At 37.1% G+C, this 57,671-nt stretch carries 63 protein-coding genes and 2 tRNA genes (2 of these 65 running past the window's edge); 12 read left to right on the forward strand and 53 right to left on the reverse strand.

The annotated features are described in order from the left end of the window. Together CLO1100_RS18140 and CLO1100_RS18145 are read right to left on the reverse strand one after the other, a co-directional pair. A protein-coding gene (locus CLO1100_RS18140; RefSeq protein ID WP_014315227.1) for a LacI family DNA-binding transcriptional regulator crosses the window boundary here: on the reverse strand, positions 1 to 34 show its start. It extends 980 nt beyond the left edge of the window; only the first 34 of its 1,014 coding nucleotides appear in the window; its start codon is at positions 32 to 34; its stop codon lies beyond the left edge, outside the window. A gap of 161 nt (positions 35 to 195) precedes the next feature. Then, positions 196 to 1,212, reverse strand: a complete 1,017-nt coding sequence (locus CLO1100_RS18145) for a LacI family DNA-binding transcriptional regulator (RefSeq protein ID WP_014315228.1) — start codon at positions 1,210 to 1,212, stop codon at positions 196 to 198. A gap of 220 nt (positions 1,213 to 1,432) precedes the next feature. Between CLO1100_RS18145 and CLO1100_RS18150 the strand changes: the two genes are divergently transcribed. The 4 genes from CLO1100_RS18150 to CLO1100_RS18165 are packed head-to-tail and all read left to right on the forward strand — an operon-like array spanning position 1,433 to position 5,889. Then, positions 1,433 to 2,443: a glycoside hydrolase family 130 protein gene (locus CLO1100_RS18150; RefSeq protein ID WP_014315229.1), complete on the forward strand. Its 1,011-nt coding sequence runs from the start codon at positions 1,433 to 1,435 to the stop codon at positions 2,441 to 2,443. Between the two features lie 23 nt (positions 2,444 to 2,466). Beyond that, on the forward strand, positions 2,467 to 3,675 hold the full coding sequence (locus tag CLO1100_RS18155) for an AGE family epimerase/isomerase (RefSeq protein ID WP_014315230.1): 1,209 nt from the start codon (positions 2,467 to 2,469) through the stop codon (positions 3,673 to 3,675). A gap of 24 nt (positions 3,676 to 3,699) precedes the next feature. Further along, a complete protein-coding gene (locus CLO1100_RS18160; protein ID WP_014315231.1) occupies positions 3,700 to 4,896 on the forward strand; it encodes a glycosidase in 1,197 nt (398 codons plus the stop codon). A gap of 42 nt (positions 4,897 to 4,938) precedes the next feature. Beyond that, a complete protein-coding gene (locus CLO1100_RS18165) occupies positions 4,939 to 5,889 on the forward strand; it encodes an acetylxylan esterase (protein ID WP_148265107.1) in 951 nt (316 codons plus the stop codon). Here the strand turns inward: CLO1100_RS18165 and CLO1100_RS18170 are convergent. Genes CLO1100_RS18170 through CLO1100_RS18180 form a run of 3 tightly spaced genes read right to left on the reverse strand, consistent with a single transcriptional unit; the run spans position 5,886 to position 9,096 of the window. After that, on the reverse strand, positions 5,886 to 6,611 hold the full coding sequence (locus CLO1100_RS18170) for a TIGR03943 family protein (RefSeq protein WP_014315233.1): 726 nt from the start codon (positions 6,609 to 6,611) through the stop codon (positions 5,886 to 5,888). The genes CLO1100_RS18165 and CLO1100_RS18170 overlap by 4 nt on opposite strands. Positions 6,612 to 6,634: 23 nt before the next feature. Further along, positions 6,635 to 8,161 (reverse strand): permease, encoded by a 1,527-nt coding sequence (locus CLO1100_RS18175; RefSeq protein WP_014315234.1) that lies wholly within the window; start codon positions 8,159 to 8,161, stop codon positions 6,635 to 6,637. Positions 8,162 to 8,163: 2 nt separating this feature from the next. After that, a complete protein-coding gene (locus tag CLO1100_RS18180; protein ID WP_014315235.1) occupies positions 8,164 to 9,096 on the reverse strand; it encodes a GTP-binding protein in 933 nt (310 codons plus the stop codon). Between the two features lie 129 nt (positions 9,097 to 9,225). Here CLO1100_RS18180 and CLO1100_RS18185 point away from each other — a divergent pair, with 129 nt between their 5' ends. Beyond that, the gene (locus tag CLO1100_RS18185) at positions 9,226 to 9,636 is read left to right on the forward strand and encodes a transcriptional repressor (RefSeq protein ID WP_014315236.1); all 411 of its coding nucleotides are present in this window, start codon (positions 9,226 to 9,228) and stop codon (positions 9,634 to 9,636) included. 9 nt (positions 9,637 to 9,645) lie between these two features. Here CLO1100_RS18185 and CLO1100_RS18190 read toward each other — a convergent pair whose 3' ends face one another. Next, the gene (locus CLO1100_RS18190; protein WP_014315237.1) at positions 9,646 to 10,203 is read right to left on the reverse strand and encodes a GNAT family protein; all 558 of its coding nucleotides are present in this window, start codon (positions 10,201 to 10,203) and stop codon (positions 9,646 to 9,648) included. Between the two features lie 224 nt (positions 10,204 to 10,427). Here CLO1100_RS18190 and CLO1100_RS18195 point away from each other — a divergent pair, with 224 nt between their 5' ends. After that, positions 10,428 to 10,964, forward strand: coding sequence for a CarD family transcriptional regulator (locus tag CLO1100_RS18195; protein WP_014315238.1), 537 nt, complete (start codon positions 10,428 to 10,430; stop codon positions 10,962 to 10,964). Further along, entirely contained in the window at positions 10,951 to 11,418 is a 468-nt protein-coding gene (locus tag CLO1100_RS18200; protein ID WP_242836620.1) for a hypothetical protein, read from the forward strand. Before CLO1100_RS18195 ends, CLO1100_RS18200 begins: the two co-directional genes overlap by 14 nt. Positions 11,419 to 11,615: 197 nt before the next feature. On the opposite strand, the gene CLO1100_RS18205 is transcribed toward CLO1100_RS18200, so the two are convergent. Both CLO1100_RS18205 and CLO1100_RS18210 read right to left on the reverse strand, forming a co-directional pair. Beyond that, complete coding sequence (locus CLO1100_RS18205; RefSeq protein ID WP_014315240.1) at positions 11,616 to 12,416, reverse strand: carbon-nitrogen hydrolase family protein; 801 nt, start codon at positions 12,414 to 12,416, stop codon at positions 11,616 to 11,618. A gap of 220 nt (positions 12,417 to 12,636) precedes the next feature. Further along, positions 12,637 to 14,073, reverse strand: a complete 1,437-nt coding sequence (locus CLO1100_RS18210) for a condensation domain-containing protein (RefSeq protein ID WP_014315241.1) — start codon at positions 14,071 to 14,073, stop codon at positions 12,637 to 12,639. A gap of 324 nt (positions 14,074 to 14,397) precedes the next feature. Here CLO1100_RS18210 and CLO1100_RS18215 point away from each other — a divergent pair, with 324 nt between their 5' ends. Then, positions 14,398 to 16,128, forward strand: a complete 1,731-nt coding sequence (locus CLO1100_RS18215) for an AMP-binding protein (RefSeq protein ID WP_242836622.1) — start codon at positions 14,398 to 14,400, stop codon at positions 16,126 to 16,128. Between the two features lie 250 nt (positions 16,129 to 16,378). On the opposite strand, the gene CLO1100_RS18220 is transcribed toward CLO1100_RS18215, so the two are convergent. From CLO1100_RS18220 to CLO1100_RS18255, 7 genes are all read right to left on the reverse strand, one after another. Beyond that, positions 16,379 to 16,840 carry an FMN-binding protein gene (locus CLO1100_RS18220; protein WP_014315243.1) on the reverse strand — a complete coding sequence of 154 codons (462 nt, stop codon included), beginning with the start codon at positions 16,838 to 16,840 and terminating at the stop codon, positions 16,379 to 16,381. 14 nt (positions 16,841 to 16,854) lie between these two features. Beyond that, complete coding sequence (locus tag CLO1100_RS18225; RefSeq protein ID WP_014315244.1) at positions 16,855 to 17,814, reverse strand: FAD:protein FMN transferase; 960 nt, start codon at positions 17,812 to 17,814, stop codon at positions 16,855 to 16,857. A gap of 84 nt (positions 17,815 to 17,898) precedes the next feature. Continuing rightward, a complete protein-coding gene (locus CLO1100_RS18230) occupies positions 17,899 to 18,480 on the reverse strand; it encodes a TetR/AcrR family transcriptional regulator (protein ID WP_014315245.1) in 582 nt (193 codons plus the stop codon). Positions 18,481 to 19,233: 753 nt separating this feature from the next. Beyond that, the gene (locus CLO1100_RS18235; RefSeq protein WP_014315247.1) at positions 19,234 to 20,340 is read right to left on the reverse strand and encodes an endospore germination permease; all 1,107 of its coding nucleotides are present in this window, start codon (positions 20,338 to 20,340) and stop codon (positions 19,234 to 19,236) included. 258 nt (positions 20,341 to 20,598) lie between these two features. Continuing rightward, positions 20,599 to 21,732, reverse strand: coding sequence for a Ger(x)C family spore germination protein (locus tag CLO1100_RS18245; protein WP_014315249.1), 1,134 nt, complete (start codon positions 21,730 to 21,732; stop codon positions 20,599 to 20,601). Further along, the gene (locus CLO1100_RS18250; protein WP_242836742.1) at positions 21,729 to 23,279 is read right to left on the reverse strand and encodes a spore germination protein; all 1,551 of its coding nucleotides are present in this window, start codon (positions 23,277 to 23,279) and stop codon (positions 21,729 to 21,731) included. Before CLO1100_RS18250 ends, CLO1100_RS18245 begins: the two co-directional genes overlap by 4 nt. 122 nt (positions 23,280 to 23,401) lie before the next feature. Then, positions 23,402 to 23,477 (reverse strand) — tRNA-Met (locus CLO1100_RS18255). Positions 23,478 to 23,720: 243 nt separating this feature from the next. Here CLO1100_RS18255 and CLO1100_RS18260 point away from each other — a divergent pair. After that, the gene (locus CLO1100_RS18260) at positions 23,721 to 24,344 is read left to right on the forward strand and encodes a peptidylprolyl isomerase (RefSeq protein WP_014315251.1); all 624 of its coding nucleotides are present in this window, start codon (positions 23,721 to 23,723) and stop codon (positions 24,342 to 24,344) included. A gap of 170 nt (positions 24,345 to 24,514) precedes the next feature. After that, positions 24,515 to 26,113 carry a hypothetical protein gene (locus CLO1100_RS18265; RefSeq protein ID WP_014315252.1) on the forward strand — a complete coding sequence of 533 codons (1,599 nt, stop codon included), beginning with the start codon at positions 24,515 to 24,517 and terminating at the stop codon, positions 26,111 to 26,113. Between the two features lie 11 nt (positions 26,114 to 26,124). Here CLO1100_RS18265 and CLO1100_RS18270 read toward each other — a convergent pair whose 3' ends face one another. The 17 genes from CLO1100_RS18270 to CLO1100_RS18345 form a co-directional block, all read right to left on the reverse strand. After that, positions 26,125 to 26,382 carry a hypothetical protein gene (locus CLO1100_RS18270; RefSeq protein WP_014315253.1) on the reverse strand — a complete coding sequence of 86 codons (258 nt, stop codon included), beginning with the start codon at positions 26,380 to 26,382 and terminating at the stop codon, positions 26,125 to 26,127. A gap of 151 nt (positions 26,383 to 26,533) precedes the next feature. Beyond that, positions 26,534 to 26,704: a hypothetical protein gene (locus tag CLO1100_RS20890; RefSeq protein WP_014315254.1), complete on the reverse strand. Its 171-nt coding sequence runs from the start codon at positions 26,702 to 26,704 to the stop codon at positions 26,534 to 26,536. Then, entirely contained in the window at positions 26,701 to 27,399 is a 699-nt protein-coding gene (locus CLO1100_RS18275; protein WP_014315255.1) for a peptidase M15, read from the reverse strand. The genes CLO1100_RS20890 and CLO1100_RS18275 overlap by 4 nt, the downstream gene beginning before the upstream one ends. 11 nt (positions 27,400 to 27,410) lie before the next feature. Further along, positions 27,411 to 27,665, reverse strand: a complete 255-nt coding sequence (locus tag CLO1100_RS18280) for a hypothetical protein (protein ID WP_014315256.1) — start codon at positions 27,663 to 27,665, stop codon at positions 27,411 to 27,413. A gap of 323 nt (positions 27,666 to 27,988) precedes the next feature. Continuing rightward, complete coding sequence (locus tag CLO1100_RS20100; protein ID WP_014315257.1) at positions 27,989 to 28,912, reverse strand: hypothetical protein; 924 nt, start codon at positions 28,910 to 28,912, stop codon at positions 27,989 to 27,991. Between the two features lie 2 nt (positions 28,913 to 28,914). Continuing rightward, a complete protein-coding gene (locus CLO1100_RS18290) occupies positions 28,915 to 29,466 on the reverse strand; it encodes a putative phage tail protein (RefSeq protein WP_242836625.1) in 552 nt (183 codons plus the stop codon). After that, positions 29,453 to 30,508: a baseplate J/gp47 family protein gene (locus CLO1100_RS18295; RefSeq protein ID WP_014315259.1), complete on the reverse strand. Its 1,056-nt coding sequence runs from the start codon at positions 30,506 to 30,508 to the stop codon at positions 29,453 to 29,455. Before CLO1100_RS18295 ends, CLO1100_RS18290 begins: the two co-directional genes overlap by 14 nt. Further along, entirely contained in the window at positions 30,509 to 30,910 is a 402-nt protein-coding gene (locus CLO1100_RS18300; RefSeq protein ID WP_014315260.1) for a DUF2634 domain-containing protein, read from the reverse strand. It lies immediately after the preceding gene. Next, positions 30,907 to 31,227 carry a DUF2577 domain-containing protein gene (locus CLO1100_RS18305; RefSeq protein WP_347455845.1) on the reverse strand — a complete coding sequence of 107 codons (321 nt, stop codon included), beginning with the start codon at positions 31,225 to 31,227 and terminating at the stop codon, positions 30,907 to 30,909. The genes CLO1100_RS18300 and CLO1100_RS18305 overlap by 4 nt, the downstream gene beginning before the upstream one ends. Then, positions 31,217 to 32,173: a hydrolase gene (locus tag CLO1100_RS18310; protein WP_014315262.1), complete on the reverse strand. Its 957-nt coding sequence runs from the start codon at positions 32,171 to 32,173 to the stop codon at positions 31,217 to 31,219. The genes CLO1100_RS18305 and CLO1100_RS18310 overlap by 11 nt, the downstream gene beginning before the upstream one ends. Continuing rightward, on the reverse strand, positions 32,166 to 32,813 hold the full coding sequence (locus tag CLO1100_RS18315; RefSeq protein ID WP_014315263.1) for a LysM domain-containing protein: 648 nt from the start codon (positions 32,811 to 32,813) through the stop codon (positions 32,166 to 32,168). Before CLO1100_RS18315 ends, CLO1100_RS18310 begins: the two co-directional genes overlap by 8 nt. Further along, positions 32,813 to 34,786, reverse strand: coding sequence for a tape measure protein (locus CLO1100_RS18320; RefSeq protein ID WP_014315264.1), 1,974 nt, complete (start codon positions 34,784 to 34,786; stop codon positions 32,813 to 32,815). Before CLO1100_RS18320 ends, CLO1100_RS18315 begins: the two co-directional genes overlap by 1 nt. Before the next feature lie 352 nt (positions 34,787 to 35,138). Then, positions 35,139 to 35,567 carry a phage portal protein gene (locus CLO1100_RS18325; protein ID WP_014315265.1) on the reverse strand — a complete coding sequence of 143 codons (429 nt, stop codon included), beginning with the start codon at positions 35,565 to 35,567 and terminating at the stop codon, positions 35,139 to 35,141. 22 nt (positions 35,568 to 35,589) lie between these two features. Further along, a complete protein-coding gene (locus CLO1100_RS18330) occupies positions 35,590 to 36,060 on the reverse strand; it encodes a phage tail tube protein (RefSeq protein ID WP_014315266.1) in 471 nt (156 codons plus the stop codon). 21 nt (positions 36,061 to 36,081) lie between these two features. Next, on the reverse strand, positions 36,082 to 37,383 hold the full coding sequence (locus CLO1100_RS18335; RefSeq protein WP_014315267.1) for a phage tail sheath family protein: 1,302 nt from the start codon (positions 37,381 to 37,383) through the stop codon (positions 36,082 to 36,084). 115 nt (positions 37,384 to 37,498) lie between these two features. Further along, positions 37,499 to 37,933, reverse strand: a complete 435-nt coding sequence (locus CLO1100_RS21370) for a DUF6838 family protein (RefSeq protein ID WP_014315268.1) — start codon at positions 37,931 to 37,933, stop codon at positions 37,499 to 37,501. Positions 37,934 to 38,083: 150 nt separating this feature from the next. After that, complete coding sequence (locus CLO1100_RS18345) at positions 38,084 to 38,539, reverse strand: hypothetical protein (protein WP_014315269.1); 456 nt, start codon at positions 38,537 to 38,539, stop codon at positions 38,084 to 38,086. Positions 38,540 to 38,777: 238 nt separating this feature from the next. On the opposite strand from CLO1100_RS18345, the gene CLO1100_RS18350 reads away from it, so the two are divergent. Beyond that, positions 38,778 to 39,104 (forward strand): helix-turn-helix transcriptional regulator, encoded by a 327-nt coding sequence (locus CLO1100_RS18350; RefSeq protein WP_014315270.1) that lies wholly within the window; start codon positions 38,778 to 38,780, stop codon positions 39,102 to 39,104. Positions 39,105 to 39,209: 105 nt separating this feature from the next. On the opposite strand, the gene CLO1100_RS18355 is transcribed toward CLO1100_RS18350, so the two are convergent. The 17 genes from CLO1100_RS18355 to purR form a co-directional block, all read right to left on the reverse strand. Continuing rightward, positions 39,210 to 39,298, reverse strand: a tRNA-Leu gene (locus tag CLO1100_RS18355). 93 nt (positions 39,299 to 39,391) lie between these two features. Beyond that, a complete protein-coding gene (locus CLO1100_RS18360; protein ID WP_014315271.1) occupies positions 39,392 to 39,823 on the reverse strand; it encodes a S1 domain-containing RNA-binding protein in 432 nt (143 codons plus the stop codon). Positions 39,824 to 39,942: 119 nt separating this feature from the next. Next, positions 39,943 to 40,221 carry a septum formation initiator family protein gene (locus CLO1100_RS18365; protein WP_014315272.1) on the reverse strand — a complete coding sequence of 93 codons (279 nt, stop codon included), beginning with the start codon at positions 40,219 to 40,221 and terminating at the stop codon, positions 39,943 to 39,945. Between the two features lie 76 nt (positions 40,222 to 40,297). Next, the gene (yabQ, locus tag CLO1100_RS18370) at positions 40,298 to 40,837 is read right to left on the reverse strand and encodes a spore cortex biosynthesis protein YabQ (protein ID WP_014315273.1); all 540 of its coding nucleotides are present in this window, start codon (positions 40,835 to 40,837) and stop codon (positions 40,298 to 40,300) included. Positions 40,838 to 40,860: 23 nt separating this feature from the next. Further along, positions 40,861 to 41,145 (reverse strand): sporulation protein YabP, encoded by a 285-nt coding sequence (gene yabP, locus CLO1100_RS18375; RefSeq protein WP_014315274.1) that lies wholly within the window; start codon positions 41,143 to 41,145, stop codon positions 40,861 to 40,863. 130 nt (positions 41,146 to 41,275) lie between these two features. Further along, complete coding sequence (locus CLO1100_RS18380) at positions 41,276 to 41,515, reverse strand: RNA-binding S4 domain-containing protein (RefSeq protein ID WP_014315275.1); 240 nt, start codon at positions 41,513 to 41,515, stop codon at positions 41,276 to 41,278. 138 nt (positions 41,516 to 41,653) lie between these two features. Further along, positions 41,654 to 41,929: an HU family DNA-binding protein gene (locus CLO1100_RS18385; RefSeq protein ID WP_004618565.1), complete on the reverse strand. Its 276-nt coding sequence runs from the start codon at positions 41,927 to 41,929 to the stop codon at positions 41,654 to 41,656. A gap of 36 nt (positions 41,930 to 41,965) precedes the next feature. Then, positions 41,966 to 42,760, reverse strand: a complete 795-nt coding sequence (gene mazG, locus CLO1100_RS18390; RefSeq protein ID WP_014315276.1) for a nucleoside triphosphate pyrophosphohydrolase — start codon at positions 42,758 to 42,760, stop codon at positions 41,966 to 41,968. 122 nt (positions 42,761 to 42,882) lie between these two features. After that, on the reverse strand, positions 42,883 to 43,254 hold the full coding sequence (locus CLO1100_RS18395) for a single-stranded DNA-binding protein (protein ID WP_014315277.1): 372 nt from the start codon (positions 43,252 to 43,254) through the stop codon (positions 42,883 to 42,885). Positions 43,255 to 43,612: 358 nt separating this feature from the next. Then, on the reverse strand, positions 43,613 to 44,167 hold the full coding sequence (gene spoVT / locus CLO1100_RS18400) for a stage V sporulation protein T (RefSeq protein WP_014315278.1): 555 nt from the start codon (positions 44,165 to 44,167) through the stop codon (positions 43,613 to 43,615). Positions 44,168 to 44,368: 201 nt separating this feature from the next. Next, on the reverse strand, positions 44,369 to 45,460 hold the full coding sequence (locus CLO1100_RS18405) for a peptidylprolyl isomerase (protein WP_014315279.1): 1,092 nt from the start codon (positions 45,458 to 45,460) through the stop codon (positions 44,369 to 44,371). An 84-nt stretch (positions 45,461 to 45,544) separates the two neighbouring features. Then, positions 45,545 to 49,069 carry a transcription-repair coupling factor gene (gene mfd, locus CLO1100_RS18410; RefSeq protein ID WP_014315280.1) on the reverse strand — a complete coding sequence of 1,175 codons (3,525 nt, stop codon included), beginning with the start codon at positions 49,067 to 49,069 and terminating at the stop codon, positions 45,545 to 45,547. Between the two features lie 21 nt (positions 49,070 to 49,090). Then, positions 49,091 to 49,660: an aminoacyl-tRNA hydrolase gene (pth, locus tag CLO1100_RS18415; RefSeq protein ID WP_014315281.1), complete on the reverse strand. Its 570-nt coding sequence runs from the start codon at positions 49,658 to 49,660 to the stop codon at positions 49,091 to 49,093. A gap of 98 nt (positions 49,661 to 49,758) precedes the next feature. Further along, the gene (locus CLO1100_RS18420; protein WP_014315282.1) at positions 49,759 to 50,718 is read right to left on the reverse strand and encodes a ribose-phosphate diphosphokinase; all 960 of its coding nucleotides are present in this window, start codon (positions 50,716 to 50,718) and stop codon (positions 49,759 to 49,761) included. 39 nt (positions 50,719 to 50,757) lie between these two features. Then, positions 50,758 to 51,930 (reverse strand): UDP-N-acetylglucosamine pyrophosphorylase, encoded by a 1,173-nt coding sequence (locus CLO1100_RS18425; RefSeq protein ID WP_014315283.1) that lies wholly within the window; start codon positions 51,928 to 51,930, stop codon positions 50,758 to 50,760. 195 nt (positions 51,931 to 52,125) lie between these two features. Then, entirely contained in the window at positions 52,126 to 52,377 is a 252-nt protein-coding gene (gene spoVG, locus CLO1100_RS18430; protein WP_014315284.1) for a septation regulator SpoVG, read from the reverse strand. Positions 52,378 to 52,504: 127 nt separating this feature from the next. After that, positions 52,505 to 53,317: a pur operon repressor gene (gene purR, locus CLO1100_RS18435; RefSeq protein WP_014315285.1), complete on the reverse strand. Its 813-nt coding sequence runs from the start codon at positions 53,315 to 53,317 to the stop codon at positions 52,505 to 52,507. A 284-nt stretch (positions 53,318 to 53,601) separates the two neighbouring features. On the opposite strand from purR, the gene murC reads away from it, so the two are divergent. After that, entirely contained in the window at positions 53,602 to 55,005 is a 1,404-nt protein-coding gene (murC, locus tag CLO1100_RS18440) for a UDP-N-acetylmuramate--L-alanine ligase (protein ID WP_014315286.1), read from the forward strand. Between the two features lie 334 nt (positions 55,006 to 55,339). On the opposite strand, the gene fabZ is transcribed toward murC, so the two are convergent. The 4 genes from fabZ to CLO1100_RS18460 all read right to left on the reverse strand — a co-directional run. Further along, positions 55,340 to 55,768: a 3-hydroxyacyl-ACP dehydratase FabZ gene (gene fabZ / locus CLO1100_RS18445; protein ID WP_014315287.1), complete on the reverse strand. Its 429-nt coding sequence runs from the start codon at positions 55,766 to 55,768 to the stop codon at positions 55,340 to 55,342. Positions 55,769 to 55,873: 105 nt separating this feature from the next. Beyond that, positions 55,874 to 57,025 (reverse strand): phosphodiester glycosidase family protein, encoded by a 1,152-nt coding sequence (locus CLO1100_RS18450; protein ID WP_014315288.1) that lies wholly within the window; start codon positions 57,023 to 57,025, stop codon positions 55,874 to 55,876. After that, positions 57,012 to 57,401: a rod-binding protein gene (locus CLO1100_RS18455; protein WP_014315289.1), complete on the reverse strand. Its 390-nt coding sequence runs from the start codon at positions 57,399 to 57,401 to the stop codon at positions 57,012 to 57,014. The genes CLO1100_RS18450 and CLO1100_RS18455 overlap by 14 nt, the downstream gene beginning before the upstream one ends. Positions 57,402 to 57,418: 17 nt before the next feature. After that, on the reverse strand, positions 57,419 to 57,671 hold the end of the coding sequence (locus CLO1100_RS18460) for a flagellar hook-basal body protein (RefSeq protein WP_014315290.1). It continues 560 nt past the right edge of the window; 253 of the gene's 813 nt are visible here — the last part of the coding sequence; the start codon falls outside the window, past its right edge; its stop codon occupies positions 57,419 to 57,421.

Below are 57,671 nucleotides of genomic sequence, written 5' to 3' on the forward strand. Positions count from 1 at the left end.
TGGCGATATTCTTCATTGATATGCTACTTTTCATAATCTCACCTCTCATGACACCTGACAGTATTATGTATCTTTTGCGGTCGATTATTATTTTACTATAATTTATTGGGTTTTGTCATCAGTAGATTAACGTTAACTTAATCTAAATTACATATTTATTTGAATTTTTTGTCAATTGCAGTTACTATGAGTTCATTATCTTCGTTTAACTGACTTTCTTTTAACAAGACAGGCCGACAGTAATATCTTTTCTGTCGGTTTAATTTCATGTTCCAGTTTTTCTATAAGCCTACAGACTGCCCTTTTTCCCATAAGCTCTTTCTGCACTCTCATTGTTGTTAATTCCGGGGTAACATTTCCGGCATTTTCTATATCGTCAAATCCGATTACCGAAATTTCATCCGGCACCGATATGCCCATATTTTTAAGCACTTTCAAAAATACTATAGCCTCTGCATCATTACAGCAGAAAAATGCATCCGGCAGTCCTGCCTTTACTTTCATTTCGCAGATTAAAGCCTCTATATCTTTTTTAGGCAGTTCTTCAAGCTTTTTACCTATAATTGAGAATACTTCCTTAAATTCAATTCCCCTGTCTCCCAAAGCTTTTAAAAAACCCTGATACCTGTCATAAAAGCTTATTGATGCGGAGATATCACCCAAAAAGCCTATTTTGGTATGTCCGCAGTCTATAAGATGCTCCGTGGCAGCATAACCTCCTGAATGGTTGTCCGTTAGTATGCAATCCATTGCAAGGTTGTCAAAATAATTATCTACCATTACCACAGGGAGATCATATCCTATTATACAGTTTATTGTTTTATGTGATATTCTACCCAGAGTAATTATCCCCGAAACCATGCCGTCTTTTACACAGTTGGGTGTCTCGAAGCCTTCGTCGTTCTCGTCATAATAATGTATTATTGTGTTAAAGTTATTTTTCTTTGCTTCGTCTTCTATTCCAAGCTGAACATAACTAAAGAACCCAATGGAATCCCTCGTGCTTTTTGCAATAATAAGACAAAGGTTGCGGGCCATTATGCTTTTACGAACAGACGCTTTGTATCTGTAGCCCATTCCATTCGCCGTCTGTTCAATTAAATTTCTGGTATTTTCACTTATACCGGGCATACCTCTGAGTGCCAGAGACACTGTATTTTTAGAGATACCGAGTTTCTCTGCAATGTTATCCATCGTTACTTTTTTGGGCATAATTCCTCCACAAGCAGTTAATGAAAGAATTATAGCATAACTGCTTATGCTTTTAAAGGCAATTTGTAATATTACAAATTACATTATATTTACTTTACTTTAAGTTAATAATTTAGTATTATAATGTTACAAACGTTAAGTTTAGGTTAAAGTAATAATTATTCTCGCTTTTCTTTTCCCTTGGATATTTTGTAATATTACTTTTATGGAGGTATCCGCTATGTCAATTATCGGTAAGACTTTAAAGAACATTCCCTGGCAAGATAAACCTCTCGGTTGCAGCAGTGTTATATGGAGACATGAAGGGAATCCTATTATCGGTTGGAACCCTACACCCAGAACAGCCAGAATATATAATAGTTCGGTAGTTCCCTGGAATTCAGGTTTTGCAGGTATTTTCAGAGCAGATCATAAAGACGGCAAAGCTCGTATTCACGTTGGATTTAGCAGTGATGGAGTTAATTGGAATGTAGAGGATGCTCCTATAGTATGGCACGACGTGGAGGGTAATCTGTATGAGCCGAATTATTCTTATGACCCTCGTCTGGTAGAATTGGACGGTACATATTATATTGTATGGTGCACAGACTTTGGAGGGGCCTCACTTGGGTTAGGCATGACTAAAGATTTCAAGCATTTTACACGTCTGGAAAATCCCTTTATACCTTTTAACCGTAACGGTGTATTGTTCCCACGCAAGATTAAAGGAAAGTATCTACTCCTAAGCAGACCCAGTGACTCAGGCCATACTCCTTTCGGAGACATTTTTATTAGTGAGAGTCCCGACCTTGTTCATTGGGGTTGTCACAGACGGGTAATGCAAAAAGGCGGTTCAGGATGGTGGCAAAGCGTTAAAATAGGAGCAGGGGCAGTACCTATTGAAACAACTGACGGCTGGCTCCTTTTTTACCATGGTGTTACAGGAACCTGCAATGGATTTGTATATAGTTTCGGAGCGGCAATTCTGGATATTGTTAACCCTTCTAAGGTTCTTTATCGCACAAAGGATTATCTTCTTACACCTGAAATGTCCTATGAAACAACAGGATTTGTACCTAATGTAGTGTTCCCTTGTGCTGCTCTCCATGATGCTGAAAGCGGCAGAATTGCTATATATTATGGTGCCGCCGACACATATTCCGCTCTGGCTTACGCTAATGCGGATGAATTGATAAGCTTCATTAAGTCCAACTCTGAATTACTGCCGGGAGATGCGGAGGAATACAGATAACTTAATTGAGGAGGCGTGAAGTTATGGATGGTAAATTGATTAATTATATGGTTGAAGAACTGGAATCCGAACTTAAGGATGACATATTACAGTTTTGGATTGATAACGCCGTTGATAAAGACAATGGCGGGTTTTACGGATACATATCATCTGACCTTACCATTGACAAAACCCATGAAAAGGCAGCAGTGCTAAATGCCAGGATTTTATGGACATATTCTAAGGCTTATAGTCTTTACAAGAAAGAAAAGTATCTTTTCATGGCTAAACGTGCTTATGATTATATTTCTGACTTTTTTATTGATAAAGTAAATTCAGGAGTATACTGGCTTTTGGATTACAAGGGTAATGTCCTCAATTCAAAAAAACAGACTTATGCCCTTGCTTTTGCTATCTACGGTTTGTCTGAATTTTACCTTGCAACAGGCAGAAAGGATAGTCTTGTCAAGGCAATAGAACTATACAAAGCTTTGGAATCCAATGCTTGCGATTCTGTAAACAAGGGATATTACGAGGCCCGTAGTTTTAACTGGCAGACTCTAGAGGACGTATCCCTAAGCCCTGCTGATATGAACGTCTCAAAATCAATGAACACCCACCTCCATATTATGGAGGCCTATACAAACCTATACAGAGCTTGGAAGGATGACGGGCTGAAATCTAATCTTGAAGAAATTATCAATATTACAATTAATCATATAATAAACCCTGAAAAACACTGTTTTAATTTGTTCTTTGATGAAAAATGGAATCCTGTTTCCGAGAAAGTATCCTTCGGACATGATATTGAGGGCAGCTGGCTTTTATACGAGGCAGCGGAAGTCACAGGTAACAAAGAACTAATCGAAAAGGTTCGTGAAATCTCCCTTTCTATGGCTCAAAGAGTTTTTCAAAAAGGAATTGATAAGGAAAACGGAGGCCTTTTTTATGAGCAGGACAAAGATGTTATTGAAACCTTCAAAGACTGGTGGCCACAGGCAGAAGCAGTTGTGGGATTCTCCAATGCATATCAGCTGACAGGAAACGACTCTTTTATGATTGAAGCTTTTAATATGTGGAACTTTATTAAATCACACATTATTGACAAGGTTAACGGCGAATGGTTCTGGGGGACATCCCCAGACGGATTAACTATTACAAAGGGTGAAAAAGCAGGCCCTTGGAAATGTCCTTACCACAACAGCAGAATGTGTTTTGAAATTATACAGAGATTCAAGAAGCAAAATGTCTAAATAATTCTTATCCGGAGGTTCTTTATGGTTTTTGATGAAAGACTGAATTATCTTGTTCAGAAATATAACGAATTGATTAAAAGAAAAAACGTAATTGAAGAAGGCGGAAACGGTATATATGATAAATATAAATATCCTGTTATAACCAAGGACCATACTCCTCTTTTCTGGAGATATGACCTTAACAAGACTGCCAATCCCTGTCTGATGGAACGAATTGGTGTCAACTGTGCTTTCAATCCGGGTGCCATTGAGCTGAATGGGAAAATATATCTTGTAGTACGTGTTGAAGGTAACGACAGAAAATCTTTTTTTGCTGTGGCTGAGAGTAAAAATGGAATAGACAATTTTACTTTCTGGGATTACCCTGTAGTTATGCCTGAAACAGAAAATCCTGATATTAATGTTTACGACATGAGGCTTGTACAACATGAGGACGGTTGGATTTACGGTCTTTTCTGTACAGAGAGAAAAGACCCTGATGCCCCTTTCGGTGACACTTCAAGTGCGGTAGCTGCATGCGGTATTGCCAGAACCAGAGATTTAAAATCTTGGGAGCGTTTGCCGGATTTAAAAACATCATCTCCACAGCAGAGAAATGTAGTCCTTCACCCTGAATTTATAAATGGAAGATACGCCCTTTACACACGGCCTCAGGACGGATTTATTGAAACGGGAAAGGGCGGCGGAATTGGGTTTGGTTACACGGACAGCATGGAAAATGCAGTTATAGACGAAGAAATATTAATGGAATGTAAGGAGTATCACACTATAAAAGAAGTCAAAAACGGTGAGGGGCCTGCTCCTATAAAGACAGAAAGAGGCTGGCTCCACATCGCTCACGGTGTCAGGAATACTGCGGCCGGACTAAGATATGTTGTTTATGCCTTCCTTTCGGATCTTGAACATCCTGAAATTGTGACCCATCGTCCGGGCGGTTTTCTTATTGCCCCTGAAGGTGAAGAAAGAATCGGGGATGTTTCAAATGTGGTCTTCTGCAACGGTGTTGTAGCAAGACAAAGCGGGGATGTACTTATTTACTACGCTTCCTCCGATACGCGATGTCATGTGGCTACTACCACTATCGACAGGCTGTTGGACTATGTTATTAATACCCCCGAAGACCCTTTGAAATCCTATGCCTGTGTACAGCAGAGGATTGACCTGATTTCAAGGAACCTTAAGCTCATTAATTCACCGGGTTCGAATATTAAAATATGACTTTTATTATTTAATTTATTAAATGTGGAGGGTAATATGAATCTGACCCACGGCGATATGCCTATGAATGAATTGGAAAAGTATCAGGGTTGCAGTCCCTGTCCGTCAGACTTTGATGTTTTCTGGGATAAATCGCTGCAGGAGATGTGTTCTGTCAAGCCTGATATTGAACTTATTCCCAATAATTTTATAAATGTGCCTTTTGCAGAGCTTTTCGACCTGTACTTTACAGGAACAGGCGGAGCCAGAATACATGCCAAATATGTGCGGCCAAAGAATTATACAAAGCCTTGTCCGGCTGTTCTAAAATTTCACGGTTATGCATGGAATTCAGGTGATTGGACAGACAAACTGGCATATGCGACAATGGGGTATTGTGTTGCAGCCCTGGACTGTCGAGGTCAGGGAGGACTTTCGGAGGATAAATCCTGCATAAAAGGCCCTACCCTTAGAGGTCATATAATAAGAGGGTTAAATGATAAACCTGATAAGATGTTATTCCGACAGATATATCTTGACACTGCACAGCTTGCAAATATTGTAATGAGCTTTCCTGAGGTTGACGAAAGCAGTGTTTCTGCTACGGGCGAATCTCAAGGAGGCGCATTGGCACTGGTTTGCGGAGCTTTGGAACCACGCATTAAAAAAATTGCTCCTGTTCATCCGTACCTTAGTGATTTTAAACGCTACTGGTATCTTGATGCTCAAGATGAGCTAATAGAGTATTTCCGTTTTTTTGACCCGTTGCACAAGAGTGAAGATGAAGTATTCAATAAACTCGGATATATCGATATACAGAATCTTATGAAGCGAATTAAGGGTGAGGTTATGTTTACTACCGGACTTATGGACGAGGTTTGTCCTCCCTCAACACAGTTTGCAGCATACAATAAAATAACCTCTCCCAAGAATATGCTGTTGTACCATGACTATGCCCATGAATTTTACCCTCAGCTAAATGACTACATCTTTAAATTTATATGTAGTGCTTAATAAGGGTAAACCAGTTCATTTTCCGGCTTCTGTGCAGGAGTAACTGATATTCCGTAGAGTATGGGCATTTCCTTCTTCATATGGGGCTCGTACTCTATTTTTATTTTGGCTGTAACGTAAACCCACTCACCGTTTTTCCATTTTTCCGCATCCCTATATTTGCATATGAATCCATATGGCACAAGGTCTGCGGCGCAGCACACCATTGACATCCGGGCAGGAATAAACTCATTCCTGCTAAATCCGTCCATCCGGAAAACAGTACCTTTGACTCTCACAGTCTTATTGTCGTATTTGTCTGGATTTTCACAAGCATCAGTGTACCATTTTAAATATTCATCATCGCTTATATTAACTATATCGGTGTCATTCTTCAACTGTGTTTCAGGTAAATTTCTGTCCCGTTCATGTTGTATTTGCCCGGTATTAGCCTTGATACCGGAGCTGTCGACAGGAGCTGCCGGGGTTATAGTGCCTGCAAGTAGCGGAATAGCCAGAATAATACAAGGGAGCATATTATTTCTGCGTTTTGGCTTGAATAAACCCGGCACCAGAGATAATGCAATAATTATAACTCCTACTACAGAAACCCAGATGTATTTTACTATGTGTATGTTAACATAATACTTGATTTTATCTGTTATAACAGCATGGGTGAGTAAAGTCGCAACTAAAAATAAAATTATTATCTGTACAAGAACCTCTCCGTTTATTTTTTTCATAATATTATCAATCCCACTTCCCGTCAGCTAAAAAATGCTGCTGCTATTGAGAAAATAAAAACCGCAATAACTATAAGTATTGTAACTAGTTCTACCAGAAATCTCTTTTTGAAACCAGCCAAGAGCATCATTATATTTTTTAAATCAAGCATAGGCCCCATTACCATATAGCATACTACCGAGTACATGGGAAAGCTGTAGGAAAAGCCTCTTGCAATAAACGCATTGGAAGTTGAACATACCGACATAAATACAGCTGCCCCTAACATTACCAGCAGTTCCAAGTATCGGCTTATCCCCGTTGTCGAAAGCAGCTCCCTCGATAGAAACGTCTGTAAAAGAGAGGTTACAAATGCTCCTACTACTATGTAACTGCCCACATTGAAAAATTCCATTCCTGCATGTCTTACAAGCATTCCAAGTTTACCGACAAATCCCTCTTGTGAAAAATCCCCAATATACCCACCTGAGCATGGTGTTTCCAGAACCGTCTCATTTACGGCATATTCTTTTGTAACTCCTGCAAATTTCACTATCAGTCCCACCGACAGTGCTATCACAACACCTAATCCTACTCTCACAAATACAACTTCCGGTTTATTGGGAAAGGCATAGTATGTAGACATAATTACAACAGGATTTACAACAGGTGCACTTAACAAAAATGTCAATACATAGTATAGGGGAACTCCCTTTCTGGCAAGTCTTGAACATATTGGGGCCATTGCACAATCGCATACGGGAAAGAAAATTCCCAGAATCACAGCTGCGGGGAAACCCGCCAATTTAAAACGGCTAAACACTTTAACTATTTTTTTGTCGGAAACAAATACCTGTAGGAAGGATGAAATAAATATACCTATTAATATAAACGGAAGGGCCTGAATCAGAATACTCAGAAAAATGGTTATAAAGGCAGAGCTTGTATTTTTAACTGATATAAAAAACAGGTACAGTACAAATAGCGCCAGTAATAAAAGACCACTGAAAGCTTTATTTTTATTTTGTGGAATTTTATAATCATTTTTAAAATATACAACTTGGGCTTGCCTGTTTACTGCCTTTATGGCTCTTTTAATATTTGTTTTCTCCACCGACCCCAAGGATTTGTCACGGTTTAAGATAACAATATCGCTGTTTGAAATCTGCTCCGTCATTATTGATTTCATATTGTTCAGATACAATGCAAAATTGGAAGCATCCGCAATAAAAAATATATTGCTTATACGACAGTCCGGAGGCAGCCTTATGCTTAAAAATTCTCCTATAGGCCATGTTCCGTTATATTCTATAAAAATCCGGGCCGGGTCATGTTCCTCAATAATGGAATTTATGAAGCTTCTGTCAAGCATATGTATATCGTTAATATTAATTAATACTGTATTATACCTTTTGAGTGTACTTTCCCGGTATTCCTCAAATCCCTGCTCAAAGCATATCAATACAGTTTTTTTACTATTTGTGCAATGCTGACTTTTTAATAGGTTTTGTATGAATGTGGTCTTGCCGGCTTCAAGGAATCCCCCAATTATACTTAATTGTATACTCACATTTAAACTCCCGTAAAAAGTTTTTTCAGTTCCCCGGTGTTGAGTTTTTCGCCGATAACGCAAATACGTCCCGTATAGTCCGGCAAGCAAGGCTTGACGCTGATTTCTCCCGGCACAAAGTCAAACTGTATCCAGTTGTTTTTCTCTAATGGAATTATACCTTTTGACCTAAGTATATCCCCATACAATGATTTATTCGAAAGGGACTTTAGTATACTGCGTATCCCTTCATCGGTATAGAGTTTATGAGTTTCAACACCCCAGCTCTGGAACATTTTATCTGTCTCTGTATGCCTATGCAGCCCGTTCTCTGACGGAATTTCTATATTTAAACCTCCGCCCTGTTCTGCTAGAGAAATAATATCCTCACCCTTTAATTTCGACCAATCGGTTGTTACAATATTGGCTTCAGCGTTGCGTTTCTGAATATCATTTACTACTTTAGAAAGCTTATCTTGCTCCATCATTTGTGTTCTGCTTAAAATAACAGTTTTTGCATTTTTAATCTGGTCCTGAAAAAATTCTCCGAAGTTGTTTACATAAATTATATATTTAACTGCATCTACAACAGCTATACACATATTTACACCGACCTCTGCCTGCTTTTCCATCTTCCCGCAGGCCTCCAGGACCCCTGAAAGCTTGCCTACACCGGAGGGTTCAATAATAATCCTGTCAGGCGTATATTCCCTTAGAACTTCCTTGAGAGCCGTAGAGAAATCCCCTACCAATGAACAGCAAATACAGCCTGAATTGATTTCCTTTATCTCTATGCCTGAATCCCTTAGAATTCCGCCGTCAATTCCTATTTCACCAAACTCATTTTCTATTATAACAACTTTTTCTGAGCCTAATTTTTCTTTCAAAAGCTTTTTTATTAACGTTGTCTTTCCTGCGCCAAGAAAGCCCGAAACAATGTCTATTTTAACAGCCATATGATATGCTCCCCCTTTAATTAATTATATTCACCTACTTCTAATTAATGATTATCCGGCCGGTCATTGACATATAATCCTACAGTGAGCTATATTATATTTGAAAATGCATTAACAGGAGCAGCTATTATGGATAAAAATGTTCTAAAATCCTCAGATTTGAAAACCACTAAACGCCGTATGGCTATACTTGCAGTACTGGAGAATTCTACTGTACCCATGACGGCTGAAGATATTTATTCAAACGTTATAAACGATGTCCATATGAGCCTTTCGACTGCTTACAGAACCCTAGGGACTCTTTCTGAAAAAGGGATTCTTTTAAAGAATCTTAGTCAGGACGGCAAAACATATTATCAGATAAACAGACATCAGCACAAACACCAGCTGGTATGCACCTTGTGTAATGAAACCGTACCAATTGATGATTGTCCCTTATCAAATATTGAAAAAAGCCTCATTAAACAAACCGGGTTCACCATAACAGGTCATAGCCTGGAATTTTCGGGTATATGCCCTAAATGTGCCAAACATACTTAACATGATGACTTAACGGTTAGCTACCTTCCATTCTTCCAAAAGGATTCCGTAGTTTTTTTCATCATCCCAACTTCCGTATTTAAATCTTACCTTGCGTAGCTCACCTTCCAAGCTCATACCCACCTTCTTCATAATTCCTTCTGATTTAAGGTTGTTTGAATTACATCTGGCAGATATCTTGTGAAGTCCAAGCCTTGTAAAGCCAAATTCTATCAATGCATTTGCAAGTTCTGTTGCAAAACCTTTGCCCCAATATTCAGGCAACAAGAAATATCCTATCTCTCCGCAGCCCCCTGAATTATTCCTGCTATGTATCTGTATGTCTGCAAAGCCTATAAATTCATTTTCCTCTTTGGAAAAAACCGCAAAGGCATAGGAGCCGTCTTTATTAACAGCATCTCCTCTATTTATAAATCCTTCGAAAAAAGTATATGCACTTTCTTCACTACTTATTTTATCTATCCATGCATATCTCATTATCGTTTCATTTGAAAATACAGAATAGAATAATGGAAAATCTTCATGTGTAAAGAATCTGAAGTTGAGACGTTCACTTGATATTTTCATCTTATCCTCCCAAAGTTGTATACTTGACTAATATATTTTATTACACAATTATATATTCATTTTGTCTAGTAGTAACATTAATATTATGAAATATTTTTTCAAAATTGCCCTTTGAGATTTTAAGTTTTAAAATGTTATAATTTAAGTAAGGGCTAAAACCCGCTATACAGTATGTATACGAGACTTAGCCAAATACTTTTTATTTTAGAGGTAGAAGGAGTTATATGTTTTCAGTCGGTGACAATATTATATATGGAAATCATGGTATTTGTAAGATTGAGGGAATACAGGATATGACGATTGATTCAAACACTCGTCCTTACTATGTTTTAAAGCCTGTTTTCGAAAACAGTTCTACCATTTATTTCCCTGTAGGGAATGAAACAGCTGAACAAAAGGTGCGACGTATACTCTCACTTGAAGAAATTTATTCCTTGATCAGGGAAATGCCTGACGAAGATACAATCTGGATTGAGAATGAGAACGAAAGAAAAGAATCCTATAAAAATATTCTGACAGGTTCTGACCGATCTGCCCTTGTGAAACTCATCAAGACCCTCTACCTTAGAGATCAGGACTTGAAAAAGACAGGGAAAAAGCTGCATGTTTCTGACGAAAAGTTTTTAAAAGATGCTGAAAAAACCCTTTATGATGAGTTTGTTTTTGTTCTGGATATTAAGCGAGAAGAAGTAATTCCTTTCATCACAGAGCAGATTGAAATCAATACAAAGAAGCAAGAAGAAGGTGATGGAATTGTTTAATGTCGGTGAATATGTCCTCTGTGTACGGGGTGGTGTTTGGAAGGTCATTGATGTCAATGGGAATGAGTATCACTTACAAAAGCATGAATCCGAGGAAATTATAACTATCCCTGTTTCTGATACTAAGGAAATTGTAAGGGGAGTATCTTCCAAGGAAAAGATATTGGACGTGATTAAACGTGTTGGCTTTATTACTACCATTAAAGCCCCCAATGATAAGATTCGCAAAGAGTTTTATGAAGATGCCTTAAATGAGTTTGACGAAATTGAATGGGTAAAGGTTATTAAGTCTGTCTATTTGAGGCAGCAGGACGGGCGGTTGATGGAAGGTGAACTGGAACACGCTGATAAGGCAAAAAATTATTTTCATGGAGAAATATCCGTAGTTTTGGGAATACCCATGGGCGAAGTTGAAGGGTACATCTCGTCCGCTGTTTCTGATGATGGATGGTGAGTAAGGACAGTATGCTTCTTGGAACGCAAAAGGACAAAATTTAGAAACATAGACGAGAAAACGCTGGATGACGGCTCTATCATTGTAAAAATAAAAAAGCAGCTTAACGATTACAATGTAGGTATATAGTTATGTTTAATATAAAGTGTTGATTAATAATCTTCGTAACAAAACCATCCGGTACTTTATGTCCTTACTTACCGGTTAGTCTCATATAACTGCAACCCGTATTTAATATCTTTCTTCAGAATAAAAAAACGGAAAAGCCAGTTTCCCTTAATGATATCTTTACCATAGAAACGAATATCTTGTTTCCGTGTCTGCGGAGAGAGTTCCACACTGACACCAATTGCTTCTTTCACATCGCAGTCGATTGTCTCACAATTCCTGCCATATATTTTAGTCTTACCATTCATTGTAAAGCCGGCCTTTGCCATCAGTTCTCCCATTTTACCGGGCATATATTCCAGTTTACCTGTACTGTTTACATATACCACAGGAACACCGAACGCTTTCTCATAACTTTCGCAAAAGAAATCATTGGTATTTTCCTCTTCATCCGGTTTATTTGGATCGGCAGGACAGCCGTGTGGAAAGAGGATCATAGATATTTCTTTGTCTTTGATATTGTTATAAAAATGCTTTCTTTTGGCGTCGTAACAAATTGCGACAGCTATATTTCCAAAGGGAGTGTTTATGACACTTTCAAAGGCTTCCCTTTTGAATACTGCCGATTCTCCTTCCGATTTCGTCACAATACCATAAACCTTGTCTTTGCCGGCAAAAAGATAACGGTTGTAATACTCTCCTTTTTCCTTATCAAGATATCCGACGCCAATGCAGGTATTATATTTCTGTGCCATCTGCATGGCCCATGCCGATGTATCACGTCCACAGGAATCCGCATATTGCCACATCTCCTGGCTTGCCATATAGCTGCATATAGCCAGCTCTGGCAAAACTACAAAATCAGGAGCTGGAAGAGCGGCAATCAGCAACTCTATATACCGTTTTCGTTCTTCAATTCCTTTTATATCATTGTTAAGCTATAACGCAAAAGTTCTCATAGTCCTCTCTTCCAAACCACAAAGCACCAATGTCCATGGGCGCAAGATACAAATCAAGCTGTTCGACTGTAATATTATCACATAAGTTATTTTTGTACCAGAACCCTCTTCGACCTAAACCTTTAAACAAATTCGTATATCAAATATTACATTAATCTTCGGATGGTTGTTTACAACCTTCTATCAATTCATCCCTAACTTTATTAAGAAGATTCTCCATAGCACTTCTATGAACTGAAGGCTTATAATAACCAACTGCTAGCGTTATTATGCCATTATAAGTTGTTGCAATAAGGAGAATTCCGGGTGCACGTATAACTGGCGGGAGAATATGTGCGTCAGTAACGGTATGTTCGCCAAATTTGATTGGTGATTTAGATACAAAGCCAAGGTTTGCGAATACTATACTACACTTATCAGTGAAATCAAAAAAAGGATTATACGAAACCATATCAGCAAGTAGTGATAAGGCTTTAAAATCGTTAATGTATTGGTAGAAATTCAAACTTTCAACATATTCTGCCCATACAGCATCTTCTAATCCCATGCGACCGTCTTTTAATTTTTTTGTCTCAGACATCACCCTGGATAAGGTTTCTGAGAAAGATTCACGCTTTTTCCTGGCTATCGTTGTTATATGTCCGCCGGAAAAATTTCTTATTGCCTCAGTTTTTTGATCAGGAAGATAGCGACGCAAGTCATGTGTTATAGGAATATCTACCGGCACGCCATATGAAGGTTTGGATATTTTAAACATAGCCCTATAGACAGCAGTAAGAATCAAATCATTGATTGTTGCCCCTCTCGCTTTTGAATAGCTTTTCATTTCTTCAAGCTGACCGTTTGGAAGCTTGCAGACAACAAACCGGGTAGCACCGATCTGGTTGTTTCTCCATGGAAATTTCCACAATTGATGCGCTGTTTTTTGTTTATAATACGAAATTGCTTCTGAGGCATCAATATCTAATGCTTTATACAGTCTAATCCGGTCATTTTTATTTGGTATATGTTGTATTGGAATATAATCGGTGCTTTCTTTATCGATTTGAGAGTAAATATCCGCAAGAAGTAAAAAGTATTCCTTCGCACCAGTACCGTCACAGCATACATGGCTGACTTTCATACACAAAGTATCGGTGGGTCCGGATCGTATTAATTTCACCTTGGCCATAGGTCCTTTATTCAGATCCAAAGGGATATCTAGAAATTTTTCAACAGCTAAATCTGGATTATCAGTTTCCTCAAATGTACAAAATTCAACACAGTCAAAGTCATTTATACGCTTCCAATAGGGATGAGTGCTTTTAACAAAACAGCAACCGAAAACAGGCTCAACATCAAATGACAATCTTACTGCTTTTAATAGTTTATCAAAATCCAGTCTGCCATCGAGCTTCATTACCACTTGTGTCTGAGAATTTGCAATTCTGTAACGAGCAATATAGTTATATATATCCTGCCCATCAGCTGGTATACAATCTAAACTATTTTTTGTTTCTTTACGCTTCGCCTTATTTACTCCAATAAATTTTGAAAATTTATTTATAATTTTGTCAGGCGGAGGAGATAATGGAATCTTTACTTTCATGTTAAATCGCTCCCATCAATTATATTTAAATATTTTGGACTTCCTATCACCATGAAGTTTAAATAGTTAACCAGTAATTTATATTATGTAAATATATATGTATATGTTACATTGTCAAACTTTTTTAATTTTGAAAATGGACTTTTCTAAGGTATATTGTTCTGCTTTGCCTTGTAAGAAATAATTTTGATAAGTTAAAGGTAATAATTTCTGAACTCAGTTTACACTTTTTAATTTATGTAAACATATTATGATTATATATTAACCTTAATTTGATAAGCAAAGATTGACGTTGAATTTTCAGTAAAAATCCATGAGAATATTTTGATAGATATAAAAAAAGTGATGAAAGATGTGAATTTTGGAGGCGAATATATGCTATATTGGGATCCGACAAATGAGTGTATGTCTCGGAATGAAAAGGAGGATTTTTCAAAAGAAACAATTGGCGGTATCATTGACAGAATGTGTATCAAATATGAAAACAATGAAGCCATAGTCTATAGGGATAAAAATGTTCGGTATTCTTACAGAGATTTTATGAAAATGTATGATGGTATAGCAAAAGGGTTATTGAAACTGGGGATAAAGAAAGGAGACCATTTATCAATTTGGTCATTGAACAGTCCAGAATGGATTGCACTTCAAATTGCGACCGCCAAAATTGGGGCAGTTCTTGTATGTATTAACATAGATTACAGTAAGCATGAACTTGAATTTAATTTAAAACATTCAAATTCAAAAGCTCTCTTTTTCTCAAAAGGATATAATGGAAACAATTATGCCGATTCCGTGTATTCTATATGCCCAGAACTCAAATATTGTTTCCAAGGAAAGTTATCAAGTAAAGCCCTTCCTGATATGAAGAGTGTTATAAGTTTAGATGGTGAAGATAAAAATTTGATGTCTCTTCAGAATCTTATCGAAATGGGCAGAGATGTGTCCGATGAAGAATTACTTGAAAGAAGTAAATCATTAGAATGTTATGATACAACAAATATTCAGTACACTTCAGGTACTACAGGAAATCCTAAAGCCGTAATGTCCACGCATTACAATATCATTAATAATGCTATCATTTCAGGGAAAAACCTTGATTATTCTGAGAAAGACAGATTACTTGTATGTCTCCCCCTCTTTCATGTAATGGGATGTGTTTTAAGTGCTATTCAATGTTTGTTATATGGCTCAACAATAGTTCTTGTGGACAGATTTCAAACAACAAAAGTTCTTGAATATTTAGATAAAGAAAAGTGTACAGGATTAAATGGAGTCCCTACTATGTTTAAATTTCTTCTTTCCCATCCAGACTTTTACAACTTCAATTTATCTAATCTTCGAAAAGGCATGATTGCTGGCTCTTATTGCCCACCTGACCTCATGAAGGAAATAATGGATAAAATGAACATGAATGAACTCTGTATCGTTTATGGGCAAACAGAAGCTATGGGAATAACACAAACTCTCATTTCTGACCCTTTTGATAAGAGAATAAGCACTGTAGGGCGGGGTATGTTCGGAACAGAAATAAAAATAATAAATCCTGCTACTGGAAAAGAAGTACCTAATGGTGTAGAGGGAGAGCTTATCACTAAAACAGAATATATCATGAAGGGATACTACAAAAACCAAGAGGCTACACAAAAGAGTATAGACAAAGATGGATGGCTACACACTGGAGATTTAGCTATTAAAGATGAGGACGGCTATTGCAAGATTATCGGCAGAATCAAAGATATAATCATCAGAGGTGGTGAAAATATATCAGCTAAAGAAATCGAAGAGTTATTAGTAAAGCATGAATCTATAAAAGAAGCCGCAGTCGTAGGTGTTCCTGACAAAAATCTTGGAGAGGAGATATGTGCTTTTTTAATTATTGAAGATAAACATACTTTATCAAGGGAGGATGTTGTATCATTTATTCAAGATAATCTTGCAAAGTATAAAATCCCTAAATATATCGAATTTGTAACGGAATTTCCTACTACGACAAGCGGAAAGATTAAAAAATTCATGTTAAAAGATTATGCCATTGAAAAATATAGTCTTAAATAGGATGGCTCTGATTCAAATACTTCAAAATCAATATACTCATAACCAGAAAGCTAGTCTTTTAAGCTATTATACCCATTATCTTGTTTATAAACTCAATCTCTAAGGGACACATTGAATTTCTTCAAGCTGTCCCTTTCGAATCATATGCATTATTTCAATTCCTGCTATTGTCTTTCCAAAAGAGTCAACCGCTCGATACAAACATCAGTCTTTACCTTTATTCCTTAACGCTTTAAATTTTTGAAAGAACTCAATCAAATCTTTGTGCCTGCTCCAGAGCGTTCTCGAGTGCCTTGAGATGTGTTTTGGAGGTAAGTGTGGCACCGCTTATAACATCTACCTGAAGTGTCTGGAATTTAATCACATTGTCAAATACATTCTCCATACTTTGCCCACCTTTTAAAATTACTGGTTTTCCTTCCTTATCCACGGCTCCTTTCAATATTTTGATATTGGATATATCCCCCTTGGATATTATTACCTCAACTTTTGTATCCCTGAAATGAGACTTTGTACCTTTATATTCACCGATATAGGTTCCATTGCGAAGGTTCTTAAGGTCTATAGACGTAAATGAAAGCTCTCCGATTTCACGCCGTCCAGGTGCGTCTACGAGAATTCCTCCCACTGATCCGACTACAATTACTGCTACAATAATCAGTATTATAATCCACACTTTGCTTCTCCCCTTTCTTTTCTCAATTCTGCTCATTTTGCGTGCTCCTTTCATATTATGTTTACTTCAATTCCCTCAGCAGTTTGATAACACTCTTTTAAGCCTTGTGTAATAAAAACCTGCTGACGATTATCCACCAGAACCGCTTCTGCTCCGGGAAAATGTTCCAAGTATTCAATTCCTTTATCAATGCCTGCTACAAATATTGCAGTAGACAATGCATCCGCAATCATTGCGTTATCATTAACCACAGTAACGCTGATTAAGCCTGATTCAGCAGGATATCCAGTGACTGGATTTAAGATGTGATGCCTCCTCGTACCCGTACTGTCAATAAAATACCGCTCGTAATCACCTGAGGTAACCACTGCTTTGCTGATTACCTTTACTGCGCCAAGCAGGCAATTATCCCGCCTGGGATGCCGGATACCAACGCTCCACGGAGAACCGTCAGATTTTTTCCCAAGCGTGGATACATTTCCTCCAATATTGATAAAAGCTGAGGAAACACCATGCTCTTGAAGTATTTCTATAAAGCGGTCACTGGCATAACCTTTTCCGATGCCGCCTAAATCAATTGACTGTCCCGCTTTCCGAAGACTGGCCGTATTATCTTGTGAATTCAACAGCAAATCGCGGAAATTGACCTTAAATAGAGCACTCTGAATTTTTGCTTCCTCCGGTACATGGAATGAGTGCTTATAATCCCATAGATCAATCAAAGGTCCTAATGTTATATCAAACAAATCCTGTGAGATTTCAGAAAGCAGGAGGGCAAATGACAGGACCTCATAAGTTTCATAGCTGATTTTTACGCGCCCTTTTCCCGCAAACATATTGATCTTGCTTATCTCGCTGTCCGGTATAAAGCGACTTAGTTTATTCTCCAGTCGTGAAAGCTCCGCTTTTGCATCAGCAACTGCCAATTCTGCCTTTTGACCAAATACCCTATATGTAATATCAGTATTCATACCAACGCTGCTGGCCTCTGTAACTGCGAATTGTAACATATTGAGCCTCCTTCCGATTAAAACTGCGCAATTGAATGAACGTTTTTTTATTCGTTCACTTTCTGTCCCGAAAAAACTGCTCTTCTATTCAGAGCAGTCCATCAGGCCTTTCATAATTAGAGTAGTCATAATCTCCAAAAGCTGTGGAAAGTATTCAAGTCCGATTTCTTCCTTATGGGTATCTACGTTTATTATAGCGGCAAAAATCATCATAATCATTTTATTGTCGATGTCTTTACGTATTTTCCCTTGGGCTTGCCATTCCTTCACAAGCTCAAGAAAGCTGTCATACAGAAAATCAACCGCTCCAAGCCCGTTTTCCTCACGATAAAGCTTTTCTATTTTTTCAAAAACACTTTTGTTATACCATTCCTTTAAAATGGGATTTGTGTTAGTGCCTTCAGCATTCAGCGCTAGCATTTGCCCCACGACCTCCAACGGACTCCGGGTTAAATCAAGCGACTGCAAACTGTGTTTTTTTAACTTAGCGTTTTCTTCCAGAAAAATATCCATGAAAAGTTTCTCTTTTGACGGATAATATTTATAAAACGTTCCTACAGCCATTCCAGCCTTTTGTGTAATCTCAGATATGTTTGTATCTTTAAAACCTTTATTGCTAAACAATTCTTTCGCACAATCGTATATTAACGTCTTTTTATCTTCCACAATCATCTTCTCCATGAATGAATATTTTTATTTTCATTCACAATATAGCACCTATAATTTGATTTGTCAATATGGCTTAGAACAAATACTTTAAAATCAATATAACTTTTTATTTTAATGTAATATTATTACAGAATTGATTTTTGCACCATAACCCTAAAATATACCCCTATTCACCAATACAAGTATATTTTCTGATGTTCCTACCGGCCAGCCCGAAAATTTTATTTTGTCTCCCTCTTTACTCATTCGAAATAAATTATTTTTGATTTTTATATATGGAAAAAATCCATAACAGTAGTCACCAAGTAGTAGTAGCCTAGCGGAACAACAAAAAATACTGCCTTTTTGGAAACTATATTTGCAAATATAAAGGTTAAGAATGAAATGCATATTCCATAGATTCCTATCATTACAATGTTCTATTTTTACGATTATTCCTTTATTGCGTGTACAAATATAACATTTATGTATATTTTGCAATTATTAACAATAAGTTCTGCACCTATAATAATTGATTTAACTAGCCATTATAAAAGAGTATTTGGAGTTTCGGACCTTTCAACACATAAATAAAGCCCCGTTTATAAAACGGAGCTTTATAAAAATAATTTAATAAGAGGAAAAAACAAAATGAAAAAAAGTTTATGTATTTATATTAACAGCACAATATTAATAAATAATTTATAAACAATGAACTTTTTGTAAACTCCTATAATTTTATCTCATGGACGCAGACCTGCATGGCTTTATTCAATTAGAGGGCTGTAATTTCTTTTTTCTAGAAAATATTTTTCTGGCTTCAATTACTATAAAAGTTGTAACAGGAAGAATTACCTGAAAAATAATAGCATAATATTTATAAAAATTATTTGACCAGTCAAACATTTCTGAAGTGTTACTATAAACTATTACTGATAAAATCGACATAGCAAGCCCCAGCAGCGCCACTATATGCCTATAGCTTTTTAATCCCAGCAAATGTGCTACACCAATACTCGTACTGTACAAGCATATGTTACTTTTAATAAAACCTGCAAAAAGAAAAACCGTTGCAACAGTTATCTCTAACCTTTGTAGGAAATCACCTATGTTTACCAGTCGCACGGAAGCATATGTCGGGAAAAAGATAACTTCTATATTAGGTACTCCTATAGACAAAAGTGTACGAACAGAAACCATCAATATAGATATTCCGCTTATTAGTAAACTTAAAAAATAAACTTTATAAACGCTCTTTTGTTCCCTGAGGTGGCTGAGAACTGCTAAAAAAATTATAGTCTCTGCAAAAGGAAATGCTTCTACGGAGAATGCACTGTCAATAACTGGCCTCATTCCATAATAAAGTACAGGTTTCAGGTTCTTAAAATTCAATAAAGGTGCGAATAATAGGGTAACTGTGAAAACTACGAACAAAGTGAACGGGAGCATTATAGCTGTCCACCTGCAAATTACTTCAATACCTGCTTTCACAGCCCATATACATAAAAAAATCATAAATAAGCCAACAATGTTCTGGGGAGTTTTAGGTAGTGAAACAGTTACTATAAACTCTGTAAAATTTCTAATTACAAGTGAACCAAGATGAAAAGAGTACCAAATAAACATCAAGGACATAATCTTTCCTATTACTTTACCAAAAACATTATCAAAAATCTCATATATATTTTTCCCGGGATATAACATTTGAATCTTGCTATAAAGTAATAGAATAGGAACACTCATCAGCATTGATATTAAAATTGCAAGCCAGACATCATGTTTGGCAGATCCTCCTGCACCAAGCACAAGTGTACTGCCTAATGTGTACATAATCATTACGGCTGAAGCTTGCTTTTGAGAAACCAGCTCTTTGCTCATATTTTCTTCCCTCCTGCATTACCAAAGAATTAATTTCTATCTAAATTCCAAATCATAATAACCAACTCCTTTAGATATTTGGAGAGACTCGGAATTCTTATATCTAATGCGATTACTAACGCACTGAAATATACCAGTACGGAAAATGAGACAAGCAACCAGAAAACAGGTCGTTTATTTATTTTAAATATTTGGTTAAGATCCTTTATGACATAGAAAACTATAATAATGCTGAACAATAAAAAGTATGTCATCTTCTTAGTCTCCTATCATAATTTTTTTGGAAAGTAACCCTGAGTTACTTATCTTAACATCAACATTTACGTTCACAGGAACATTCTTGAAAATAGTATCCCAGTCAGGATTTATTTTCTTCCATAACTCCGGGATGTCCTGCCTTACACTCCTACCAAAGCCAAAAATATCAATTCCATATTCATTTTGGACTGCTTTTATAACATTTTTAACCCTACTTTGCAATGTCTTTTGCGCTTCAATTTGTATTTTGTCTATGTCCTTCACATTTTGAAATTTAGTAAAATCAATTTCACTAATGGAGACTTTTGTTTTAATATTTATTTCAAAGTGCAACTTCCCATTAGTGTATACAGGTTTTAATTTGGTTTTATTCCTTATAATTTTTAATGTAATATCGCTATCATTTACAACAAATAGGCCTCCCTTAATTTTGTTCATTACAAAAAGAAAGTATTTAGTATCTTCCTGGTCGAACATATACTCAAGCTTGTCCTTATTAAAAACTGCTGTACCTAATAGCTGTGATGTCTCCTGCCCCGAGTTTTCCGTTAATCCTACCACCGGCATTACCGGTGAGATACCCGATTCTCCTAAAGAATTTATAAACTCATATATTTCAACTTTTGGGGACTTCTCCAATTCTTTTTCAAGATCAAGCATCTTATTTAGTTCATAAGAACGGACTTCAGTTGTAATACTTTGCGAATCCAGTATTTCCTCTGCGGTATTTTCTTTAGAAACCAGAATATCAATTGTTAACCTGAATTCAGGATCCCTGCTAAATACATCAAGAATTTGTACTATACCTTCCTTGGCAACATCTTTACTTATAATAAGAATCTCAGTGTGACCCCAATAAAGTTTATTGGCATTAAAACTAATTGCATTGCGTACAGCATCAACTATAGAGGCTCCGTAGCATTCCAGTTTCTTAGAGTGTACTTTTGCTTCTACTCCTCCAGTTTTTAAATCAATAATTTCAATACTCAACTTATATTTACCGTCAGAGGTTTTGTCAATTGCGGCTCCTGATACTATTGACATATTGTTTATTTCTCTATAATTCCAACATCCTGTACAAAAAATGCCAAGTACATTAAGCATTAATAGAGCACAAAATAATCTTTTAATCATTTTTTTCTCCCTATCGCTTGTCTCTTCATATTATCGGTAGAAATCAATTTAGGTCTTTTTTTCATATTCCATAATGGAGCTCTTATTATAGTATCTTTTAATTCATATGGGTTCATAGAAGTTAAATATAACAAATAGGGAACCCCAAAGGACCGCATCTCGCACAGATGTAATAAAGCGCCGGTAATACCGAAAATCAGACCATAAAAACCTAAAAATGCAGATAATAAAAGAAAAATAACTCTACAAATAATAGCCGCTCCTTGAATTTTTGGAATCATAAGACTGGTAATTCCCGAAATTGCTACTACAATAACAATAGGGGCGCTCACAATTTTTGCTTCTACAGATGCCTGACCTAATACTAATGCGCCAACTATACTAAGTGCCTGTCCTATATTGGTTGGCATTCGGGTACCGGTTTCTCTCAATATTTCAAAGACAATTAAAAGCAACATTATCTCGACTATAGTCGGAAAAGGCACTCCCTGCCTCGCAGCTGATATACTTATCAGCAAGGGTGTAGGTATCATTTCCTGATGAAAAGTCATAAGGGCTACGTATATCGCCGGGACACTTACTGTCAGTATAAACCCTAGTATTCTTAGTATTCTGCTTATTGATGAGAAGTAATAATTTATATAGTAGTCCTCGTTAACCTGAAAGTATTCAATAAACAAGTGAGGAGCTGTAAGTGCAACAGGAGTTCCATCTACAATAATAGCTATTCTCCCTTCCAACAGTTTTCCTACAACAACATCAGGCCGTTCAGTGCTTCCCACTGTTTTGAAAGGCGAATATGGTTCATCATCAATAAGTTCTCCTATATAACCGGCTGCAAGCACACCGTCAATTTTGATGCTCTTGAGTCTCGCTTCCACTTCATTTAAAATTTTATGGTTTACCAAACTATCCAAATAACAAATGCATATCTTTGTATTAGTCTTGGTGCCCAAATTCATAAACTTAAATTTTAGATCCGGGGTTTCCAATCTTTTTCGCAGCAATGACAAATTAATCATTAAAGGCTCTGTAAACCCTTCTCTCGGACCTCTTATAAGTTTCTCGGATTCCGGTTCTTGAATAGCTCTGCTCTTTACTCCAATCGAACTGATAATCAATGCCTCGGAGGAATCCTCAAGCAACAAAACAGTATCACCTTTTAATATTGAATTTGTTAATAAATTTACATCTGAACTTTTCTTGATATTATCCGATGTAATTACTCTATTCTGAAATTGATTTAAGGTGTCATTATTATTTTTTAAGTTGTTATCCTGCATAATCGGCCGGAGTATAGTTTCGCTGACTACAGTAGTGTCAATCATTTCCTCCATAAAAAGAACGCAGCATTTTATTGACTTATTGTATTGGTTCTCAACATTTCTTATAATTAAGGTGTCATCATCTCGAAAGATATTCCTGAACAGGTCTATATTTTTTGATAATGTTGATGAAATGCTGCCTGCTTTAGACTTTTCTCCGTTTGCAACGGATTTATTTTTAGCATTATTTTTATCTCTTTTCCATAAGCCCAATATAATCACCATGTCCGTAAATTTTTATTATTGTATGTAACATAAACAAAATTATTCTGTAGGTTATTAGACATATTTATTGAGAACGACAAAAAAACTTCCAAAGTTAAACCTTGGAAGTTTTTCATTCATGGTTGCGGGAGCTGGACTTGAACCAACGACCTTCGGGTTATGAGCCCGACGAGCTACCAACTGCTCCATCCCGCGATGACTGTATTTATAAGTATGCTCAGCAGTTAGAAGTTTTATTCATTACCGCCGACAACTATTATAATTTAACACATTACTTTTAAAATTGCAAGTATTATTTTAATAGAATTTTAAATTCAATAAAAGGAGACAATATTCTAAATAAATTTACAAAAAGTATATACATTTTACACAATAATGTTATTTAATTATATATGGCTAGGCCTTTTTAATAGTTATTTACACATAGGAGGATTTAAAATGATTAAAAACCTTTTTAAAAAAACTGCATTTTTCATAATTACCGGACTTATATTTACCGTCTTACTTTCGGGCTGCGGTAAGCCGGGTTCACAGGGAAGTTCAAACCAGCCTTCAGGTCATCCCAAAATTCAGTTTGAGATGGAAAATGGAGATAAGATGACTTTTGAGCTTTATCCGGAATACGCTCCCGAAACCGTAAAAAACTTTGTATCGTTAGCCGAATCCGGTTTTTATAATGGCTTGACCTTCCACAGAATAATAAAGGGATTTATGGTACAGGGCGGTGACCCAAATGGTAACGGGTCAGGAGGCTCGGACAAGAACATAAAAGGTGAATTCAGCTCAAATGGGTTTACGCAAAACACATTAAACCACACCAAAGGTATTATATCTATGGCAAGAAGCGGTGATCCTGATTCTGCATCCAGTCAGTTCTTTATAATGGATGGAACAGCAGCCACCCTTGACGGCGAATATGCGGCATTCGGCAAACTGACAAGTGGTGAAGAAACCTTGGACAAGATAGCCAATACCCCTGTAGAATTAGATCCGAATTCAGGTGAAGTTTCACACCCGACTGAAAAAGTAATTATTAAAACAGTAACAGTCCTTGAAAAATAATTCTTAAAGCATATTATCGAAGAACATATAATAATTTTTCGATTAATATGCTTTTTTATTTCTTTATCTTTTAACTTGTATTTATGATAATATTTCTATAAAATAACATTAAATACTCCAGTTTCTAAAACTGGTAATAGTAGTACTGATTTGTAAAGTGGGGTTTTAACATGAATATTTCCAAACAGCTCGATGTAGCACCCTTTCATAGTGACTTTGCTAATTGTTTAGAAGAATGTATGATTTCTGTATCAAATTTCTACCATCGAGATTATATTTTAATGTATTCCCAAGCATGGGGATTTTGGTTTGATATTAATAACTATAAAATAAAAGGTACAGGTAATTCAATAAAGGACGACAGAGGCAATGTATACGATCTTTATCAACACTATCACGGTATTAATATAACTTTTGATCATAATAATAATCCTCAAGAAGTAATTAATATTATAACCAGTCATATTATGGTGGATAATCCCATCGGAATATTTATGGACACTTTCTATTATTCCTGGGACCCAAATAAGAACCAACATGGAAAACACTGGTTCCTCATAACTGGTGTTGATTCGGAAAAAGAAGCTTTTTACTGCACTGACCCCTATTTTTTGCAAAAAGATGCCATACTTGGTTTCAATGATTTTATAAATGGATATCTTGGAGTATTGTTTACTTTTGAAATAACCAATGCTGAAATATTTGACTACGATTGGAAAGAGCTTATGTTAACCTTTTCAAAAAGGCTTAACGGTGAAAACGGTGGGAAAAATATTTTCAGCAGTATGGAAGATTTTGCAGCTAGTGTTGAAGACGGATTTTGTATAGAAAAAGAAACCGCTTTAATCAGAAGAGTTATCGACATGCCTTACTACGTTAACCTTCAATCCGTAAATCGAGGAAGGCTTCAATATGCAAGATTTCTTGAACATACAGCAGCAAAGTACGATGTCCCCGAATTACTCCCCATTTCCGAAAAACTTAAGCAGGTAAGCTATAAATGGGATGTGTTGAGAGGAATTTTAACTAAGGCTATTCTGACTAAAAATGAGGCAATTATTAAATCTAAAATCCCACCTCATATCAGAGAAATCGCAAGCATTGAAAAAGAAAATCTAAATCTTCTGATTAAAACCGCATCAGGTACTTCACACGCTAATAACAATATCTTAAAGAAATTTGAAAGGGTATCTAATATACCGGAAAATATAAATTTCAACAGCTATTCTTATATAGATTTATCAAATTACTTCAATAATAAGGGTTTTGGAGAATTGTTGGACGAAACCGGCAAATCGAACCTGAATGGTGCAGGAATGTTTTTTGTTTCTGATGATATTCCTTCTGAAGATATATGGGAAGTTGATAACATGAAATTTAAGTTCCCGAAGGTAGTTGAAAGCCAATTTGATAATATTTCATGTTCCGGTCAGGAACTGGAATTTTATCCCACCGATTGCAGCAATATAATGTTGCTTGGAACGGCAGACTTCGGAAGTTTTAAGGAATCAATAACTCTCAGATTTATTGATGGCAGTACCGAAGAAATAAATATAGGCTTTACAGAGTTGGTTTTTGCCCCTCTGTATGGTGAATCTGTCGCATGGGAGGGTAGGGCCTGCGAACGTCTTGACGGCAAAATACAGGTTCATAATTCCAAAGTAAAAATATTTGCAAAAACCTATAAGTTGAACAATCCCGGTGTGGTAAGAGGTATTTCCCTTCCCTACCTTCCCAATATGCATATATTCGCTATTACAATGGTATAAGGAGCTTAATGCTAACTCTTTCCGTCCTTGTACCCTTCTATGTATAAAGCCTTGAATACTAATTCGGATATATCGTTGTTCAATTTATCGTATATTTCCAGAAGTCTTAGCTTGTCGTCACGTAAATCATTGGCTATCCGCTTTCTGGTTTCAATTAATTGATTCTGAAGTTCCATATAACTTATATTCAGACATTCTCTATTGCATACGGAAGTGATCCTGCCTTCTATGATATTATCAATTAATTTACCCCTGCTTTGGTCTCCCATCAGCCTTTTACCTCCAAATTCAATTAGTACTCGCACCTATTCCTTGTCATAAATAGAACATATGTTCTATTTATATAGTATAATACTGTTCTTAATTTCATTCAACCCCTTTTCCATTGTTTATTTTTAAATACAATTATGGTAAACTCTGCTATGCTTTATTAAGCTTTACCGCAAAGAAAAATGAAACCGACATTGTAGTCAAAGGTATTATTTCCTTAGCCTCCAGCTTTCCTCTAACAATGAACCCGATTAATGCTCCTACCAGAACAAAGGTAACTATTGTTTTTACATCAATTAGCTTTGCTATTTTCTCTTTCATATCCGTTCTCCTCTCATTCTCTCAACTATGTTCATCACAAAATCCGGGAAATATTGTTCTGTTTTAAGCTTCTGCAGCCATATTTCAGGGTTTTTCTGAGTAATTCGAACAGTTTCCTCTGCTGATTCAAAGTTATTACCCAGTATCCTTTGGCATATTTTAACCATTTCTTGTGCTTTCCCTTTTGTTTTGGAGCCTACTATACCATCTACCGTAAGTCCCGTCACTGCTTGAAATTCTTTAACCGTCATGTCTTTTTTCACTCCCTTTAAAACATTGTCCCTTATTGCTTCCTTTTGTAATAGGCTTAACCCGTTGTGTTCCAAAAGCTGAACATGCCATGGTTCATAGCTCATGGGTTTAACAAGTCCGTATTTTTTCAGTTCCTCATTCTCAAGCAATTTGAACCAATTGTCGCAGATATCCATTGCAATACAGTAGCAATGATTGCTTTTGCCATATGCAGCAGCAAGGCACTCTCCGTTTTTACTGTACACAGAGCCATCTTCTCTCTGTCGACTGTCGGGATTACCTACCAAGACCTCTTTTGCTATAGTCTTCTGCTTCTCCACACTCCTGTAGCCCGAGGTACAGAGGCAGTCCCGGCCTTTTGCAATACACAATATATTAATTGCATTTATTAGTTTTGGGTACACATAGGATTCGTCCTGATATTTAAACTTTACACAAGGCATGTTATCTCATCTCACTTTCCTGCAAATTTTAAAGCCCCTACTATAGCCCCAATTACTGTTATTGCGGTAGTGAGTGCTTTGATAAGCTCCAGTACAATCGGAGACCATGTTTTGGTTTCTGCTTCATTTCTCTTTTTGATATCTGTTTTTATTTCCATCAAATCCTCTTTTATTTCCTTAACGTACACTTTTGTCTCGGTGTGGTTTTGCTCCAGCGTTCTGATTCTTTCCTCATTTATACAACGATAGCCACACTCTCCAGTCATTGGCAAACCTCCCTTTCTACATGGCATAAAGCCAAAAAAGGATTACCCGGCTGTGGGTAATCCTTTTTTCGTTAAATCTGTACTATCCAGTTCTAGTAGTGCTGTTTGTACAGCTCTTTACAGCAATCTTTTACTCTATAGATTTCCTTTAATCTCCAGGCAAATGAATCATAAATTTTGTTAGCCATTTTACGAAATTTATTCTTGCGGCTAGTTGACTATTTGAATTACCGTGTTTCATTTTATAGTTTCAAATATGGGGAATATTCTCAAATAAAATTAAAAGACAATGTATTACTATTATTTGAATGATATATCCCTTTTCATTCAAAAGCAACATAATCACATGCTATCCAATAGTCATTTGTTGTAGCATAAAATGTCACATAAAAACCCGTTGCAGATATGTAAAAATCTGTACTGCTTGTACTTATTAAATTTTCTCCAAATGATGAACCATATTTCCCGTACATATAAAAGCCTTTAACGTTGTTACGACTATAAAAAGGGGTGTCCACAAGTACTATATATTGAAATAGAGACACTGGACTTGTTCTTACACCGTAAATATAAACAAGCCTGGGTTTAAATGGAAGACCATAGATACTCACCCCTGTATATCCATTAGAAGCATATCCAGCATTAAAAGTACCACTTACCCATCTTTTATTAGTATTTGTCCCTACAAGTTGTTGTCCATTAGCATACGCGATTTTACTAAGCATAATATCTGCTGCTGTTGCTGTTGCATCGCTAGTATAAGTCCCAATCTGTATACCGTTTTCTGTTCCGAAAGGAATCCCCACTTTCACATCGTTTGGGTTATTTGTACCATATTCACCCCCTTCACCCAATAACTGAAAATTTTCTCCATCCCGTATAAAAGAATAAATGCCTGCCTTTGGTTTAAAATCTTCACCACTGGGTTTTTTTAAGCTTCTTGCTAATCCATCAGATGGAATATTCAAAGTGGCTGGTCCTGTGGCAATAGTATTAAATTTAACGCTGAATTTTGAACCGTCTAAAATAGTTTTTTCAAACTCAATTGTATATGCATTACCGTTATTAACTGTGGTACCCAAATGTGGGACATGGCTCTGTGTATCCCCCTCATGCCCCTCCAGCTCCGTCTCAATCTTCTTAATCTGTGTATCAATAATATCCATATTCCCGTTATGATCCTCAATGTTATAGAAATCCTCCTGGGATGGCTTTTTTAAATTGTAGTTAACCGTATTTACTGCCATATTTAAAACACCTCGCTTCTTAATTGTTCATGTTTGTACTCTCTCAATTGGACGTGGGTATAGCTACCCAAAGCAGAATTTTGTTTGTAGAGCAAGCTCAAATCAATATACATGTTGACCGGTACAATTCTTTTCAACAGCTTTTCCACCTCGGCAAGCATGGACTTAGCCGTTAGTGCCACTCTAACAACAAGCTTGTATTCATAATTTCTTAAATCAAGTGAGTAGCCCGAATCACCACATAACGTTTCAAGCTGCTGCGCCAGTTTTTTGTAAGTGTAGGGCAGCTTTTCATTGAGTCTGGTCAAAATTCTGAATTTTCTCACCTCAAGACTGTCAGAGCCTTTTGGATTTATTTTAAGGATTGCTTCCCAACGCTTTACCCCGTTTTCGGTGGAATCGTTTATAAACTGCTCCTTCATAACATTGTCAAGCCTGCCCCAAAGGGCCCGGATTTCAGGATTTTCAGAAGCTGCAAGCGCTTGGAATTCCCTGAAATCCTGTAAAAACTCCGGCAGATAGTTCAAAATATTGACTTCCCTATCCAATGACATCACCCCTGACCGGAATAGCATCTTTATCAAGCATCAGATTTTGCTCTATACCATTGATTTTTGTCCCTGATATGTCCACAATCCCTTCAATCTCCAACAAACGGGTTTCAATCTGGCTTATCCTGACTATAAGGTTTTCGCTGTCTGCCCACGCTTTACTTAGCTCATTAAAATAATTATCGATAACCGTGTCCACATACCCCTTTACGTCCTCCCAATTCCAGGCTTCATGGTATGTCAGGTTTATCGTTATGTTAACTTTCTGTTCCGTAACCCCTATAACCGTAACTACATGCCCGATAGGTGCAAATCCTACACCTTCACCTTGACTGTTTAAAGGGTCTATCTGGATTTGAAGACTGTCAATTAAATCACTTGAAGGCTTTTGAAACTGGGAGCTTATAACCACAAGTTTAACCGTACCCCCACCATTCCAAACCGGATATACCTTAATACCCCCAACTCCTTGAAGTTGATTTACCTTTTCCTTATAGTCGGACATATTACCCCCAAAAGCCTGTGAATCCAAGGTTGCAAAATATCTTGCTCTTAGTTGTTCCGTATCCTCTTCATCCTCTCCCGAAATAAGAAGTTCGGTAATTTCCGCTTTTGTCAGTCCCTCAATGTAGTCCACGGGAATCAACATTCCGAAATATCTGTTTCCTTCTGCTCCGGCAGTTTCGCATTTGAGCTTGAAATCACAGTCTTTTATTTTTTCGGTAACAACATAATTAAGGTTTCCCAGAGAGAATCTTGAACCCAGCGGAACATTAATATTAAATACACCTTTTAAAGTCGCATTGGTAGCTTCAGTCGGAACAATTCCACGTTCTGCAGCCCTTTTAATTAAAAAATCCCTTGACGCTGAATCGGCAAAGGTTTCATTCAATATTACATCTGCTTCAATATACATTTGGGCCAATTCGGTAGCAGCCGGAGCCAACGTATCAAAAATAACCGAGCCTTCCCGTTTGTCAATCGTATCCGGAACCCGGTCCAACATCCTTTTCAAAAGCACCTCATAGGTTATATTTTCATACATTTAAACCATCACCACCTTTTCAATATCAGCAGTACCTTCCATAGTGTATGCAGTAAATCTGACCAAAACCTGACGTTTGTTTGATTCAAAATAAAAGTCTCCCACATCAGTAATCCTGTCGTCCTCCTGCAAAGCCTCACGAATTCTGTTTTCTATTTCTGAATACACAAATGCAGCCGATTCACCAAAAAGGTCTGTTAATTCAATCCCGTAATCCCAGCTATAAATCAAATATTGGAATTTTTGGGTATTCAGTATTTTATAAATTGCCTGCTTAACCGCCTCAATCCCGTCAACTGAACCTCCGATTCTCATTTCCTCAAGATTCATTTTATAGGTTTTGCCCGGCTGCTGACGGATTTCAAAATCAGCCTGTAAATCATCATTTAAAGTTGGAATCATTCCTTCACCACCTTATCAAAAACAAGGTATTTTTGCCCGCCCTGCAGCTGAATCATTATCACACTGTCACCCGCTGTCAATCCGTTATAAACTGTAAATTTCCTTTTCCCCCCCAGTTCATCCGATATTTCCACCACATGTTCCTTTACATTATTGGTCAATATCAAATGAGCCTCCTTTAAAATCAGCTTTTGATCAATACTGATTGCAAGGGGAGCGGTACTTAGAACATTCCCAAAAACAACGGTTGTAGGTTTTGAATCATTCACCGCATCTATTGCCGCCATCTTGATAATTTCAACCATATTAGGCAACAAAATCACCGCCCCTCAATGTGATATCCATATAATGCTGGTTGCTCTTAAAGGTGTGTTTTACGGTCTCCACAAGCATGTAGTTCTGAACTTTTATATCTCCAAGCTCCAACCAGACCGGGATGAGGCATCCCCCTCTGACTCTGATATCTCCTATTGCATTGGAAACAGAAAGGTTTCGGGTTTTTTTGTTATACAGTTTGAGAAGTCCGTCAGCTTTGGCTTTAGCATTAGTATTCTGATTAACCTTCTCGTAATATTGAAGAAGTCCCCACGCAGCAATGTTATTACTGTCTTTTGCCTCATAAATTTCACGCTTCTTTGTTTTGTCATTATCATAAGCCAGTTTTATAAGGTTGTAAGTATTTGAGTCAATAGACGAGGTATAATCAAAATCCTCAGCTGTACTCTTTTCGATAAGAACGTCAAGTTTCATGGAATCAATACTCTTTAAGCTAATAGCACCAAAGTCATCAAACAGAACATACATCTTATTCCTGTTCTGCATTGTAATATCAAGGGCACTTTGAATCATATCCATTAATGTCTTGTTATCCTCAACTCTGGTTTCAATCACATAACCTGTATCTTCAATTGTTCCGGTTAACAGTTGGAAGTCATCCGCCAACTTTTTTACTATCTGACTTGCCGTGCGGTTTTCAAATACCTTTGTGTCTTTATTTTTGAGATACCTCAACTGGTCGTATGCAGTAACCTTTATAATCTGGTCACTGCTACGCTTTTTAGTGAAAATATGGCCATTGAAGACCTTTGTATTGTCTACCTTTAGTTGCACTAAGTTGCCTTCCTGAAAGCTTATAATTTCATCTTTTACCACTAAAAATTCCAGTTTACCCGGGATACCTTTTCTGGAAGTCTCCCATGTTATTTCATCCTCAATGCAAGGCAAATACACATTAGAACCATTCTGAATCTTTAATTCAACCAAGCTTAATCACCTGCCCTACTTTTATAAGGTTAGGATTTTTGATTCCGTTCAGCTTGGCTATCTGAGGGTACTTTGAGCCGTCACCCAGATATTTTTTACATATTGCCCAGAGGGTGTCTCCTTTTTTTACTTTATAGATTTTAGGTTTGACCGGAGTGGATTTCTTACTGCCTCCTGTGGGTTTAACGCCTTCTACCGGATATTTTAATGCGGTACATTGCTTATACTGTTTGAGGGTAACAGAAACGGTATAATCAAGACCATTTCCTGCATCCTCTGTTATGCTGTACTCTTCAAGAGAAACCCAAGTATTTGTTATTTTACGGACAAATTTATCCTTAAAGGATATCTCTTCTTCGATATACAGCTTAAATGGTTTACAATCGGTTTTTAAACGGCTGAAATGGTCCAGATAATATTTGGGATTTACAAATTCCTTATTAGGGTAGTCTGCAAAAGGGTAATTTACCTGTGGAATGAGCAATTCAAAGGAAAACTCAGTTAATCCCGGAGCTTTTAGTATACTTGCTTCACTGCCGTCAATCAGGCTAACGGTTTTATTCTGGTTCTTGATTTTTGTTTCAAACTTTGAAGGGGCAACAGGCATCTGAACACCTCCCAGCCAGATTTTATAAGGCATCAGTTATACACCCCCTCTGCTGCTACCGACATTGTTTCATAAACCTTCTGCTCCATATATGAAACAATCCCGTCCAAATCAAGGTTACTGTTGACATTGTTATGATTAGTCATATCCACCTTGATTTCTGCAGTAGTAAATTTATTTACTACCTCCTGTTCGGCTATATCCCTCATGTACTTCAAATCCTCTTCGGAAACTTGCATTGAATCCTTCATGGCACCTGTGTTAGCAGCAGTATTGGCAATATGATTTTTCATATCGCTATCTGCAATACCGCCGACTTTAGCGGAAGCAGGATTTTTCAATGAGTTATATCCGGGTACATTGAAATTTGAAGCTGATTTGTCCTTTTTAGCAGCCTGAGCCTTTACATTCTCAATGTTGTCTTGTCTTTTTTGTAAATCTGCACCCGCCTCGACTTGACGTTTAAGTATATCAACGTCATGTTGCTGTTTTATTGAAACTACGTTCTGTTTGTACTGCTCAAGGTCTGCCTCTCTGGCTGTCTTTTCGGCTTCGTTCTGGATTTTTGTCTGTGTTCCGAAATTAACATGACCTACAGCTTTTATGGACACTCCCGGAAGATTATTCAGCAATCCAATAAACTTATTGATAATATCAACTGCGCCGTTTACCATGTTCTGTAAAATGGTGAGTACACCCACCTTCATATCTCCCATGAAATTCTGAATTGCAACCCCTGCCGACTTCATCCCCAACATCATTAAATTCCAGAGATCAATAACCCAGTACACACCTGTAAAAAATGAAATTTTTAGAACATCCCACAAAATGAGCATAGCATTGACCACAATCATCCAAGCAACATGAATTCCGCCTACTGACTGAATCCATTTATAAATAAGACCTATTATTACTCCTATAACCAATGCAATCCAAAACAGTGGAGAAGTGAACAAGGATGTATTCAACCCATCTTGTGCTATTTTCTGCATAGTTGTAGCTATAGTCGAAATACCAAGCCCTATTGCATAAGCACCTGCTGCCGCAGCAATCCCCCAGAAAATAGGTGCGATTGTTGCCCAGTTATTATAAACCCACGTAGCAGCGTTTGCTATTGCCTGCAATACGGGAATAAATGCTTCAAACAACGTATTTTTAATAGTTGAACCTATTTGTTGAAAGGTTACCGGCATTGTGGCAAACTTTGCATTAATTTGGTCAGAAGCGCTTAATACAGAGTTTTTCAAAACTTCTGCCGAAACACCTTTTCCGTCAATAAGCTGCTGCTGAGATTGTCCCGTGTATTTTGAAACTGCCTGCCCCAGTGCAGGTGCGCTTTGGAACACAGATGCCATGTCCTCTCCCTTCAGATTTCCGGAAACCATTGCATCAGTTATTTTATCAATGCCCTTTGTAGCCTCACCTGACTCAGCCCCCGCAAAAGACTTGTTCATCAGTTCGGTAAAGCCAAGGATTTCATTATTATCTTTAAACTTACCTTTAGCTGAAAGCCCAAGCTTTGTTACAGTTGCAGCTGTACTGTCATAACCACTCCTTGAATTATTGGCAGCAGAATAAACTCTATGCTGTAATTCTCCTGTGCTTTGACGTTTATCAGTCATCATTGAAAGGCTGGCATTCTGATTTGAGTATTTATCAACCAATGCCATACCTGACTTTATGTTAGATGAAAAGTCTTTAACCTTTCCCACCATTTCAGTAAATGAAAGCTTTTTTGTTCCCTGTGACTTCTTTTCTAATTTTTCAATGGATTCACCAATTGAGTCGATAGACTCCTTAACTTGATCCTGAACTGCATAAAATTCCCTTGCAATTAGCTTCGCCACATTTGCAATTTCCCTGAATCCACTCATATTAAAGGGTTTTTTTAACTGATTCTGAAGCTCCTCAGTTTTATCTATGATTTCTATCACAGGCTTTACAACCGTACTCAATGCGGTTGTAGTCCCACCCATCAACTGTAGTGAATTTGCTACTGTAGCCATTTATATCACCTACCTTTATGAAAAAGGGGTTGTTACAAAACCGAAAGTTTTTTGTTTTAACACATGTACTCCCGTATAAAATTATATCAATGATTGCTTCCATTGATACAATTTATACTTTGAGTACAGGTTAAACAAGATAAAAATTAATTTTGCGACAACCCCTTTTATTTTTACCTCTTTTTTGGCTTGTTTTTGTTCATTTCCTTTTTATCGTTTTCAATCTTAATCTGAATAGCCGCAGTTATAAAGGCCCTTTCTTCTCTTGGAAGCTTCAAAAACTCACCGGGTGTTATATGAAATTTGTGAAGGCAATAGTATGCAATATTAGCATCGCTGTCGCCTTCGTTAATTAGTTTTTTGCTTCGTCTACCATATCTTCCATAGTAACGTCAAAGCCGTTAACCTCTTGGATTTTAGCCAGATAATCGGCATATTCTCCCGGCTTTAGCATGGTTTTAAGAAGAGTATCCTCACCCATGCAGCCATAGCTGTTCTGCAGCTCCGCATTATGTAAATCAGGGTAAACAGTACATCTCGCAGCAAGCTTTCCAAGGTAAGCATTGTAGTCGGTTTCGGGAGTATACTGGTTTTTCTTGCCCGGAATCTGCACCTTGCGAGTACATGCCTTTCTTATGGCTTCATCCTCCTCCGAAGTAATAGAGCAGATTTCCCACTCCACAGGCGCCCCGTTTTCATCTACAAACCTCTTTGATGCAACATATTTTACATTCTCATTGTCTAACACATTTTGCCTTAAAAAAGAACTTAATCCACTCATATTAGTAACACCCTTTCCTTATTTAACATTCCATTCCGGGAAGTACGGAGAATTTTTCGTGTATTTCAAAATCTTCAAAAGTAAAGTCCATGTCTTCATCCAGATATTCTGCATCAGCATCAAACTTTGTAAGTATTCCGCCATCAACATTGCAGCCCTTTAAAATAACTGTCTGCCTTCCTGCGCTGGAACTTGAATCTTCATTTGTTACCTGAATATCAAAATATATATCCTCGCCTGTGTCCTTGTATCTTGCCAGCAAATCTCTGAAAATAGAGGTATTGTAATGGAAGGTGGCAGAGCCGGTTCCCTTCCAGCCCGTAGCCTTGTTACCTTTTCCCGTTCTGCCCAGAATAGGTACTTCACTCTTGGTTTTTTCAACCTTTGCTTCAAGATTTATAGCCTGCATAAAATTATATCTTTTATCCTCAATAGTAACGTAACATTCCGCCAAGGATGCACTTAACGCATCCTTTCCATTCATTGTCTGCATATTCATCCGCTCCTTTTTTTATTATTGTACAACTGTGGTCATATAAAGCTGTTCCATAGAATTCATAATGGTAACAGCATCCTGAATTACAATTGCCCTTTTGCTGTCTCCCTTTGAAATAACAACATCTTCAGGCTTAAAGTTTTCAATGGCTCTTATGCTTTGAAGCTCCTGATGATGCTTTACAACATCATTCCAGAAGGAAATTCTTCCGGCTGCGTCATTTGGAACATTACCGTTGTATTTAGTGTTAAACAGAACGGCAATATCGTTTGCAATCTGATCAAGAACCCTGATTGTCTGATTTCTTCCGAAATCGCTGTTCTTGTCATCAGTGTAAGATACATAACTGTTGATATCCTCAAGTATACGGATGTCATCTCCAACCCTGTGAAGAATAAATTTACCTTCTGAAACGGCAGCTTCAAGTTCACTTTGTCTGAAATCAGCATTAACTGTAAACTCTCCGTCATATACCTTGTTTGTATTGCTCTTATTTACAGGGCAGCCTGCTGACATACCCGTTACCCAGTAAACTAATACTGACGGAGTTATCTCTACTGCAACATCATTTTGAACATTGATAACACCTTCATAATCTGCCGGTGTTCTGTAAAGGACAGTCTGGAACTTAACTCCCGACTCATCCCTCATTCTTTTTGTGAACTCAACAAACAAGTCTGTTACCTCAGGCGATGTTTCCAGACATCCAAGAGTATTAAAGGAATAGGACTCAATCTTGTCAAGAAACGTTTGGTAGTCCTCTACGGTAATATTTTCGCCGTTGGTTCCGCCAATCAGTTGTATTCCGCTTGTTAATGCAATTTCACCAACAATAAAATCAACAAAATCATTGGGAACCATTTCAGCCATGCTTGAAACCGTTTGGGAATCTACTCTGGTTGCTCCCAGGAATGTCTGTACATCAAATCTGTTTGCATCGTTGCCATGCTGTGCAATAACAATTTTGAGATCATTTCCTCTGGTTCCCGCATATTTTGCAGTAGCATATTTACATGCCGCCTTTTGTCCTTTATTGAGCTTATAAAAATATCCGGCTCTTATATGTCTGAACAAATCTCTGAGTCCTTTTAATTTCTCATCCTTTAAGTCATAGCCGAAAAGCTTCAGAGAATTCTTCTGGAAGCTGTCTGCTTCAACCTTGAAAACCTCTCCGTCAACGCCCCAGTCAAGAACCAGTGGCATTGCAGCATACCCCCTTTCGCTAAGTGTTGCGGTTGCCCTTGATGTACTTACAAAATTAATGTAGCTTCCGGGTAAAGCCTTGTTTTGTTTTAAAAAAGTGCCTCCTCCAAGTGCCATGAAATTCACCTTTCCTTTCAAAAATTTTGTTTATTAAATTATCAACCTCATCAAAGAATACATTTTATAAATCTGCTCCTTCGAAAAGATTGGTATTTCTAATATTGCTGATTTGTTACTCCTGTTTAAGGCCGCCTTCCACAGCTATATTTCCCATAGGTTCCTCTGACGGTGTTTCCTTATAAACATAGAAATTGTAATTTACGTAAAAAAGCAGTACACCCTCGACAACCTCGCAGCTCATTTTGGAACCTCTGAACAAATCTGCTTCCATTAAAATGGATTCCAGAGTATCATAGAGGCGATCCGCAACCTGACAAATTTCTGTATTCTTGTTTGCGGTTGCGGGACAATACTTAATAGTAAATCGTTGCTCTCTGTAGTACCTCTTTCCTGTTATCTGCTTCTGAGTGAAATTATTAAGAGAAATAAAAAAGCAAGGTGATGTCAGCCCCTGCTCTGCCTCTTCTTTATATACTGCAATAGAACTTCCAAAATCTTGGGTTAGTTTAGTTGCAATTGCATCAATTACCTCAATAAGAATAATAATCCCTCCCTGCTGTTTGAATTTTAATTAACATACAAATACCTCCTCACATCTTTTCATTTAATGGGAACAAAAAAGGAGCCGGAATATTATCCGCCCCCCATTCAACTTCAAGTTCCTTTTGAAATATTTAGTTGTCTCTTTCTACAAATACTATTTTACATCATATATACTGGTATTGGTTGGTATTGTTTTTAGAAATTTATCATGTTTTTTTCTTACGGTCTCCCATGAGTAGCTCATACATTCTCCGGTCTGCTCCCAGGTCAATCCGTCTATGTAGCGGTAAACCATTATCTGTCTTACAGTGCTGTCCTCAATACTTTCTATGAATTCATAGGTCTTGTTAATTTTTCCCATAAGGCTTTGTGTTTTGATTCTAATTCGTACTCCAATCTCATTCCTCTCTTTAATACATTCCTCAGACATTTCCTCACGGCCTGTAATTGTAAATGATTTTGGCAAATATGGGAATTGTGCCATACTTCCTCTTACCTTATCAGTTACAATCGTTTCGTTGTCTCCATAGCTTAACTCCTGAAGTTTTTCATTTAGCTGCTTTATTTCTTTCTTTAGCTTAATTATCTGACTTAACTCTTCTTTTATCATATTACTCTCCTTTTTATATAATCTAGCGCCGTGTTATTCCCATTCGGGAACAACTTGTTTAAAACAAATCTATAATTAAACGTACTTAATATAATCTTGTCTCTTATTGGGAACAATAAAATAATATCACCCGGACTTACCAATGTCAATAAAAAGTCTCCAAATGGAAAATAAAATTTGCATTTGGGAACAAAAGTTGTATAATATAATTGTTACGACTTACGCAGGAGGGTTTAAAATGGCATCTATCAATGAAAGAATAAAAGAGTTAAGAACATCTCTGGGTTTTTCAGTTGATGAATTTGCAAAAATACTTGGTATTCATAGAAGTTCCGTTTATAGATATGAAGGAGAAAATGAAAAAGAGACTAGAGATGTCCCTATGAATTTGGCTATATTAATTTCCGAAAAGTTCAACGTAAGCCTCGATTGGCTTGGAGGACTAACCGATACAAAGCAACCTGAGTTAAGTACAAACGAGATTACAGAAGTGTATGCTTCTCTAAATGAGGAAGCCAAAAAAGAATTATTTAACTATGCAAATTATTTAAAAAATAAAATGTAGAAAGTACATTTTAAAATTGTTTACATAACAAGTATTATATAAATGCTTTGCTTTTTTCAGAATAAAAATAAATAAAGGATTGAGATTATATCTCAATCCTTTATTTGGTGCCGAAGACCGGAATCGAACCGGTACGGGAGGTTAGTCCCGCAGGATTTTAAGTCCTGTGCGTCTGCCAGTTCCGCCACTTCGGCATATCAAAATCAACCGGCGACTAGCTTATTATAATACTATATCATGTCAGGTGTCAACACCTATTTGTCCAAATTTTTAATAAGTCATACAGTTTAGTATTGTGCAGACTTTCTATATCCACTGCTGCCGCGTTTGGATTCAACACTTTTTTTCAGGTCATGTAATTTTTCATCGCTGTCCTTCATGAATTTTGCCAAGCGGTCTTCAAAGGAAGCGTTAGATGAATTGTTTTTCCCTGTGTTCCAGTCAACCTCTACCGGCGGCCTGGATTTAACTATAGTGGGATTTTCTTCCATAGCTTTTTTAATTGACAGGCTTACCTTACCATTTGTATCAATAGATAAAACCTTTACTTTTACCATCTGATTTTCTTTAAGATGAGCACTGACATCTTTAACGTATTCTTGAGCTACTTCAGAAATGTGAACAAGTCCTGTTTTTCCTTCGGGTAGTTGGACAAATGCCCCAAATGCTGTAATACCAGTCACTTTACCCTCAACTATCTTACCTACTTCTAGTGGCATAAAATAAGAAATCCTCCTCAACAACAGCCATAGATAAGCAATCATAATGTACAGAATATTGTACATTGCTTAAAAGCAATTCGATTATATATCATATAATATAATCCGTCAAGCAATAGTTACTTATTGGTGTCTATGTAAATTTTCTCACCGTCTTTAACATACCCAAGCTTATCTCTTGCAATCTTTTCAGCAAACTCCTCTGTATTTATCAGAGACTTTTGTTTCTCCAGCTGCTGCTTTTTTACTTCCTCAGAATGAATATTTGCTTTTAAAGCAGATAACTTTGAATTACCTACCTCCAACAACGACTGTTGATGGTATACGGTATATGCAAAGTAGCAAAAAGCAGCAATTAATATGAATGTCCATACAGTGAATTTCTTTCGTTTTTTCATTGTCTTTCCTCGTAAGATATAATCTTTGATATGTTTATTTGTTATATTCTATATGTCGGCTAAAACTCCTTCAACATTAAGTCTTTTTTCGAACTTTTCTTATAAATCTGCCCCAAACCTTCACCTTTTTAATTCTATTACTTGCTGCCCCTTTTGCCTTATGAGCCGCTTTTCCCAAAATCCGGAATAATAGTCTGCCCAATTTCCCAAAACATCGTCCGACAAACCTTAACGGTACTGATAAAATTTTAAAAAGTAATCTGAAAGGATAAGTTACCACCTTCCATATAAAAAGTAATACTTTTTTTATAAAATTAATAACCATCATTGAAGAGGCAATTACAATCCTGCTAAAAAGAGACAAATATAAAGTGACTCCAAGTATATTTCCGAGAAATATAAAACCTCTCATCTGTCCATCATTACTGTTATATACGGTTAAAAACACTATAATTGCGGACAGCAGCCAGTAAATTATGTCCTCTAAGCTTAGTATTATAACGTTTGTCTTAATTGCTCTTCTTTTTATTCTAAGAATATCATATAAAAAAGCTAAAATTCCACCTGCCAAAACAGCATAAAAAAATATGTATACCTGTTCAACAATTAAACTCATTAGCTACCACAAGCCTTTATATTTTATTTAAACATTTTACCGAAAAAGGACTTAGACTTGCCGGTTTCCCCATCACTGTATTCAAGTGAGAAAATATCTCCATCCACAACAAGCTCATTAGAATCAAGGTTCAGCTTGTTAATATGCAGTTCTGTACCCCTGATAATAAGAACACCTAAATCAGTTACAGCTATAATACTTTCTTCATTAAAGCTCTCTACGTCAACCACCCCGGTTACACATAACTTCTCCCTGTTATCAAGAGTTATAATTTGATTCATAGGTTTTATAGTTTTTTTCTCTTCCATAAATCCAGCCTCCCTATTGTATCTTGCATAAATCCCATTAATTATATATGCCTGTACAACATGAAAAAGAACATTAAAAAAGGATTTAATCCACCTCTTACAGTTGATTAAACCCTTTATATTTTAATGTTTATTTTAACATGTACATTTCCTTTGCATCATCTTTTGCAACATGTTCGGTTATGCGTGTTATTTCTATTTTAGTTATGTTATTTCCAAATTGAATTTCAACTATATCCCCGACTTTTACTTCTGAACCGGGCTTGGCTACTCTATCATTTATCTTAACACGCCCTTGCTCACAAACCTCATTGGCAACTGTCCGCCTTTTTATTAGTCTGCTGACTTTTAAATATTTGTCTATTCTCATTTTGACCCTCCACATTTCTGATATGTATCCGTATTGGCAGCTATACCAAAATCAATTGTCCGGTAATTCATAAAAGGAAATACAAGTTCAACGGGGGAAGCGTGACATTTTGCTCCCCTTGCTGAAACTTGCTGGGTACTATTTGTTAATCATTTCCTTTAAGTCCTTGCCAGCCTTAAATACAGGAGCTTTACTCTCCGGAATATTTATTTCTTCCATTGTTTGTGGGTTTCTGCCTTTTCTGGCTGCTCTCTGTTTTACTTCGAATGATCCAAAGCCAATAAGCTGAACCTTGTCTCCACTGGTTAACGCTTCTTCTACGCTTTCCAGCATTGCATTTAAAGCTTTATCTGAGTCTTTTTTTGAAAGGCCTGACTTCTCTGCCATTTTGTCTACCAATTCCGATTTATTCATTAGTAATTCCTCCCATTTGGTTACTACACTATGATTTTATCCATTTTCCTCACATTTATTCATTTTGGCCTCATTCCACAATTCATCCATCTCAGAAAGAGTCATATCATTTAAATCTTTTCCAAGTTCCGCTGATTTCTTCTCTATATACTCGAATCTTTTTATAAATTTATTGGTAGATTGGGTTAGTGATAATTCGGGATGAACTTTGCAAAAACGAGATAAATTAACTACTGAAAAAAACACATCGCCCATTTCTTCTTCAATTCCGGCTTTATTCGAAATTTTTACTTCCTGTTCCAATTCGTCTATTTCTTCTCTAATTTTAGCAAAAACATCTGATGTGTTATCCCAGTCAAATCCCACTTGCGCCGCCTTTTGCTGAACCTTATAGCTCCGCATAAGTGCAGGCAGATTTTTAGGAACATCCTGAAGTACTGAGGCTTGGTTTACCAGCCCCTTTTCCTTTTTCTTTATTTCCTCCCAGTTCTCAAGAACCTCGTCGGAGGTATCGGCCTTTACATTTCCAAATACGTGAGGGTGACGGTGAATAAGCTTGTCACAAATTCCGTTGATTACATCCTCCATGGTAAAATCTTCGTTCTCTGCAGCTATAACTCCATGAAAGACAACTTGTAAAAGTACGTCTCCAAGTTCTTCAACCATCTTCTTTTTATCGTTTAAATCAACTGCTTCAAGGTACTCATAAGTTTCCTCAATAAAATACCTCTTTAAACTTTCATAGGTCTGCTCACGATCCCACGGACAACCGTTCTCGCTCCGCAGAGTCTTCATAATATCTATTAATCTATCCAGTTTACCTTCATTCATATTAATTCTCCAATTGCCTGTACGCAGCGTTTGTGTATTTTCCTTTTCTTGTTATTATACTACATTTTCAGCATTATAACCATTACAGGTGCAAATGAAAACTAATATATGTTCAATTATTATCAAAGAGCCCCTTCTTCCAAATCTTCTATTTCCGGTTCATCGAACTCTCTTTGCTTAGCGTCGGCAAAAAACACCCTGTCTGCAACAACTTCCGTAACATAGTGCCTGTTTTTTTCTTCATCCTCCCAAACTCTGGTATGTATGCTTCCCTGAAGGGCTATACGATGGCCCTTTGAAAAGTATTTGCTTGCAAACTCTGCGGTTTTTCCCCATGTAACAACCGGTATAAAATCTGCCGTTTTATCATTTGTTACCTTTCTGGGGTCTCTATCTACGGCCAATGTAAATGATCCCACCGCTCTCATTTTTTTGGTTGTGTACCTCAGATCAACATCTTTTGTTAACCTACCTACAAGACTGACATTATTCATAAAAAAATCCTCCTTTGTTCCATTTATATAGGAACTAATTTTTATTACAGCAACCATTTCTCACGCTGCTATAGATATGTAATGCCGGACTTGTGAAAATAAGGTTGACATGTTCAAAGCTGTTAATGAAATATTAACGAAACGAAAAAATCTAAGAATTGTTACTTTAATTTGAATTTTAAAAAATTAAGAAACTTTTGATAAAAAAGAAATTTTTTAGAAAATTTACTTACAAAGAAATTATATATTTTACAATACTACCTGTCAACTGTTAATATAAAAGGGAGGATTTATAATCCCCCCTAAATAAAACCAACCGATTATATTTAAACCTAAAAATAACCTATTTACCTATACACTATTGTTCCATTTGTTTTCCTAAAAATCCTGCTGCTGATTGTGCGAGTTTTGCTTCAACTTCTCCCATTCTTACATTTGCATCCGTAGAAAGCATTATTACTGCTCCTATAGGATCACCTTCTGAAATGATTGGCGAAACAACCTGGGAGGTATATTTTCTTTCACCATTTTCTTCTGCCAAAATTGAAATTGACTTTTCTTCAGGAGATTTTATAAGTAGTGTTGTTTTCTCCTCTATAGTTTTCTCAACATCAGAGCTAAGTTGCTTTTCAAGAAATTCTTTTTTTGATGCACCTGATACAGCAATTACTGTGTCTCTGTCAGTAATACAGGTAATGTGCCCGCTAGTCTTGTGCAGTGACTCTGCGTACTGTGTTGCAAAATCGCTGAGTTCTCCAATCGGAGAATATTTCTTTAAAATAACCTCCCCTTCCTTATCTGTAAATATTTCCAGAGGATCGCCCTCTCTAATTCTCAAGGTTCTTCTTATTTCTTTTGGTATTACAACTCTTCCTAAATCGTCTATACGTCTAACTATCCCAGTTGCTTTCAAAGTATATTACCTCCTTAATAGGTTATTTTAGTCTTATTATTGTTTTGTTGATGATTTTTTATACATAATTGGTAGTACAATTAGATACCAACCATTTTCTAGATATATTTCAGAGTTGTAAAAAGGGACTGAGTGCACATTTATTCGTTGTGCATTCAGTCCCTTATATTTTTTTATAAAAAGTAGTGTATATTAGTATATTTATTTGTACAGGGTTTTGTCAATTTTTGCTAAAGCATCTTCATCTTTTTTAAGCGGGAATTCTTTCTTCCAGCTGTCTAATTTTTTTGTTAAGAATTCTTCGTTAAATCTGGTATTCAGGATTGTTGACTTTATTTTGTCTTTAACATCATCAAACTTTGTTTCTTCTCTTTTTTCAAACTTCATAACATGATATCCGTATGAAGTTTCAACAACACCGGTATCTCCTGCTTTGTGGTTTGCAAATGCCCAATCTTCGAACTGTGACACCATTTCACCCTTACCGAAAGTATAAACACCTTTGTTATTTACAGTTCCGTCTTGACCCTTATCATCGGAGTTCTTCTCAGCAAGTGCCTGCATGTCAGCACCTTCCTGTGCTTGTTTCAGAAGGTTGTCTGCCTTTTCCTTAGCCTCTTTTTTCTTACCCTCAGTGAAGGCTGCACCTGTTTGCAAATCCTGTGTAGCAACGAGTATATGTGTTACAGTTACTTTATCGTAGTCAGCTTTATGCTCATCATATTGCTTCTTAATTTCATCGTCAGTTATTTTAACTTTGTTTCTTTCGCTTTCAATGTATTTCTGTGACAAAACAAGCTCTTTATAAACTTCTTTGTAGTCAGCCAGAGATACACCATAATCATTTTTTAACTGCTTTTCGGCTTCTGCTCTGCTTCCGCCGGCATTCTGAATTCTTTGATCGATAGCTGATTCAATATTATCCAAGTCTGCTTTTTCAAGCTTGATACCGGCTTCTTTTGCCTTGATTAGCTGAATTTTGATTTCCTGGATACTGTCGAGTGTAGCTTTCTTGATCTGTTCTTTTGCTGTACTTCCTTGGTATTTCTGATTCCAATCAAACTTTGTAGGGTCTTGAGTTTGTGCGTTCTGAAGGAATGAACTCATATTGAACTTTGACAACACCAGATATTCCTGTTTCGTAATACTTAAATCCCCTACTTTTCCAACATCTCCTGAAGACATACTAAAAATAACGACTACAGCTATTACCGCAACTACCAGTATAGCCGCAATAATTCCTATAATTAGCCCTTTTGATGTCTTTTTCACTTTAGCGTTTTCGTTTTCCAAAGGTAATCTCTCCCCATTTTTTTATTCAAAACCTAATTTGTAACCTGAATTTTACAAATTACTTTCGATTATAATTATATTCAATTATACATTAGACTGCAATTTAATAATGTATTGTAACAAAATCTTAATATTTGCCAAATTTTCTCTGCTGGATGAATTTATTAATTTAAATGACAAATACGGGTTGCTGCTGGCATTAAGCATAATCCTTCTAGGGTATTTATCCATAAGCACTCCCAGATATTGCGACACTGTTGAAGCGGATTTACGCAGTGCAAACAATATTATATCGTCCTTCTGTGAAATGCCAATAAAGCCGCACTCCACAGCAAGTGCCTTGATATAAGCAATGTCCATTAGATTTTCAACTTCTTCCGGTATATCTCCGTACCTGTCTATTAACTCATCTCGTAAATCAATTACATCATTTTCATTCTGTATTGCGGCAATTTTCTTATACATATCAATTTTTTGTTCTTCTGAGCTTATATATTCATCATCAATATATGCATTAACATTCAAGTCAACTGCCATTTCCTCGTCAGTAGTGCGTACTTCCTTGCCACTCAGCTCCTGAACCGCTTCATCCAGCAGCTTGCAGTACATTTCGTAGCCAACTGTTTCCAGATGACCATGTTGCTCCGGCCCTAGCAAGTTTCCCGCTCCTCTTATTTCAAGATCCCGCATGGCTATTCTAAAGCCTGAACCAAATTCAGTAAATTCTTTTATAGCCTGGAGTCTTTTCTCCGCTACCTCCGACAGAACCTTATCCTTTTTATATGTGATATAGGCGTATGCAAGCCTGTTGGATCTTCCAACCCTTCCTCTTATCTGATAAAGCTGGGACAAGCCCATTCTGTCGGCATCTTCTACAATAATAGTATTAACATTTGGCATATCAAGCCCCGACTCTATAATAGTAGTACATACAAGTACGTCATATTCCCCGTTTATAAAGCCGTACATTACATCTTCAAGTTCTTTTTCATTCATTTGTCCGTGGGCAACCGCAACTCTGGCTTCAGGTATCATTGTCCTGATTTCCTGTGCTTTTATGTCAATACCCCTTACCCGGTTATACATGTAGAAAACCTGACCGTTTCTTGCCATTTCACGGATTATACCATCACGGATAAGCTCCATATTATATTCCATAACATAGGTCTGCACCGGGTATCTTTCTTCCGGCGGATCCTCCAGAACACTTATATCCCTTATTCCAACCAACGACATGTGAAGTGTTCTGGGAATTGGCGTAGCTGTCAATGTTAGTACGTCAACATTCGGTTTTAGTGTTTTAAGCTTTTCTTTATGGGTTACTCCGAAGCGTTGTTCCTCATCAACTACCAGAAGCCCAAGATCCTTAAATTCAATATCCTTTTGCAGAAGCCTGTGTGTGCCAATAAGTATATCTGTATTTCCTGCCTTAACGGATTTTACAATTTTCTTCTGTTCTGTGGGAGTCCTGAATCTGCTCATGACGTCCACCGTTACCGGGAAGTCGCTCATCCTCTTCTTAAAGTTTTCATACAGCTGCTGGGCTAGAATAGTAGTAGGCGCAAGGTATGCTACCTGCTTTCCATCCATAACAGACTTAAATACAGCCCTTATTGCGACTTCCGTTTTGCCATAGCCTACATCTCCGCAAAGGAGTCTGTCCATCAGCCTTTCGGACTCCATATCCCTTTTTATTTCATCAATACACTTAAGCTGGTCGTCGGTTTCTTGGTATGGGAACAGCTCTTCAAACTGTCTTTGCCACACTGTGTCTTCACAGAAGGCATGACCTTTGGCAGACTGCCTTTGTGCATAAAGCTTTATCAGTTCTGCTGCAAGCTGCTGCAGAGATTCCTTTACACGGCTTTTTGTTTTGGCCCACTCAGTTCCACCAAGCCTATTGACCCTGGGCGTCTTACCTTCAGATCCAATATATTTTTGGAGCAAATCCAGCTGGTTAGTGGGAATATAAAGGAAGTCTCCTTCCTGATACCGGATTTTAAGATAATCCCTTTTAACTTCACCTACGCTGAGCTTTTCAATACCGATATACTGGCCTATACCGTGAGCCTGATGTACAACGAAGTCACCAACGTTGAGGTCAGAAAATGCCTTTATTTTGTTGCCTGCTCTCTTTGCCTTTGCCTTTTTTATTCGTTTATCCTGTCCAAATACCTCAATATCACTTATTACAACAAAGGCCGCTGTAGGGTATTCAAAGCCTTTCTGTAAGCTACCGTGAGTTACAACAACCTCTCCGTTCTGTATCTTATACCCGGGATTATCTTTGTAACTGGACGAAATCTCATTTGTTGCAAGGGTTTCAACCAATCTGTGTCCTCTACCGCTGGGGCCTGAAAGAACTATAATTTTATATTCTTTTTTCCTGAGCTGTCCTATGTCGTCAACAAGTAAATCTATATGGTTTTGGTAAGAGTTCCCTGATTTACAAGGTATTGATATCTGATTATACGGCCTGATAAGTGAGTTGTTGGATGAAATGGCGGACAATGTTACCGTCCTCAAATTCAATATACGGTCTACTATAGAGTCTGTGGAAAAAGCCCATTCTGCTCCTTTAGGCAAAATACCGCCTTTCTCCAGAAGACTCTTTGCAAGCTCTTCATGTTCAAGCTGGACATTCTCAATTCTCTGGGTTATTCTCAGGGTTTCATCCAGTACAATTATTGATTCACTCTCAATGTAGTCAATTACGGAAGCAGGAGTTTCCAGAATATATGGGAGGTATCTGTCAATGCCGGGAAAATAGTGGTGCTCAATCAGATTATCAATATCTTCCTCAACACGCTTTGATATATTTTTAATACCTTCACTGTTGTCCTTCTGCTTCAGCTTTTTAACGTAGTCTGCCAAGTCTCTTTTTATCTTTGAAATTATTGCTTCCTTTGAAATTTCCTTGTAAACTACATCTCTTGCAGGGGCAATTCTACACTCATCAATTGAGTTTGTAGACCGCTGAGTTGTTTCGTCAAAGTACCTGATAGAATCAACATCGGTATCAAATAGTTCAATACGCACCGGGTGTTCGCTGTTTACCGCAAAAATATCTATAATCCCTCCACGGACAGCAAACTGGGCTTTGCCCTCAACAGTTTCAACTCTTTCATATCCATACAAAACAAGCTTTGAGATCAGTTCATCGAGTTCTATTTGTAAACCTACTGAGAAATCAATAACTCCCCCTCTAAAGAGTTCAACAGGTGAAATCATCTGTATAAGTGCTTCAGCTGACATTACAATCAACTTGTAGTTTCCCTCTAAGCACCTCAGCAGGGTTTTTGTTCTCTGATATATAATATCATTGCTTCTGGCTTCTATATTATATAGCATAGTCTCTTTGGGAGGGTAATACAGAACATCGTCCCCCAGAAAAAAGGCAAAATCCTCATAAGCCCTTCTGGCCTGCATTTCATTGTATGTTACGTACAGTCCTCTTCTCTGTAAATGAGTACATAGGGAATATATCAGATGCACCTTTTGTGAATCCGACGGCCCGATAACCGATACAAGCCCTTTCCCCTCACGCACATTCGTTAAAAGGGTATTATATTCATCTATTTTCAAGAGAGGATCTGTAAAAAAGTTCATTTCTGCAACCTCCGGCTGTAATTATTTATTAAAGTTGTTCATTGCCTTTTCCGGCCCGCTTTGTGCTATCATTATCGCCGCCTGTGCAGCTTTTTCAACGCTCTGGTCAATTACCTGCCTATCCTCTTTAGAAAATTTGCTAAGGACATAATCAGCCAAATCCCATTTTTCCGGTGCTCTGCCGATACCGATTCTCACTCTGGGAAATCTGTCATCCTGCAGTTGGTAAATTATAGACTTCATGCCGTTGTGGGTTCCGGAACTGCCTTTGGGTCTTACTCTTATTTTGCCCGGTTCAAGATCAATATCATCATATATTACCGTTAATCTTTCAATAGGCAGCTTGTACCAGTCAACTATTTCCCTGACACTTTCCCCACTAAGGTTCATAAAAGTCTGAGGCTTTACAAGAATGGTTCTGACTCCCTCTATCTCACCTTCTCCGTATACCGCCTTAAAACCGATTTTGGAGAGTTTTATGTTGTACTTGGCTGAAATATAATCTATAGTATCAAAGCCAACGTTATGCCTTGTATTTTCAAATTTTGTGCCGGGGTTGCCAAGCCCCACAAGAAGATATACATCTCCCATCTGTGCTGCCTCCTGTCATTTGCATATAATATATTCATGCCTAAAAGGGCGGTTCCTAAAAAGAACCGCCCCGGAAAATCAAATTCTAAATATATGTGCTATATCTGAGTAAACAATGTACTAATTGATATATCTCCATATATTCTCTCAATAGCTTCAGCAAATACTCCTGCTACAGACAAGGACTTAATCTTGTCAATTTTCTTTTCTTCGCTTAGTGTTATAGTATTTAATGTAACCAACTCTTTTATTGCCGATTCACTAATCCTTTGGATCGCAGGACCTGAAAGTACACCATGTGTGCAGCTTGCGTATACTTCCTTTGCCCCAGCCTCTATCAGAGCATTCGCCCCGTTGACAATAGTTCCTCCGGTATCAATCATATCATCAACAAGGATTACTTTTTTATTTCTTATGTCACCTATTATATTCATTACTTCTGAAACATTTGCCTTAGGACGTCTCTTATCGATTATAGCCAGCGGACAATCCAGTCTTTCAGCAACTTTTCTGGACCTTGTAACACTGCCTACGTCAGGAGAAACGACTACAACATCCTCCATACTGTCAAATTTTTCCTTGAAATATTCAGCAATAATAGGAAGACCCAAAAGATGATCCACAGGTATATCAAAAAATCCCTGTATCTGTGGAGCGTGCAAATCCATAGTAAGTATTCTGTCTGCTCCGGCTATTGTTAAAAGATTTGCAACAAGTTTGGCGGAAATAGGATCTCTTGCCCTTGCCTTTCTATCCTGTCTGGCGTACCCAAAGTACGGAATAACTGCTGTAATTCTGCCCGCTGAAGCTCTTTTTACTGCATCAATCATAACCAAAAGCTCCATAAGGTTATCATTTATCGGCTGGCAAGTGGATTGAATGATAAACACATCTGAACCTCTTACTACTTCACCGATATTAACAGCTGTTTCTCCGTCACTAAACCTTCCAACATTCGCAATACCTACGGGTATTCCAATTTTTTCAGCTATTTCATCCGCTAAAGGCTTATTGGAATTACCTGTGAATATTTTAATATCCTTTCCGTGCAGATTCATTTCAATTCTCCTTTTTATTACATTTATATTATTGTGTGTTTATTTTCGCTTTAAATCCTTCTTTGTAACCCAATCCTGCTTTACCGTCTGCCTTTGACGTGCTATTGCCAGAGAATTTTCGGGTACTTCCTCCGTTATGGTGGAACCTGCGGCAATATATGCATCATTTTTTACAACAACGGGCGATACAAGATTTACATTACATCCTATAAATGAATTATCTCCAACAATTGTCTTGTTTTTGTTCTTTCCGTCATAATTTACAAAAACAACACCGCAACCTATATTAACATTTGAACCTACCTCAGCATCACCTACATATGTCAGATGTGAGATTTTAGTTCTGTCTCCGATGACTGATTTTTTAATTTCAACGAAATCTCCGATTTTAACGTTCTTACCCACATTACTTCCCGGTCTCAGATATGCAAACGGTCCAACATGGGTATCATCTCCTACGGAGCTGTCATATGCGACTGAATTTGCTACTTCAACATTATTTCCAATCCTACAGTTGACAATTCTTGAGTTAGGGCCAATTATAGAGCCCTCTCCGACAACCGTATTTCCCTCTATTATGGTGTTGGGCATAATTACAGTATCCTCACCGATAACCGCACCTGCATCTATAAAAGTAGATGAAGGATCCATTACCGTAACACCCGACAACATAACCTTTTTCAATATAGCGGATTTAACTTCCCCCATAGCAGTTGAAAGAGCTACCCTGTCATCTACCACGATAAATTGGGTTTTATCTTCCGAAGATATCTTGTTTTTATTTTGAAAGGATTGGAAAATCTGGGCAATGTTAAACTTTGAAAATGATTGAATACCTAATTCATTTAAACGGTCTAGAAAGTTCTTGCTTTTAAACACATAGACCGAAGCTTTCCCATTACAGGAAATAATAGCTGTCGTGTCGTTCCCCTCTGATGTATGTTTTTCCAGTAAATGTCTGAAAGTATCGGCCAGTATCAGCGGCTGGTCTCCCCAGTTGATTATAAAATTCTCCGAATTGCCGATTAAATCCTTAACTCTATCAATATCATCACAATGTATTGATTGAGCTTCACCTGTAATTTCGGCTAATGCAGACCCGGACCACTGCAGTACACTTTGACCGAGTATGCTATGGCTTTCAACAGGTTTTTTGGATTTAAACGTGCTGCTATTACTGTCTGTAATGACTAATCCCACAATTTTATTCATTATTAAGCCCCCACTGTATTTTACAGGATATATTCTCTCATTTTTATCAGATAATTTCAACCCGTTAATATAACTAAAATTTAGCTGGATTTTGTTTCCATTATATTCCACTAATGGAGTTATATAGTTTTAGAATAGCATTAAAAAAAAGATACCCGATTAAAGTATCTTTTTTATTCTTGGAATCAATGCTTTTTATGAGTTCTTATAGCTTTCAAGAATAGCAGTTTGAAGTTTTTCTCTCGCCTCAGCATTTATAGGATGTGCGATATCTCTGAATTCACCGTCTGGTGTTTTCCTACTGGGCATTGCAATAAACAGGCCGCTCTGACTTTCGATTACTTTGATGTCGTGTACAACAAACTCATTGTTGAATGTTACAGAAACTACTGCTTTCATTTTTCCTTCAGTTTCAATTTTTCTGATTCTGATATCCGTGATTTCCATATTGGCGAACCCTCCAAGAAGTATTATGTTTTAGATACAATATTCGCCATAAATGCTAAAAATCCTTCTTTTTGTACATTATTTTTACATATTTTTGGTTTATTTTACATTGCCTATTATTTACCGACTAAATATTTGGTTTAATGTCAATAGAATTGTTCTCCTGCATCTCAGATGTATTAAGTTTCATCAAGGAATAGTAATTTTCTACAAGTTTTTTATCAGGCAAACTTGTTTCTATCATAACTCCAATTCCAACTACTTCACTATCAAACTGGTTTGCCAATTCTATAATACCCTTTGAAGTCCCTCCGGCCTTCATAAAGTCATCTATAAACAGTATCTTTGAATTTCTCTTTAATGATTTCATCGGAAGTACCATTGTCTGTATTTTCTTTGCCGAGCCGGATGTATAGTTAATGTTTACAGATGCTCCGTCAGTGGCTTCATTATAGTGTCTTACTATTACCAGCGGAACATTAAGGTATTGTGCAGTTGCAAAAGCAATAGGTATACCCTTTGTTTCCACTGTAATTACACAATCCAGATCCAAACCTGAAAATCTGGTAGCAAACATCATTGCCATTTTGTTAACCCACTCGGGGTTATAGATGATATCCAGCATATATAAAAACCCGCCAGAGAGTATTCTATCCGGGTGAGATAATTCCTTTGCAAGTTCTTCCAATGTATTGTATACAACCTTTTCACTCATAAATGGAATATATTTAACTCCGCCTGAAGCTCCTGATATAGTACAGATATTTCCCATTGAGTTCTTATTAAAGGTTTTTTGCAGTAATTCCAGGTCCTCGCTTATTGTAGATTTTGCAGAACCGAACATTTCCGAAAAATATCCAAGTGTAAATATCTTGTTCGGATTATCGCACAATGTTTTGATTATAACAGAAATCCTTTCATTTCTTTGGATTTTATCCATAAAATCTCCCCACATCTTTAGTTTACATCATAGCTATTATACAATAATATAATGAATAATAAAACTTAAATTACAATCATAATTCGGATTAAATCATTTTATCTAATATTTATCCCATATGCATCATACAATATGTAAAGGATATTTCCGCTGCAAATTGATTAAATATATATATTCCTTTTACATTTAAATGAAAATATTGTATTATCTTTTTGAGTAGAACTTACTCTATATTGAATTCTTCAACTAATTTTTATTAGCAATACAACAAGGGAGTGTTTTCTTTGAATAATAATTCGAACATTTTAGATTCTGAAAAAATCAGGCGTGTCCATTTTATAGGAATTGGCGGATCCAGCATGAGCGGTCTTGCTGAAATTCTTTTGGCAAAAGGCTACCATGTATCAGGTTCTGATATCAAGTCTTCCAATGCAACCCAGAAGCTTGAGGGCAAAGGAGCCGAAATATTTATAGGGCATCGTGCCGAAAATATTGCTGAGCCGGACCTGACTGTCTATACTGTTGCCGTTAAAGAGGATAATCCTGAAATGATCCGTTCAAAAGAGTTGGGTATCCCGGTCATAGATCGTGCCGAGCTTTTGGGACTCCTTATGAAAAAGCATTCCTTTGGTATAGCCGTTGCAGGTACTCACGGCAAAACTACTACAACCTCAATGATAACAACAATAATGCTGGAGTCAAATACAGACCCTACGGCACATATCGGAGGCGAACTGGATTGCATAGGCGGTAATACACGCATCGGAGCTTCTGAATTTTTTATAACCGAAGCATGTGAATATTATGGAAGTTTCCTAAAATTTCATCCTTTTATGGCAGTAGTTTTAAACATCGAAGTAGATCATGTAGATTACTTCCGTGACTTGGAGCATATTAAGTCTACCTTTGGAGAATTTGTTGCTCTTGTTCCCAGAAATGGATATATTGTAGCCTGTGCTGATGATGAAAATACTCTTTCTGTTGTCAGCAAGAGCGACTGTAATATTATAACTTATGGATTAAAAAACGCTGATGCAATGTGGACTGCAAAAGATATAACTTACAACAGTATGGGCTGTGCTTCCTTTGAAGTATCTAAAGAGGGTATAAAAATGGGGGATATTTCTTTATCTGTTCCGGGCCCTCACAACGTAAGCAATTCTCTTGCTGCTATTGCAGCAGCATACACTTGCGGTTGCAATATGGAAAACATAGCCTATGGCCTTTCGAGATTTGGCGGAAGCCATAAGCGCTTTGAATTGAAAGGCTTGGTTGACAACATTAAGGTTATTGATGATTACGCACATCATCCGTCAGAAGTTCAAGCTACTCTAAATGCAGCTAAAAGCAGCGAGCATAATAAAATATGGTGTGTGTTTCAGCCCCACACCTATACAAGAACAAGAGCCTTTTTGGATAAGTTTTCAGAATCCTTTGATGAGGCTGATAACATAATAATAACCGATATTTACGCTGCCCGGGAAAAAGACCCCGGAGATATCCATTCCAGAATGCTTGCGGACAGGATTCGTGAGAAGGGCGGCAATGTAGTTTATATAAGTGATTTTCAGGACATAGCTGAGTATCTGGATAAAAATGCACAACCGGAAGATCTTATTCTCACAATGGGAGCAGGCGATATCGTAAGATGCGGAGAAATGTTCTTGAATTTAAGAGCAAATAAGTAAATTTTTTTAAGGGGCTGTCGCAAAACTAATTTTTATTTTTCTAAACCTATACTCAGAGTATAAATTGTATCAATGGAAGCTTGGTTAAAGATATTTGCAGACGTTTACCGGCGAACACGGATATTTTACCGGAAAATCTACACGATGTAGGTTTTAGCGAAACCATGAATCATGGACGATGAATGTGAGCGACGGTAAAATATCCTATGATGAGCCGCTAGAAACTCTTGCAAATATCTTGGAAGCAATCATTGATATAATTTTATACGGGAGTCTGTGTTATAGCAGAAAAACTGTTTTGCGGCAACCCCTATTTATTCTAGTAAAACTTTACTTATGCCTTAGTCATTGCAAACTTGATTTCACCTTCCGCTGCAACTTTACCGTCTACACTTGCCTTAACCTTTGCCTTGGTAACTCCAAGCTTACTCATTAGAATCTCGGCTTCAAGGGTAAGAACATCCCCAGGCATTACCTGATTTTTAAATTTCATAGCATCAATTCCGGCAAACACACCCAATTTCCCCTTGTTTTCTTCCAAAACAGCAACCGCTATCCCCGCAGCCTGTGCCAAAGCCTCTACTATCAATACTCCCGGCATTATTGGGTATTCCGGAAAATGTCCTTGAAAAAACGGCTCGTTAATGGAAACATTCTTTATGGCAACTACTTTTTTACCCGGCTCAAGTTCTATAACCTTATCAACCAGTAGAAACGGATATCTGTGGGGTAATAATTCCCTGACTTCTTTATTTGTAAGCATATAACCTCCAATTTACTTTTTGATACATATAATTATGACTAGGTAATATATTCGACTATATAATTCAAAAATCCTTTTAGATATAAAATTTTACACCCTAACCGCTTATTTAATCTTTACTATAAAACACCCTGCTACCGGCCTCTCAATACCTTCATAGGATGGTCTGTTCCGGAGGCTGCCATTTACTATCATCTGTGAAGAGGCTCCTCCGTCCAGCATTGCAGCATCCTTTACTCCTATCTTAACCAGATATTCACCCATTTCCTTACCTGTCATTCCTTCGCTGTATCCCGGCTGACGCCCATCTGAAACCATCATTAATATTTTGCCGTCTGTCTTAATACCGATAACCGTTCTAGGGTCTCGGTTGCTCAGAGTTCCCGCCCACCTGTCACGTTCAGGTACTACTGATTTTCCATCTTTGACAAGCATACTTCCACATTCATATGCTTGGTAACTGTATCCTAAATACGGCTCTATCCTAATATTGACTGTATCTCCTGCTTTTAAACCCATTTTTTCAGGCAGCTTAGCTTTTTCGCCATAAAAGCTGATGACACTGGCACCTCTTTTTATGTTAACTTCTTTTGTATCCTCTACTATCGCCGATATTTCATTTTCTGTAATTATTATTGATGTATTTTTTACTTCAGCTCTGTTTGTATTTCCAAATTTGTCATTATATAAAACGACGTCGTTGCTTTTACCTATTCTGTTCATCTCATTTATCTTGATTTTATTACCATTATGCTCTAGGGAGATATTAGTATAAAAAGTTTCAAATCTGGCACCTTTTTTGTCAACAACGAGTACAGGACTTAGCCCCGTTGAAGCGGTAAGCATCTGTCCATCTATTGCAACCATGCCTGTGGGATCACCGAATTGATAGAAAAACCCTCCATTAATTGCTGCATATGCCCCGTTCCTTTTACAAATATCAGATAATTTTTCAAAGCCAAAAATATTATCAAATGACAATGCTGGTTTGAATTCAACTCTCTCATCTCTTGGATCAAACTCCAGCGTATAAATTTCCTGCTTGTACCCGTTTATAATTTCTGTTGTATGCTTATATTGGACAGGTAAGGGCTGTACTGATTTTGACGATGTACCCGGAGAATTCAAGGTGTTATTAGTCTTCCCCTGAGTATTATTATTTGGGGAAAATAAAAATTGTCCTGCATAAATTAACATGAAGGACAATACTAAAATCAATCCAATATTTATAATCAGTTTCTGATTATTTTTTTTCATCAAATACTCCTCCGGTAACTGAGGCAGAGTCTTCCTGTTTATACTTTTTCGACAACTGCTTGTACATCATATCCCCCAAACCAATACCTCTTTCAGATGCAACCTCGCAAAGCTGATCATCAAGCATTGAATTGTATATGTCAGACGCCGTGTCGCTTTCCAGATAATCTGACTTTGGTACGGTAGACTTCATCTGTTTATAAAGCATGCTTATAAACAGGCTTTCAAACTCATGGCACACTTCTTTCAATTCGCTGTCATCACCTTTAGCAGCAGCCTCTCTGAGTCGTTTTTCAAAACTGTCCTCAGAAATTTTTGAGCTGGTGCTTCTGGCGGTATCAAATGTATTTTTTGAATTAACGCTTCCTACATCCATTATAATTCACCTGTTTTCTATCTTCTCAAATTATTAGCTATCTGAAGCATATCGTCAGATGACTGTATTGCCTTTGAGCTAACTTCATATGCTCTCTGAGCAACTATAAGCTTTACCATTTCGTCAACAACCTGAACATTGGAGGATTCAAGAAAACCCTGTTTCATAATGCTCTTTGCATTTTCATCTTCGCTGACCTGTACAGGTTCTCCTGTAGCTGAATTGCTTGAATAAAGGTTGTTTCCTACTGCTTCTAATGCATACTTATTA

Origin of the sequence: Clostridium sp. BNL1100 (assembly GCF_000244875.1) — a bacterium.
Classification (GTDB): Bacteria; Bacillota; Clostridia; order Acetivibrionales; family DSM-1351; genus Ruminiclostridium.

Excerpts from the sequence above, each read along its gene's own strand:
- CLO1100_RS18145 (WP_014315228.1), bottom strand. The coding sequence starts at position 1,212 with ATGCCCAAAAAAGTAACGATGGATAACATTGCAGAGAAACTCGGTATC.
- CLO1100_RS18150 (WP_014315229.1), top strand. The coding sequence starts at position 1,433 with ATGTCAATTATCGGTAAGACTTTAAAGAACATTCCCTGGCAAGATAAA.
- CLO1100_RS18155 (WP_014315230.1), top strand. The coding sequence starts at position 2,467 with ATGGATGGTAAATTGATTAATTATATGGTTGAAGAACTGGAATCCGAA.
- CLO1100_RS18160 (WP_014315231.1), top strand. The coding sequence starts at position 3,700 with ATGGTTTTTGATGAAAGACTGAATTATCTTGTTCAGAAATATAACGAA.
- CLO1100_RS18170 (WP_014315233.1), bottom strand. The coding sequence starts at position 6,611 with ATGAAAAAAATAAACGGAGAGGTTCTTGTACAGATAATAATTTTATTT.
- CLO1100_RS18180 (WP_014315235.1), bottom strand. The coding sequence starts at position 9,096 with ATGGCTGTTAAAATAGACATTGTTTCGGGCTTTCTTGGCGCAGGAAAG.
- CLO1100_RS18185 (WP_014315236.1), top strand. The coding sequence starts at position 9,226 with ATGGATAAAAATGTTCTAAAATCCTCAGATTTGAAAACCACTAAACGC.
- CLO1100_RS18190 (WP_014315237.1), bottom strand. The coding sequence starts at position 10,203 with ATGAAAATATCAAGTGAACGTCTCAACTTCAGATTCTTTACACATGAA.
- CLO1100_RS18195 (WP_014315238.1), top strand. The coding sequence starts at position 10,428 with ATGTTTTCAGTCGGTGACAATATTATATATGGAAATCATGGTATTTGT.
- CLO1100_RS18200 (WP_242836620.1), top strand. The coding sequence starts at position 10,951 with ATGGAATTGTTTAATGTCGGTGAATATGTCCTCTGTGTACGGGGTGGT.
- CLO1100_RS18210 (WP_014315241.1), bottom strand. The coding sequence starts at position 14,073 with ATGAAAGTAAAGATTCCATTATCTCCTCCGCCTGACAAAATTATAAAT.
- CLO1100_RS18220 (WP_014315243.1), bottom strand. The coding sequence starts at position 16,840 with ATGAGCAGAATTGAGAAAAGAAAGGGGAGAAGCAAAGTGTGGATTATA.
- CLO1100_RS18225 (WP_014315244.1), bottom strand. The coding sequence starts at position 17,814 with ATGTTACAATTCGCAGTTACAGAGGCCAGCAGCGTTGGTATGAATACT.
- CLO1100_RS18235 (WP_014315247.1), bottom strand. The coding sequence starts at position 20,340 with ATGAGCAAAGAGCTGGTTTCTCAAAAGCAAGCTTCAGCCGTAATGATT.
- CLO1100_RS18245 (WP_014315249.1), bottom strand. The coding sequence starts at position 21,732 with ATGATTAAAAGATTATTTTGTGCTCTATTAATGCTTAATGTACTTGGC.
- CLO1100_RS18260 (WP_014315251.1), top strand. The coding sequence starts at position 23,721 with ATGATTAAAAACCTTTTTAAAAAAACTGCATTTTTCATAATTACCGGA.
- CLO1100_RS18265 (WP_014315252.1), top strand. The coding sequence starts at position 24,515 with ATGAATATTTCCAAACAGCTCGATGTAGCACCCTTTCATAGTGACTTT.
- CLO1100_RS18270 (WP_014315253.1), bottom strand. The coding sequence starts at position 26,382 with ATGGGAGACCAAAGCAGGGGTAAATTAATTGATAATATCATAGAAGGC.
- CLO1100_RS20890 (WP_014315254.1), bottom strand. The coding sequence starts at position 26,704 with ATGAAAGAGAAAATAGCAAAGCTAATTGATGTAAAAACAATAGTTACC.
- CLO1100_RS18275 (WP_014315255.1), bottom strand. The coding sequence starts at position 27,399 with ATGCCTTGTGTAAAGTTTAAATATCAGGACGAATCCTATGTGTACCCA.
- CLO1100_RS18280 (WP_014315256.1), bottom strand. The coding sequence starts at position 27,665 with ATGACTGGAGAGTGTGGCTATCGTTGTATAAATGAGGAAAGAATCAGA.
- CLO1100_RS20100 (WP_014315257.1), bottom strand. The coding sequence starts at position 28,912 with ATGGCAGTAAATACGGTTAACTACAATTTAAAAAAGCCATCCCAGGAG.
- CLO1100_RS18290 (WP_242836625.1), bottom strand. The coding sequence starts at position 29,466 with ATGTCATTGGATAGGGAAGTCAATATTTTGAACTATCTGCCGGAGTTT.
- CLO1100_RS18295 (WP_014315259.1), bottom strand. The coding sequence starts at position 30,508 with ATGTATGAAAATATAACCTATGAGGTGCTTTTGAAAAGGATGTTGGAC.
- CLO1100_RS18300 (WP_014315260.1), bottom strand. The coding sequence starts at position 30,910 with ATGATTCCAACTTTAAATGATGATTTACAGGCTGATTTTGAAATCCGT.
- CLO1100_RS18315 (WP_014315263.1), bottom strand. The coding sequence starts at position 32,813 with ATGCCTTATAAAATCTGGCTGGGAGGTGTTCAGATGCCTGTTGCCCCT.
- CLO1100_RS18320 (WP_014315264.1), bottom strand. The coding sequence starts at position 34,786 with ATGGCTACAGTAGCAAATTCACTACAGTTGATGGGTGGGACTACAACC.
- CLO1100_RS18325 (WP_014315265.1), bottom strand. The coding sequence starts at position 35,567 with ATGAGTGGATTAAGTTCTTTTTTAAGGCAAAATGTGTTAGACAATGAG.
- CLO1100_RS18330 (WP_014315266.1), bottom strand. The coding sequence starts at position 36,060 with ATGCAGACAATGAATGGAAAGGATGCGTTAAGTGCATCCTTGGCGGAA.
- CLO1100_RS18335 (WP_014315267.1), bottom strand. The coding sequence starts at position 37,383 with ATGGCACTTGGAGGAGGCACTTTTTTAAAACAAAACAAGGCTTTACCC.
- CLO1100_RS18345 (WP_014315269.1), bottom strand. The coding sequence starts at position 38,539 with ATGATAAAAGAAGAGTTAAGTCAGATAATTAAGCTAAAGAAAGAAATA.
- CLO1100_RS18350 (WP_014315270.1), top strand. The coding sequence starts at position 38,778 with ATGGCATCTATCAATGAAAGAATAAAAGAGTTAAGAACATCTCTGGGT.
- CLO1100_RS18360 (WP_014315271.1), bottom strand. The coding sequence starts at position 39,823 with ATGCCACTAGAAGTAGGTAAGATAGTTGAGGGTAAAGTGACTGGTATT.
- CLO1100_RS18365 (WP_014315272.1), bottom strand. The coding sequence starts at position 40,221 with ATGAAAAAACGAAAGAAATTCACTGTATGGACATTCATATTAATTGCT.
- yabQ (WP_014315273.1), bottom strand. The coding sequence starts at position 40,837 with ATGAGTTTAATTGTTGAACAGGTATACATATTTTTTTATGCTGTTTTG.
- yabP (WP_014315274.1), bottom strand. The coding sequence starts at position 41,145 with ATGGAAGAGAAAAAAACTATAAAACCTATGAATCAAATTATAACTCTT.
- CLO1100_RS18380 (WP_014315275.1), bottom strand. The coding sequence starts at position 41,515 with ATGAGAATAGACAAATATTTAAAAGTCAGCAGACTAATAAAAAGGCGG.
- CLO1100_RS18385 (WP_004618565.1), bottom strand. The coding sequence starts at position 41,929 with ATGAATAAATCGGAATTGGTAGACAAAATGGCAGAGAAGTCAGGCCTT.
- mazG (WP_014315276.1), bottom strand. The coding sequence starts at position 42,760 with ATGAATGAAGGTAAACTGGATAGATTAATAGATATTATGAAGACTCTG.
- CLO1100_RS18395 (WP_014315277.1), bottom strand. The coding sequence starts at position 43,254 with ATGAATAATGTCAGTCTTGTAGGTAGGTTAACAAAAGATGTTGATCTG.
- mfd (WP_014315280.1), bottom strand. The coding sequence starts at position 49,069 with ATGAACTTTTTTACAGATCCTCTCTTGAAAATAGATGAATATAATACC.
- pth (WP_014315281.1), bottom strand. The coding sequence starts at position 49,660 with ATGGGAGATGTATATCTTCTTGTGGGGCTTGGCAACCCCGGCACAAAA.
- CLO1100_RS18420 (WP_014315282.1), bottom strand. The coding sequence starts at position 50,718 with ATGAATCTGCACGGAAAGGATATTAAAATATTCACAGGTAATTCCAAT.
- CLO1100_RS18425 (WP_014315283.1), bottom strand. The coding sequence starts at position 51,930 with ATGAATAAAATTGTGGGATTAGTCATTACAGACAGTAATAGCAGCACG.
- spoVG (WP_014315284.1), bottom strand. The coding sequence starts at position 52,377 with ATGGAAATCACGGATATCAGAATCAGAAAAATTGAAACTGAAGGAAAA.
- purR (WP_014315285.1), bottom strand. The coding sequence starts at position 53,317 with ATGGATAAAATCCAAAGAAATGAAAGGATTTCTGTTATAATCAAAACA.
- fabZ (WP_014315287.1), bottom strand. The coding sequence starts at position 55,768 with ATGCTTACAAATAAAGAAGTCAGGGAATTATTACCCCACAGATATCCG.
- CLO1100_RS18450 (WP_014315288.1), bottom strand. The coding sequence starts at position 57,025 with ATGAAAAAAAATAATCAGAAACTGATTATAAATATTGGATTGATTTTA.
- CLO1100_RS18455 (WP_014315289.1), bottom strand. The coding sequence starts at position 57,401 with ATGGATGTAGGAAGCGTTAATTCAAAAAATACATTTGATACCGCCAGA.